At 71.7% G+C, this 57,671-nt stretch carries 45 protein-coding genes (2 of these 45 cut by a window edge); 20 read left to right on the plus strand and 25 right to left on the minus strand.

Annotated features, from left to right (window positions below; genetic code table 11):
• The 8 genes from ACFRFC_RS14075 to ACFRFC_RS14110 form a co-directional block, all read right to left on the minus strand.
• Positions 1 to 251: the start of a DUF5936 domain-containing protein gene (locus ACFRFC_RS14075; RefSeq protein WP_382684660.1), read on the minus strand. Its footprint begins 637 nt before the window's first position; only the first 251 of its 888 coding nucleotides appear in the window; it begins with the start codon at positions 249 to 251; its stop codon lies beyond the left edge, outside the window.
• A 15-nt stretch (positions 252 to 266) separates the two neighbouring features.
• Positions 267 to 1,292 carry a type II secretion system F family protein gene (locus ACFRFC_RS14080; RefSeq protein ID WP_382684657.1) on the minus strand — a complete coding sequence of 342 codons (1,026 nt, stop codon included), beginning with the start codon at positions 1,290 to 1,292 and terminating at the stop codon, positions 267 to 269.
• A gap of 12 nt (positions 1,293 to 1,304) precedes the next feature.
• The gene (locus tag ACFRFC_RS14085; protein WP_382684654.1) at positions 1,305 to 2,642 is read right to left on the minus strand and encodes a CpaF family protein; all 1,338 of its coding nucleotides are present in this window, start codon (positions 2,640 to 2,642) and stop codon (positions 1,305 to 1,307) included.
• 14 nt (positions 2,643 to 2,656) lie between these two features.
• On the minus strand, positions 2,657 to 3,028 hold the full coding sequence (locus ACFRFC_RS14090; protein WP_382684651.1) for a TadE family protein: 372 nt from the start codon (positions 3,026 to 3,028) through the stop codon (positions 2,657 to 2,659).
• A gap of 1 nt (position 3,029) precedes the next feature.
• Positions 3,030 to 3,365, minus strand: coding sequence for a pilus assembly protein (locus tag ACFRFC_RS14095; RefSeq protein WP_382685138.1), 336 nt, complete (start codon positions 3,363 to 3,365; stop codon positions 3,030 to 3,032).
• 53 nt (positions 3,366 to 3,418) lie between these two features.
• Positions 3,419 to 4,717, minus strand: a complete 1,299-nt coding sequence (locus ACFRFC_RS14100) for a CpaE family protein (protein ID WP_382684649.1) — start codon at positions 4,715 to 4,717, stop codon at positions 3,419 to 3,421.
• 31 nt (positions 4,718 to 4,748) lie between these two features.
• A complete protein-coding gene (gene cpaB, locus ACFRFC_RS14105) occupies positions 4,749 to 5,456 on the minus strand; it encodes a Flp pilus assembly protein CpaB (RefSeq protein ID WP_382684646.1) in 708 nt (235 codons plus the stop codon).
• A 131-nt stretch (positions 5,457 to 5,587) separates the two neighbouring features.
• Positions 5,588 to 6,508, minus strand: coding sequence for a hypothetical protein (locus tag ACFRFC_RS14110; protein ID WP_382684644.1), 921 nt, complete (start codon positions 6,506 to 6,508; stop codon positions 5,588 to 5,590).
• Between the two features lie 370 nt (positions 6,509 to 6,878).
• On the opposite strand from ACFRFC_RS14110, the gene ACFRFC_RS14115 reads away from it, so the two are divergent.
• Entirely contained in the window at positions 6,879 to 8,576 is a 1,698-nt protein-coding gene (locus ACFRFC_RS14115) for a chitinase (RefSeq protein WP_382685136.1), read from the plus strand.
• A 108-nt stretch (positions 8,577 to 8,684) separates the two neighbouring features.
• On the opposite strand, the gene ACFRFC_RS14120 is transcribed toward ACFRFC_RS14115, so the two are convergent.
• The 4 genes from ACFRFC_RS14120 to ACFRFC_RS14135 form a co-directional block, all read right to left on the minus strand.
• Complete coding sequence (locus ACFRFC_RS14120; protein ID WP_382684641.1) at positions 8,685 to 10,013, minus strand: Nramp family divalent metal transporter; 1,329 nt, start codon at positions 10,011 to 10,013, stop codon at positions 8,685 to 8,687.
• A 154-nt stretch (positions 10,014 to 10,167) separates the two neighbouring features.
• Positions 10,168 to 10,659: an ATP-binding protein gene (locus tag ACFRFC_RS14125; RefSeq protein WP_382684639.1), complete on the minus strand. Its 492-nt coding sequence runs from the start codon at positions 10,657 to 10,659 to the stop codon at positions 10,168 to 10,170.
• A 133-nt stretch (positions 10,660 to 10,792) separates the two neighbouring features.
• Entirely contained in the window at positions 10,793 to 11,707 is a 915-nt protein-coding gene (locus tag ACFRFC_RS14130; protein ID WP_382684636.1) for an MEDS domain-containing protein, read from the minus strand.
• A 48-nt stretch (positions 11,708 to 11,755) separates the two neighbouring features.
• Positions 11,756 to 14,239: an ATP-binding protein gene (locus ACFRFC_RS14135; protein WP_382684634.1), complete on the minus strand. Its 2,484-nt coding sequence runs from the start codon at positions 14,237 to 14,239 to the stop codon at positions 11,756 to 11,758.
• Positions 14,240 to 14,596: 357 nt separating this feature from the next.
• On the opposite strand from ACFRFC_RS14135, the gene ACFRFC_RS14140 reads away from it, so the two are divergent.
• Entirely contained in the window at positions 14,597 to 15,964 is a 1,368-nt protein-coding gene (locus ACFRFC_RS14140; protein ID WP_382684632.1) for a M14 family metallopeptidase, read from the plus strand.
• A 46-nt stretch (positions 15,965 to 16,010) separates the two neighbouring features.
• On the opposite strand, the gene ACFRFC_RS14145 is transcribed toward ACFRFC_RS14140, so the two are convergent.
• The 4 genes from ACFRFC_RS14145 to ACFRFC_RS14160 form a co-directional block, all read right to left on the minus strand.
• Positions 16,011 to 16,718 (minus strand): hypothetical protein, encoded by a 708-nt coding sequence (locus ACFRFC_RS14145; RefSeq protein ID WP_382684629.1) that lies wholly within the window; start codon positions 16,716 to 16,718, stop codon positions 16,011 to 16,013.
• 87 nt (positions 16,719 to 16,805) lie between these two features.
• Positions 16,806 to 17,216, minus strand: a complete 411-nt coding sequence (locus ACFRFC_RS14150) for a RidA family protein (protein WP_382684628.1) — start codon at positions 17,214 to 17,216, stop codon at positions 16,806 to 16,808.
• Between the two features lie 45 nt (positions 17,217 to 17,261).
• On the minus strand, positions 17,262 to 18,011 hold the full coding sequence (locus tag ACFRFC_RS14155; RefSeq protein WP_382684625.1) for an IclR family transcriptional regulator: 750 nt from the start codon (positions 18,009 to 18,011) through the stop codon (positions 17,262 to 17,264).
• Entirely contained in the window at positions 18,008 to 19,057 is a 1,050-nt protein-coding gene (locus tag ACFRFC_RS14160; RefSeq protein WP_382684623.1) for a sugar kinase, read from the minus strand. The genes ACFRFC_RS14155 and ACFRFC_RS14160 overlap by 4 nt, the downstream gene beginning before the upstream one ends.
• Before the next feature lie 277 nt (positions 19,058 to 19,334).
• Between ACFRFC_RS14160 and ACFRFC_RS14165 the strand changes: the two genes are divergently transcribed.
• From ACFRFC_RS14165 to ACFRFC_RS14200, 8 genes are all read left to right on the plus strand, one after another.
• A complete protein-coding gene (locus ACFRFC_RS14165) occupies positions 19,335 to 20,633 on the plus strand; it encodes an amino acid deaminase (RefSeq protein ID WP_382684620.1) in 1,299 nt (432 codons plus the stop codon).
• 12 nt (positions 20,634 to 20,645) lie between these two features.
• The gene (locus ACFRFC_RS14170; RefSeq protein WP_382684617.1) at positions 20,646 to 22,262 is read left to right on the plus strand and encodes an amidohydrolase family protein; all 1,617 of its coding nucleotides are present in this window, start codon (positions 20,646 to 20,648) and stop codon (positions 22,260 to 22,262) included.
• Positions 22,263 to 22,429: 167 nt separating this feature from the next.
• Positions 22,430 to 23,641 (plus strand): pyridoxal phosphate-dependent aminotransferase, encoded by a 1,212-nt coding sequence (locus tag ACFRFC_RS14175; RefSeq protein WP_382684614.1) that lies wholly within the window; start codon positions 22,430 to 22,432, stop codon positions 23,639 to 23,641.
• A gap of 99 nt (positions 23,642 to 23,740) precedes the next feature.
• Positions 23,741 to 24,151 carry a hypothetical protein gene (locus ACFRFC_RS14180; protein WP_382684611.1) on the plus strand — a complete coding sequence of 137 codons (411 nt, stop codon included), beginning with the start codon at positions 23,741 to 23,743 and terminating at the stop codon, positions 24,149 to 24,151.
• Between the two features lie 219 nt (positions 24,152 to 24,370).
• A complete protein-coding gene (locus tag ACFRFC_RS14185) occupies positions 24,371 to 25,444 on the plus strand; it encodes a hypothetical protein (protein ID WP_382684609.1) in 1,074 nt (357 codons plus the stop codon).
• A 14-nt stretch (positions 25,445 to 25,458) separates the two neighbouring features.
• Positions 25,459 to 26,685 carry a toxic anion resistance protein gene (locus tag ACFRFC_RS14190; protein ID WP_382684606.1) on the plus strand — a complete coding sequence of 409 codons (1,227 nt, stop codon included), beginning with the start codon at positions 25,459 to 25,461 and terminating at the stop codon, positions 26,683 to 26,685.
• A gap of 8 nt (positions 26,686 to 26,693) precedes the next feature.
• Positions 26,694 to 28,238: a substrate-binding domain-containing protein gene (locus ACFRFC_RS14195; protein ID WP_382684604.1), complete on the plus strand. Its 1,545-nt coding sequence runs from the start codon at positions 26,694 to 26,696 to the stop codon at positions 28,236 to 28,238.
• Positions 28,225 to 28,839: a hypothetical protein gene (locus tag ACFRFC_RS14200; protein ID WP_382684601.1), complete on the plus strand. Its 615-nt coding sequence runs from the start codon at positions 28,225 to 28,227 to the stop codon at positions 28,837 to 28,839. Before ACFRFC_RS14195 ends, ACFRFC_RS14200 begins: the two co-directional genes overlap by 14 nt.
• Positions 28,840 to 29,147: 308 nt before the next feature.
• Here the strand turns inward: ACFRFC_RS14200 and ACFRFC_RS14205 are convergent, their stop codons facing one another.
• Positions 29,148 to 30,971, minus strand: coding sequence for a phosphoenolpyruvate carboxykinase (GTP) (locus ACFRFC_RS14205; RefSeq protein ID WP_382684600.1), 1,824 nt, complete (start codon positions 30,969 to 30,971; stop codon positions 29,148 to 29,150).
• Between the two features lie 336 nt (positions 30,972 to 31,307).
• Between ACFRFC_RS14205 and ACFRFC_RS14210 the strand changes: the two genes are divergently transcribed.
• Both ACFRFC_RS14210 and ACFRFC_RS14215 read left to right on the plus strand, forming a co-directional pair.
• The gene (locus tag ACFRFC_RS14210; RefSeq protein WP_382684598.1) at positions 31,308 to 32,021 is read left to right on the plus strand and encodes a hemolysin III family protein; all 714 of its coding nucleotides are present in this window, start codon (positions 31,308 to 31,310) and stop codon (positions 32,019 to 32,021) included.
• Between the two features lie 73 nt (positions 32,022 to 32,094).
• Entirely contained in the window at positions 32,095 to 32,742 is a 648-nt protein-coding gene (locus tag ACFRFC_RS14215) for a TetR/AcrR family transcriptional regulator (protein WP_382684595.1), read from the plus strand.
• A 273-nt stretch (positions 32,743 to 33,015) separates the two neighbouring features.
• On the opposite strand, the gene ACFRFC_RS14220 is transcribed toward ACFRFC_RS14215, so the two are convergent.
• From ACFRFC_RS14220 to ACFRFC_RS14240, 5 genes are all read right to left on the minus strand, one after another.
• The gene (locus ACFRFC_RS14220; RefSeq protein ID WP_382684593.1) at positions 33,016 to 35,439 is read right to left on the minus strand and encodes a galactose oxidase-like domain-containing protein; all 2,424 of its coding nucleotides are present in this window, start codon (positions 35,437 to 35,439) and stop codon (positions 33,016 to 33,018) included.
• Positions 35,436 to 36,791, minus strand: a complete 1,356-nt coding sequence (locus ACFRFC_RS14225; protein ID WP_382684590.1) for a glycosyltransferase — start codon at positions 36,789 to 36,791, stop codon at positions 35,436 to 35,438. Before ACFRFC_RS14225 ends, ACFRFC_RS14220 begins: the two co-directional genes overlap by 4 nt.
• Complete coding sequence (locus ACFRFC_RS14230; RefSeq protein WP_382684588.1) at positions 36,788 to 38,440, minus strand: ArnT family glycosyltransferase; 1,653 nt, start codon at positions 38,438 to 38,440, stop codon at positions 36,788 to 36,790. Before ACFRFC_RS14230 ends, ACFRFC_RS14225 begins: the two co-directional genes overlap by 4 nt.
• Positions 38,437 to 39,741 (minus strand): glycosyltransferase, encoded by a 1,305-nt coding sequence (locus ACFRFC_RS14235; RefSeq protein ID WP_382684586.1) that lies wholly within the window; start codon positions 39,739 to 39,741, stop codon positions 38,437 to 38,439. Before ACFRFC_RS14235 ends, ACFRFC_RS14230 begins: the two co-directional genes overlap by 4 nt.
• 426 nt (positions 39,742 to 40,167) lie before the next feature.
• Positions 40,168 to 42,198, minus strand: a complete 2,031-nt coding sequence (locus ACFRFC_RS14240) for a thioredoxin domain-containing protein (protein ID WP_382684585.1) — start codon at positions 42,196 to 42,198, stop codon at positions 40,168 to 40,170.
• Between the two features lie 157 nt (positions 42,199 to 42,355).
• Here ACFRFC_RS14240 and ACFRFC_RS14245 point away from each other — a divergent pair, with 157 nt between their 5' ends.
• The gene (locus tag ACFRFC_RS14245; protein ID WP_383112618.1) at positions 42,356 to 42,892 is read left to right on the plus strand and encodes a Uma2 family endonuclease; all 537 of its coding nucleotides are present in this window, start codon (positions 42,356 to 42,358) and stop codon (positions 42,890 to 42,892) included.
• On the opposite strand, the gene ACFRFC_RS14250 is transcribed toward ACFRFC_RS14245, so the two are convergent.
• The gene (locus ACFRFC_RS14250; RefSeq protein WP_382684579.1) at positions 42,811 to 46,923 is read right to left on the minus strand and encodes a hypothetical protein; all 4,113 of its coding nucleotides are present in this window, start codon (positions 46,921 to 46,923) and stop codon (positions 42,811 to 42,813) included. The genes ACFRFC_RS14245 and ACFRFC_RS14250 overlap by 82 nt on opposite strands.
• Positions 46,924 to 47,160: 237 nt before the next feature.
• Here ACFRFC_RS14250 and ACFRFC_RS14255 point away from each other — a divergent pair, with 237 nt between their 5' ends.
• From ACFRFC_RS14255 to ACFRFC_RS14285, 7 genes are all read left to right on the plus strand, one after another.
• A complete protein-coding gene (locus ACFRFC_RS14255) occupies positions 47,161 to 47,337 on the plus strand; it encodes a hypothetical protein (RefSeq protein WP_382684577.1) in 177 nt (58 codons plus the stop codon).
• 750 nt (positions 47,338 to 48,087) lie between these two features.
• Positions 48,088 to 49,695, plus strand: a complete 1,608-nt coding sequence (locus ACFRFC_RS14260; protein WP_382684574.1) for a type I-E CRISPR-associated protein Cse1/CasA — start codon at positions 48,088 to 48,090, stop codon at positions 49,693 to 49,695.
• Entirely contained in the window at positions 49,688 to 50,248 is a 561-nt protein-coding gene (gene casB / locus ACFRFC_RS14265; RefSeq protein WP_382684572.1) for a type I-E CRISPR-associated protein Cse2/CasB, read from the plus strand. The genes ACFRFC_RS14260 and casB overlap by 8 nt, the downstream gene beginning before the upstream one ends.
• A 55-nt stretch (positions 50,249 to 50,303) precedes the next feature.
• Entirely contained in the window at positions 50,304 to 51,656 is a 1,353-nt protein-coding gene (locus tag ACFRFC_RS14270) for a type I-E CRISPR-associated protein Cas7/Cse4/CasC (protein WP_382684571.1), read from the plus strand.
• Entirely contained in the window at positions 51,653 to 52,549 is an 897-nt protein-coding gene (gene cas5e, locus ACFRFC_RS14275) for a type I-E CRISPR-associated protein Cas5/CasD (protein ID WP_382684569.1), read from the plus strand. Before ACFRFC_RS14270 ends, cas5e begins: the two co-directional genes overlap by 4 nt.
• The gene (locus ACFRFC_RS14280; protein ID WP_382684567.1) at positions 52,546 to 53,295 is read left to right on the plus strand and encodes a type I-E CRISPR-associated protein Cas6/Cse3/CasE; all 750 of its coding nucleotides are present in this window, start codon (positions 52,546 to 52,548) and stop codon (positions 53,293 to 53,295) included. Before cas5e ends, ACFRFC_RS14280 begins: the two co-directional genes overlap by 4 nt.
• A 418-nt stretch (positions 53,296 to 53,713) precedes the next feature.
• Positions 53,714 to 56,914, plus strand: a complete 3,201-nt coding sequence (locus tag ACFRFC_RS14285) for a tetratricopeptide repeat protein (RefSeq protein WP_382684565.1) — start codon at positions 53,714 to 53,716, stop codon at positions 56,912 to 56,914.
• Positions 56,915 to 57,025: 111 nt separating this feature from the next.
• Here the strand turns inward: ACFRFC_RS14285 and ACFRFC_RS14290 are convergent, their stop codons facing one another.
• Positions 57,026 to 57,340 (minus strand): hypothetical protein, encoded by a 315-nt coding sequence (locus ACFRFC_RS14290; RefSeq protein WP_382684562.1) that lies wholly within the window; start codon positions 57,338 to 57,340, stop codon positions 57,026 to 57,028.
• A protein-coding gene (gene mca / locus ACFRFC_RS14295; RefSeq protein WP_382685134.1) for a mycothiol conjugate amidase Mca crosses the window boundary here: on the minus strand, positions 57,333 to 57,671 show its 3' portion. Its footprint extends 522 nt past the window's final position; the window shows 339 of its 861 coding nt (coding positions 523–861); its start codon lies beyond the right edge, outside the window — the gene reads right to left on this strand; the stop codon is at positions 57,333 to 57,335. Before mca ends, ACFRFC_RS14290 begins: the two co-directional genes overlap by 8 nt.

Genomic DNA, 57,671 nt, shown 5'->3' on the forward strand with positions numbered 1-57,671 from the left:
GGGTTTCCGGCGAGGTCGATCTTGCGGCGGTACCTGGCGACCTGTTTGGGGCCCATCAGGCGCAGTACGGCGGGGGCGTAGCGCATGCCCATGCGGTCGATGACGGAGTCGACCGCGCCGGTGCGGGTGGCGCCGACCTCCAGGGCGAGCAGCAGATCGGCGGGGAGCTTGGCGTCGGCGCGGTACATGCGGATGCCGGCGAAGACGCCCCAGACGCTCAGGGCCATCAGCGCGGCCAGCAGCAGTGCCATGGTCGTCACCCTCCCCTACACGTCGATCCGGGACAGCCTGCGGATGAGCAGGAAGCCCACCGCGTACAGGCCGAAGGCGATGATGACGGCCGCCTGTCCGATCGGGGAGCCGGTCATCCGGTCCAGGGCGCCGTCCTTGACCCCGTTCATCAGGAAGAGGGCGCCGACGCCCATCGCGGGGACGGCGTACGACGTCATGCTGACCTGGGAGAGCTGGGTGCGGATCTCGCGGCGGGTCTCCTTGCGCTCCTCCAGGGTCTCGGTGAGGTTGCGCAGGGCGCCGACGACCTGGCCGCCGGCCCGGTTGGCGAGGACCAGGGTGGTGACCAGGACGACCAGTTCGCGGGAGGGGAGGCGCTGGGCCATCTCGTCCAGGGCGTCGTCCAGGGCGGCGCCGAGGGCCAGCTGGTCGGCGACCTTGGCGAGTTCCTCGCCGGCCGGGGCCTCCAGTTCCTCGGCGGCCATGCTGATCGAGGTGCGCAGGGCGAGGCCGGCGTTGGTGGCGTTGGCGAGGATCCGGGAGAGTTCGGGGAGCTGGTTGATGAACTTCTCGATGCGTTTCTGGCGCTGCCAGTTGAGGAACTGGAGGGCCGCCCCGACGCCGAGCAGACCGGCGATCGGGCCGAAGAAGGGCGCGAGGGCGGCGTGGCCGACCAGCCACAGCCCGGCGACCGCGAGGAGCATCGCCGCGGCGAACTCGCCGGGGGTGATGTCCAGGCCGGTGGCGGCCAGGCGCAGCTCCAGGCGGCGGCCGAGCCGGGTGCGGCGCAGCCGGCGGTCCAGGTCGCGGAAGTGGCGCCGGCGTCCGGTGAGCGGGAGCCGGCCGGTCGAGGTGAGCCGGTCCACCAGGGCCCGGCGCTGGGCGCGTCCGGCGGCGTAGACATGCACCCCGATGACGGCGAGCAGCAGGGTCAGCAGCGTGGCGCCGATGGTGAGCGCGGTGAGGTTCTCAAGGCTGGTGAGGTTCTCAAGACCGGCGAGGTGGGCGGGGGCGGCGAGGTGATCGGGGGCGTCAAGGTGGTCGGGGGCGTCAAGGTCCATGGGGGGCGGGTCCTACCTGGCTTCTCGGGTGGCGAGCAGTTCCTCGGTGAGCGCGATGCCGAAGGCCTGCGGGACGGGCTGGCTCGCCATGTAGAGGCGGTCGGCGGTGCGGCGCGGCAGCGGGAAGTGGCGGAAGACGCCGTGCACCCGGCCGTCGGCGGCCATCGGCCGGGCGTCGAAGCGGGCGACGGACACCAGCCGGTACGGTTCCCCGCCGTGGCTGTCGAGCAGGGCGATCTCGGTGATCCGGCGGGTGCCGTCGGCGAACCGGGTGAGCTGCACGAGCACATCGACGGCGCTGTTGATCTGGTCGTGCAGGGCGACGAAGGGGATCTCGACGTCGGACATGGAGGCGAGGGTCTGGAGCCGCATCAGCGTGTCCTCGGCGCTGTTGGCGTGGACGGTGGCGAGCGAGCCGTCGTGGCCGGTGGACATCGCCTGGAGCATGTCGAGGGACTCGCCGCCGCGGACCTCACCGACCACGATCCGGTCGGGGCGCATCCGCAGCGAGTTGCGGACCAGGTCGCGGATGGTGACATGGCCCTTGCCCTCGGTGTTGGGCGGGCGCGATTCGAGGCGGATGACGTGGGTCTGCTGGAGCTGGAGTTCGGCGGAGTCCTCGATGGTGATGATGCGTTCGCCGCCGGGGATGAGGCCGGAGAGGGCGTTGAGGAGGGTGGTCTTGCCGGTGCCGGTGGCGCCGGAGACGATGATGTTGAACCGGGCCTGCACCAGCCCGGCCAGCAGATACAGCATGTGCTCGTCGAGCGAGCCGAAGCCGATCAGCTCCTGGAGGGTGAAGGAGCGCGGGAAGCGGCGGATGGTGAGGGTGGGGCCGGTCAGCGCGAGCGGCGGGATGATGACGTTGACGCGTTCGCCGGACGGCAGCCGGGCGTCCACCATGGGGTTGGACTCGTCCACCCGGCGGTTGACGGTGGAGACGATCCGTTCGATGGTCTGCATCAGCTGGTCGGCGGAGGCGAACCGGAGCGGGAGCTGTTCGACCCGGCCGCCGCGCTCGACGAAGATCGCGTCGGGGCCGTTGACCATGATCTCGGTGATGGAGGCGTCTTCGAGCAGCGGCTCCAGGATGCCGAGGCCGAGAGCCTCGTCCACCACCCGCCGGATCAGCTGGGAGCGTTCGACGGTGGACAGGACCGGGCCCTCGCGGCTGATGATGTGCCCGAGCACCCGCTCCAGCCGGGCCCGCCGGTCGGCGGTGGCGAGCGAACTCATCTCCGCGAGGTCGATCTCCTCCAGCAGCTTGGCCCGGTAGGAGGCGACCAGATGGCCGTCCTCGCCCCGGCTGCCCTGCTCCTCGGGGGAGTTGATGCGTGCTCTCAGGCTCATCGCGGGGCCTCCTCTCAGTCGCTGTGGTCGATCGGCATGACGGCGGTGCGGGTGGCCTGCCCGAAGTCCCACAGGGGGATCAGCTGCGGGATCTCCACGGCGGCGGTGACCTCGACCTCGTCGCCGAGGATGGCCTCGGAGCAGCCGACGGTGAGCCAGTCGCTCACCGCGGCCGTGCAGCCCTGCTGGGCGCCCAGGTCCAGCGAGGCGGCCCGGGCTCCGGCCCGCGCGGCGGTGCCGGCCTGCTGTCCGGCGTAGGCGATCAGCCCGAGCTGGACCGTGCCGAGGGCGACGAGCAGCAGGATGGGCAGGAAGCCGAGGTACTCGATGGCGACCTGGCCCCGGTCGCGCCGCGGGCGCCGGGCGGGTGACGACTCGTACGGCATCTCAGTCCCACTCCCCCGTGTCCTCCTCCACCGCGCCCGCGTGCCCGGTCACCTCGAACGGGAAGGCGACCGTGCCCGGGAAGAGCACCGGGACCCGCAGGGTGACCGTCGCGGTGACGAAACCCGATCCCCCGCAGTTCACTTCGGCGCTCCCCTCCCAGGCGCCGGGCAGCTTGTCGGTGCCCGCTTCCTCGCAGGCGGCGGCGCGCTCCCCCGGTGGCGCGGCCGTCCCGGCCCGGACGGCCTCGTCGGCAGCGTTCCCCGCGAGCGTGAAGGTGTATCCCAGGAGCACGAACTGCCACAGGAGTACGAGCGTGAGGAGGATCAGCGGCGTCATGCCGAGGAACTCGATGGTGACCTGACCGCGATCGCCCCGCGCCCGGGGCCGCCTCACCGCCCCAGCTCCTTGCGCCGCCGGAAGGTCAGCGCGGCCCGCTCGCCGCCACGCGGGGCGCGTGTCCGGTCGGCGCCGCGGGCCCGGCCGCCCCGGCGGTGGGCGGGGCCGGTGCCGCTCTCGGGGCCGCGCACCAGGCCCAGTTCGGCGGCCAGCGTCCACAGAGCCTGTTTCACGCTGCTCTTGGCGTCGAGTTCGTGCAGCCGGCCGGCGTCCACGACCGCCTGGAGTTCCTTGAAGTGGGCGGGTACGACGGTCCTGGCGACGGCGGTGCCGGTGATCCGCTGGATGAGGGCGGGCTGGATCTCCGTACCGCGGGTGTGCCGGTTGACGACGAGGGTGGTCTCCTCGGCCTTGCGGATCTGGAGCCGGTCCCAGAGGCGGACCATGCGTTTGGCGCCGCGCACGGCGACCACGTCGGGGGTGGTGACCAGGAGCGCGGTGTCGGCCATCTCCACGGCCGCCGCCCCGGCGCCGCTCAGCTGGGCGCCGCAGTCCAGGACGACCGTCTCGTAGCGGGAGCGCAGGGCGCTGACGAGCTGGCGGGCGGCGCGGTCGCTGACCTCCTCGCCGCGTTCGCCGTCGGCGGGGGCGAGCAGCAGGGCCGTACCGGTGTCGTGGCGGAAGACGGCGTCGGCGAGGACGCGGGGCGAGATGTCGGTGATGGTGGCGAGGTCGACGACCGAGCGGCGGAACTGGACGTCCAGGTAGGAGGCGATGTCGCCGGTCTGGAGGTCCATGTCGACCAGGCAGGTGGAGCGGCCGGACGCCTGGGCGGCGAGGGCGAGCTGGACGGCGACGACGGTGGTGCCGACGCCGCCCTTGGCGCCGCTGACGGTGATGACGGTGCCGCCGACGCCGGGGAGGACGTCGGCGCCGTGGCCGAGATGGCGGCGGACGCCCACCGACCACTGGGCGACCGCCTGGACCCGGCCGGCGAGTTCGTCGTAGCTCAGCGGGAGGGCGACCACACCGCGGGCGCCGGAGTCCATGGCGGCGGCGAACAGGCTGGGGCCGGCGTCGGAGGTGACCAGGACGACGCCGACCGCGGGGAAGCGGAGCGCGACCTCGCGGATCAGCTCCAGGGCGGGGACCGGCCCGATCCGTTCGTGGACGACGACGACCTCGGGGAGTTCGTCGACGGACTCGGCGGCGAGCCGGGCGAGGGTGTCGATCAGCTGGGTGGAGTCGAGGACCGGGTGGACCGGTTCGGCGTCCGGGAGCTGGCTGAGGAGTGTGGTGAGCGAACGGACCGCGTCCGCGTCGGCCACCGCCGGAAGGATCCTGGTGGGCATGGGGCGGCCTCTCCCTTGTCCTTGCGTGTCGTCACTGGTCTTCGGCGAGTTCGTAGGTGCGGTCCTCTTCGGGCACCGTGCCGTCGCCGCCGGGGGCGACGAGGGCGAGCCGGACCTGTTCGGCGAAGGACTCGGCGTAGGTGATGCGCTGGGCGTCGATCGCGGACAGCGCGAAGGTGATGGGCACGGCGTCTCCGGCGGTGCCGGTGCGGTCGTTCGAGTCGGCTTCGAGCGGGGTCAGCTCGCCGACGTCGAGCACCCGGGCGTTGGCGACGATCACCCGGGACTGGTCGGGGTCCTCCTCGCGCTGGCCCTCGAAGGTGGCGTAGACGTTGACGGTGGCGCCGGGGGTGATCTTGCCGGCCACCCCGGTCGCCGCGTCGATCATGATGGCGACCTCCTGCTCGCCCGGCTTGAGGGCGGGCTGGTCGACGATCATGTCGCTCTGGAGGAGCGAGCCCTTCTTGAGGGTGGTCACGGCGATCTTGCCGCGGATGTCGGCGAGGTCGGTGACGGCGGTCGGCGACAGCCAGCGCTCCGGCAGCTCGATCGCGCTGAACTGGCCGGTGCTGAGCGGCGTGTAGGGCGCCACGTTCGACTTCAGCTCGTAGGCGGTGACCTCGGGGCCGACCTTGGACCGGACGTCGTTGACGACGGAGAGCACGCCGGCGAAGGCACCGAGGGCGCACAGGATGGACAGGAGCAGGAGTATCACGCCGCGGCGCTGACGGGAGTTCATGAACCGTGCGTCCTCGATGGGGGGTGTGGCGGGGCGGGGTGGCGGACGGTGGTGCGGGGCTTCTGGGCTACGGGGGTTGCGGGGCGCTTCAAGTACTTCAAGTACTACGGGTACTTCAAGTACTACGGGTGCTACGGGGCCAGGGCCCGGCGGCTGCGCCCGGGGCTCTGTGTCAGCCGGGCGGGCTTCCCGTCGGCGGGAGCCGCGCGGCCGGGGGCCGGGGGTACGTCATCGCTCCCGGGCGGGGTCGCGCGGCAGAACACGCACAGGTCGCCGATGACATCGAGGCCGCACCAGTGACAGACGGTCCGGCGTACGGAGGTGACGAGCTGGTAGAGCACCGGCAGATCGGCCAGATGGGCGCAGAACTCGACCATCCTGCCCGTCCCCCACCAGCGGGCGGAGTCGGCGGGCAGTTCGGTCTCGCGCAGGCCCTGGATCTGCCAGGCGGGGGCGAGGGCCGCGGTGACCCAGTCGGTGGCGAGTTGTCCTTTGGCGACCACCATCCGGGTGGCGAACTCCGGTCCGGCGAGCTGGGCATCGGGTCCGAGCCGCACGAGCTGCGGCTGTGGATGGGCGAGTACGGCGAACTGGCTGCCCGGCATCCAGGACTTGGCGTGTGCCTTGAGGGTGACGGGTACCCGGTCGAGCCTGGCGACGGAGCCGAGGACGGCACCGGCGTGGATGTAGTGGGTGAGCAGCCGGCCGGCGGAGGCGAGCACGCCGGGGCTGAGATCGCAGGAGGCGAGCTGCCGCAGCTGCCGGGCGAGGACGGCGACGCCGAGCGGCGGCAGGTCGGGGCTGAAGAGGGCGATCCGGTCGCTTTCGAGGAGTGAGCGGATGGTGTGCAGCCGCCGGTGCACGGCGGGGGGCGCGGCGCCGGAGCACACGACGACGACCTGACCGTGCTGGTCGAGCAGCACCTGCATCTCGGCCAGGGTCTGGTCCAGCGGGCGCCGGTCCAGGTCGGGCAGCACGGCGGCGGGCAGGGTCCGTTCGTCCTGCGCCGGCAGTGCGAGATCGGCACCGGTCACGGCAATGGCAGTTGGCACGCGCAGCTCCCCGATTTCGCCGGCCGGTGCGCGGCGTGACTCCGGTGCACCGAGATGACTTCATTGCGTGACTACGCCAGCACTGTATCCGTGCCTCTATGACCGGAGAACAGCGTTTCGGTGGCTCTGCGACAACTGACATCGCACAAGTCACTTCAAAACAGGGCAGGTTAGGCGCGCCACGACCCTGTGAAGCGGGTGTCGGTCTGGTCCAGACCTTGACAACACAATTGGTCTGGACCACCTTTGACGCAGCGGCGGTGGCCACCGTTCCTCTTCTCTCCCCCCTGAGTCTTTCCGGCATTCCCCCTCCCCGTCCCGACTCTCCCCACCGGAGGCCCGAGTGGACCTCGCTTGGCACAGACGGAACATCAGCACCCCCCGGCCCAAGCTCCGTACCCGTGTATGGGCGGGGGCCGCTGTCGCCGCCCTCGCCCTCTCCCTGTCGACCGCCGTGGAGGCGTCCGCGGCCGACATCAACAACGCCAAGAACGCGGGCTTCGAGTCCGGCGTGAGCAACTGGACGTGCTCGGCGAACAGCGGCACCTCGGTGTCCACGCCGGTGCACGGCGGCACCGCGGCCCTGCGTGCGGCCCCCTCCGGGCAGGACAACGCCCGCTGTACGCAGACGGTCGCGGTGCAGCCCAGCTCGACGTACACCCTCAGCGCATGGGTGCAGGGCGGCTTCGCCTACCTCGGCGCGACCGGCACCGGCACCACGGACGTCTCGACGTGGACCCCCGACTCGACGGCCTGGAAGCAGCTGTCGACGACCTTCACGACGGGTGCCTCGACCACGTCGGTGACGGTCTACACCCACGGCTGGTACGGCCAGCAGCCCTACTTCGTGGACGACGTCTCGGTCTTCGGCCCGGACGGCGGCGGCGGTACGGACCCGGGCCCGACGATCCCGACGGCGCCGACCGGACTCGCGGCCTCCGGCACGACCGCGACCTCGGTGAACCTGGCCTGGAACACGGTCTCCGGCGCGACCGGCTACGCCATCTACCGGGACGGCACCCGGATCACCGCGGTGACCGGCACCTCGGCGACGGTGACCGGCCTGACCGCGAGCACCTCGTACTCCTTCCAGGTGACGGCGACCAACGCGGCCGGTGAATCACCCCGTTCGACGGCCGTCGCGGTGACCACCCCGGCCACCGGGGGCGGCGGTGGCGGCACGGTGCCCAAGCACGCGGTGACCGGCTACTGGCAGAACTTCAACAACGGCGCCACGGTCCAGAAGCTCTCCGACGTCCCGGCGGCCTACGACATCATCGCCGTGTCCTTCGCGGACGCGACGGCGACGCCGGGCGCGGTCACCTTCAACCTCGACACGGTGGGCCTGAACGGCTACACGGTCGACCAGTTCAAGGCGGACCTCGCCGCGAAGAAGGCGGCCGGCAAGAAGGTCGTCATCTCCATCGGCGGCGAGCTGGGCACGATCACCGTCAACAACTCCACGTCGGCGACCAACTTCGCCAACTCGGTGTACGCGCTGATGCAGCAGTACGGCTTCGACGGCGTGGACATCGACCTGGAGAACGGCCTCAACGCCACCTACATGACGCAGGCCCTGCGTTCGCTGTCGGCGCTGGCGGGTCCGGACCTGGTCCTCACCATGGCCCCCCAGACGATCGACATGCAGTCGACCTCGAACTCCTACTTCCAGACGGCCCTGAACGTGAAGGACATCCTCACGGTCGTCAACATGCAGTACTACAACAGCGGCACGATGCTGGGCTGCGACGGCAAGGTCTACGCCCAGGGCACGATCGACTTCCTGACCGCCCTGGCCTGCATCCAGCTGGAGAACGGCCTGGCCCCGTCCCAGGTCGGCCTGGGCGTGCCCGCCTCCACCCGCGCGGCCGGCGGCGGCTATGTCGCCCCGTCCGTGGTCACCGCCGCCCTGGACTGCCTCACCAAGGGCACCAGCTGCGGCACCTTCAAGCCCGCCCGCACCTACCCCGACCTGCGCGGCGCCATGACCTGGTCGACCAACTGGGACGCCACGTCCGGCAACGCCTGGTCCAACGTGGTGGGCCCGCACGTGGACGCGCTGCCCTAGCGCCGACACGCCACCGCAGGACCGCACCCCGACGCCCGGGTCCCCTCAGGGGGACCCGGGCGTCACGCGTGCCCGCGAGCGGGATCGGCGGCGGAAGGCGGAGGAGGCTCAGAAGAAGTCGGACCAGGGCTGGTCCCAGACCTGCTTGACGCACAGCACCAGGAAGAGGACGCCCGCGAGGGTCAGCATGGTGTTGCTGAGCGGACCGTTGCGCCATTCCCGGGGTGTGCGCGGGGAGTTGAGGAGCCAGAGCAGGGTGCCGGCCAGGAAGGGCAGGAAGGCGGCGCCCAGCACGCCGTAGAGGATGATCAGACGGAAGGGCTGGTCCTGGAAGAGGAGGACCATCGGGGGGAAGGTCAGCCAGAGCAGGTACGCGCGGAAGGGCCAGGAGCGTTCGCGGGTGCCGGAGGCCACCGCGTCGCCCCGGGACTCCCCGGCGGCGCCGAAGCGGGCCGTGAAGTCGGCGAACATCAGGCTGACGCCGTGCCAGACGCCGATGAGGGAGGTGAAGGAGGTGGCGAAGAAGCCGATCAGGAAGAACGTCGCGGTGGCGTCGCCGTACTCGGCGGCCAGGATGTCGCCGAGCTGGATCAGGCCCTGGTCGCCGGTGGCGATGGCCACATGGGCGGAGTGCAGGAGTTCGGCGCCGACGAAGAGCATCGCCACGACGAAGATGCCGGTGGTCGCGTACGCCACCCGGTTGTCCAGGCGCATCATCCTCATCCAGCCGGTGTCGTTCCAGCCCTTGGCGTTCACCCAGTACCCGTAGGCCGCGAGCGTGATGGTGCCGCCGACCCCGCCGACCAGCCCGAGGGTGTTGAGGATCGAGTCCTTCTCGTCGGGCAGCACCGGGAGCAGGCCCGCGAAGGCGTCCGCCAGATGGGGGGTGACCCGGACCGCCAGATACACCGTCACCACGAACATGACGCCGACCAGCACCGTCATGACCTTCTCGAACACCACGTACTTGTTGAACCAGACGAACACCAGGCCGACCAGCCCGCACCCGATGCCCCACCACTCCAGATCCATCACCCCCGGGAACAGCGCTTGCAGGGGCAGGGCGCTCGACGACATCGCGGCCGCCCCGTAGACGAACCCCCAGATCACCGCGTACACGGCGAAGAAGTACAGGGTCCAGCGGCCCAGCCCGGCCCAGCCGTCGAACAGGGTGCGGCCGGTCGACAGATGCCAGCGGCCCGCCGCCTCCGCCAGGGAGATCTTCACCAGGCAGCCGAGGACCGCCGCCCACAGCAGGGTGTAGCCGAAATTGCTGCCCGCGATGAGCGTCGCCACCAGGTCGCCCGCGCCGACCCCGGTCGCCGCGACCACGATCCCGGGGCCGATGTGCCGCCAGCTCGATCCGCGCGGGCCGGTGTCGGTGCCCGGCCGGTCGGGCGCCCTGGTCTGCGAGGTGTTTCCCGTGGTGTCCGCCATGCGGGCCAAGTAAGCGCAAGGGCCGACGGCGGACAAGAGGGTGTGCGGCGATCTTCACCCGATGTACGCAGTCGCGAACGCGTGCGCCCGCCGGGCCGGCCGGTGGGCCCCGATGGCCGACCGTGCCGCCGGGGCCCCGCCGGGGCTACGCGTGCTACGGCTGTCGCCGACCGCAGCCGTCGCACGCGCAGGTGCCCAGCTCGAACCAGACGGTTTTGCCCGCCCCCTCCTGCCGGCAGCCCCAGCGGCGGGCGAGTGCCGCCACCAGGAACATGCCGCGTCCGTTCTCCGCGCCGCCCGCCTCGACCACCCGCGGGGTCCGGGGACCGAGGTCGCCGACCTCGCAGCGCAGCACGCCGTGGGCGGCCGACAGGGTGAGGGTGAAGCGGCCCGCGGAGTGCAGCAGCGCGTTCGTCGTCACCTCGCTGACCAGGAGTTCGGCCGTGTCCACCAGGCCCTCGGGGGCGTCGTGCTCCGCCAGGCCCCACTCCTCCAGATGCCTGCGCACCGCCACCCGGGCCTCGCGGACCGCGGTGGGACGGGGGTCGTACGTGACCCGCAGATGACCGGCCCGCAGCGGTGGCTGGGGGAACGCGCCGTCCGGAAAGTCGGGGCCCGGGGATCGGTTTCCGGAGAGCTGGAGCATGTCTCCAGAGTGACCGCCCGGCCCGCCTTCCGCACGGGGAGGACTACCCCAATCACTACCTATCACCACCTACGCGCCCGTACCCCGGTCACCGCACCCCCTACCCCCCTACCCTCCTACCCCCGTACCCCCGTCACCGCCCGTACTGCACCCGCACGGCCGTCGTGGACGCGGGTCCCGTGCCGCCCCGCACATCCACGTACGCGCACACCTGCCGCGCGAACCACAGCCCCTGCCCCCGCTCCGGGCGCAGCCCGCCCGGCGGCGGCACGAACCCCGCGAGCGGGTCGTCGAGGTAGCCCGGGATGCGCAGTTCGGCCACGCACGCCGGGGCGTCGCCCCACACCCGTACCTCCGCGCGGTGCGGCCCCAGCGCATGCGCCGCCTCCCCGACCGCCGCCGCGAACAGCTCCGCGTCCGTCGCCGCCAGGCCCCGGGCGCCCGCCCACGCCGCCACCGCGTCCACCGGCAGCGGCTCGGCGTCCGCGGGGGCCGCGGGCAGGGGTACGGCGTCCAGTTCGGCCGTCAGCCGGTACGGGTCCTCGTAGCCGCCGGTGCCGGGGTGCGTGCGGCGGGCCTGGGTGATGACCTCGGGGGCCGCGATCCGGGTGTCGTAGACGCACAGGGCCGTGGTGGCGAGCGGTGCGAAGAGGAGGTTGGCCAGGGACTCGTAGCGGATCCACTCGGTGCGCTCGCGCGCCGAGCTGCCGGCCCGGCCCGCCCAGTCGGGTTCCATGAGGAGATGGATCCGGCCGCCCGGTCCCGCGTGCTCGGCGAGGTAACCGGCGCCCTGGGCGATCGCGTTGGGCGCCGAGCCGGTGTACCAGTCGGTGTGCGGGACATAGCTGATGGTGTCGCGGAAGGTGTCGCGCAGAAGGGCGAGACGGGCGGGGGTGGTGATGGCGACCGGGGCCGGTTCGCCGGGTGCAGTGAGGCCCTCGGCCAGGAAGGGGAGCGCGGCCTCCAGGAACTCCTCGTCGGTGCCGAACACGGCCATGCGGTGGTCGAAGACGCCGTGCGGGGTGGCGGGGTGGGCGAACGTGGTCATGAGGCTCCCAGGGAATGAGTGGGTGGGGCTGGGATGGGCGGCACGGCTCTACTGGCGTGCGGTCACCCAGGCGGCGATCTGGCTGCGGCTGGTGAAGCCGAGCTTGTTGAGGATGCGTTCGACATGGCCCTCGGCGGTGCGGCGGGCGATGACGAGGCGGTCGGCGATCTGCTGGTTGGCGAGTCCCTCGGCGACGAGGAGGGCGACCTCGTTCTCGCGCCGGGTGAGCGGGGCGGGGGCGGTGGGAGCTGGGGGCGCGGGGGCGGGCGGGGGTTCGTCGAGGGCGTGGCCGAGGGTCTCCTCCAGGCCGAGCGAGCGGCCGATCTCGTACGACTTCTGGAACAGGGGGGTGCCGAGGGCTGCGCGGGCCCGGTTCTCGGTGTCGGCGCGGTCGGTGGTGAGCGGGTCGGAGCCCCAGCGGTTGCGGTCGACGTCGGCCCAGACGCGGTCGGCGCCGCCGAGCAGGACGGCGGCCCGCTCGGGGGCGTCGCGCAGGGCGCTGATCCGGGCGAGCAGGTCGAGGGTGAGGCCGATGCCGAGGACGTCGTGGACGGCCCGTTTCAGGCGCAGCGCCTCACGGGCGTGGCGCTCGGCGCGCGGGAGGTCGTCCTTGACGACATGGGCGAGGGCCATGATGCGCAGGACGTACGACAGGACCCAGGCGTCGCCGTGCCGTTCGCACAGCCGTCGGGTCTCCTCGCAGACGGCTATGGCCTCGTCCGCCCGGCCGAGGAAGGCGAGGGCGCAGGCGAGTTCGACCCGGTCCAGGCCGACCAGGCTGAGGTGCTGGCCGGGGAGCGGGCCGCGGGCGACGCTGGCGCGGAAGTGGGCGAGGGCGGCCGGGAGGTCGTTGCCGAACAGCACCACGACGCCCATCACATACTCGGCGTGCGCGGCCTCCGCCCGGTCGCCGAGCCGCAGGGCGAGCGCGCGGGCCCGCTCGGCCTGTCTTCGGCCGCGGGTGAGGTCCTCGGGGCAGCCGGCCAGCAGGGCGGAGGTCCACAGGGCGCGGGCGCGTTCACGGGTGGGCGCGGGGTTGGCGCCGAGGGCGCGGTCGAGCCAGTAGCGGCCCTCGCGCGGGGCGCCGCAGGCGTGCCAGTAGAACCACAGGGTGCCGGCCAGCCGCAGCCCCGCGAGGGCCTCGCCGGGGGCGGTGAGGGCGAAGTCGAGGGCGGCCCGCAGATTGTCCTGATCGGCCCGCAGCCGCGCCACGGCCTCCCGCTGCCCGGGGCCGAACCAGTTCCGCTCGCACTCCTCGGCCCGCCGCTGCATCCACGCCAGCTGCCGCCGCCGGGCGGCCCCCTCCTCCCCGCCGCGCAACCGGAGCTTGTCCAGCCCGTAGTGGCGCAGGGTGTCGAGGAGGCGGTAGCGGAGGGGCGGTGGGGGCGGGAGGGGGGTGGTCCACGGGGTGGGGGCCGGGGTGGGGGCCGGGGTGGGGGCCGGGGTGGGGAGGAGGGTGGGGAGGTCCCCGAAGCCCCCCAGGTCCCCCAAGCCCCCGAAGTCCCCCAAGTCCTCCAGGTCCTCGTGGCCCCCGCCCGAGCGCTCTTCCCCCTCTCCTGGTTCCCGGCACAGTACGGACTTGTCCACCAGGCCCGCGATGGCGTCGAGGACGTCGTAGGAGCGGACGGTCTCGCCGTCGGCGCAGACGGCCTCGGCGGCTTCCAGGTCGAAGGAGCCGGCGAGGACGCCCGCGCGGGCCCAGACGAGCTGTTCGCGCTGGGTGCACAGCTCGTGGCTCCAGTCGATCGCGGCGCCCAGGGTCTGGTGGCGGGGCAGGACGGCGGGGCTGCCGGTGGACAGCAGGCGGTAGCGGTCGTCCAGGCGGGCGATGAGCTGTTCGACGCCCAGCACCCGCATCCGGACGGCGGCGAGTTCGATGGCCAGCGGCAGCCCGTCGAGGCGGCGGCACAGACGGGCCACGGCGGACCGGTTGGCGGCGGTGAGGCGGAAGCCGGGGACCACGGCGGCGGCCCGGTCGGCGAACAGGGTGAGGGCGGGCCCGGGATGGGCGGCGAGGTCGTCGTCGGGGCCGGGCACCGGCAGTGGCCGTATCTCCAGGAGGTGTTCCTCGGCCAGGCCGAGGCGGTGACGGCTGGTGGCGAGGATGCGGACGCCGGTGGTGCCGTGCAGCAGGGCGGCGGCGAGTTCGGCGCAGGCGTCGGCCAGGTGCTCGCAGTTGTCGACGACCAGCAGCAGGCGCCGGTCGCGCAGTTGCTCCACCAGCGCGTCGAGGACCGGCTGGTTGGAGTGGTCGTGCAGGTCCAGCGCGTCGGCGGCGGCGAGCGGGACCAGTTCGGGGTCGTGCAGTCCGGACAGCTGGACGAAGCGCACCCCGTCGGGGAACGCCCGCTCCACGCGGGCCGCGATCCGGGCCGCCAGCCGGGTCTTGCCGACGCCGCCCGGCCCGGTCAGGGTGACCAGCCGTGCCTTCGCGAGCAGTTCACGGCCCTCGGTCTGTTCACCGCGCCGGTCGACGAAGCTGGTCGTCTCGACCGGCAGCCGGCCGTCCCGTCGTGGTGCTGATCCGCCCATGATCAGCCTGTCCTCCGGGGTGGGGTGCGGGAGCCGGAGTGGAGTACGGGGCTCCCTCACGCGGACTGCCACTCTCCCCCGTACCTCACATATATGCACGCCAGGGTCACGCTCGTGGGTGCACTTCCGGGTTTGCGGGGTGGGCCGGAGATCAAGTCGCGTACACTGCACGGCTTTTCACGGAGGGTCAGGCCGATAGCACACGCCTCGCACAGGCCACTCCCAGATTCACTCTTGACCTGCGCATGCCATACCCGGAGCATGAGCGCCACCCGTACGTCGCACGGAAGAACCACCCCCCGCTCCACTCCCCCACTTCCGGAAGACCCCGGAACCCCGGAGAAACAAGGAGACTTCATGCGACTCCACCCCCGCGGCTCAGGTGCCGTGCCCAGACGCGGCAGCCGCGGACGCACCGCCGTGCTCGCCGTCCTGCTCGCCCTGGCGCTGGCCGCCCCGATCTCGGCGGCCACCTCCGACGCCAGCGCGGACAGCGCGAGCAGGCCGGCCGCCTCCTCGGACGACATCCGCCAGTACGAGGTCCATATGCGCTCGACCGCCGCGGACCGTACGGCACTTCAGCAGACCGGCGTCACCGTCGACGACGCCGATGAGCACACGGTCGTCGTCTCCGGCCGCGCCGACCAGATCAGCAAGCTGCGCTCGCTCGGCTACGAGGTCACCGCGCTCGGCGCCGTCCCCGACCGGTCCGCCGGGGAGGACGACGTACGCCTGCTGGACTTCCCGTCCGCCGACTCGGGCTATCACAACTACACGGAGATGACGGCCGAGATCAACTCGCTCGTCTCGGCCAATCCGTCCATCGCCAGCCAGCGTGTGATCGGCACCTCCTACCAGGGCCGCAACATCGTCGCCATCAAGATCAGTGACAATGTGGGCACCGACGAGGCCGAGCCCGAGGTGCTGTTCACCCACCATCAGCACGCCCGCGAGCACCTCACCGTCGAGATGGCGCTGTATCTGCTGCGCGAGCTGACCTCCGACTACGGCACCGACTCCCGGGTCACCAACATGGTCAACGGCCGGGAGATCTGGATCGTGCCGGACATGAACCCGGACGGCGGCGAGTACGACATCGCCACCGGCACCTACCGCTCCTGGCGCAAGAACCGCCAGCCCAACACGGGTTCGTCGTACATCGGCACCGATCTGAACCGCAACTGGAACTACAACTGGGGCTGCTGCGGCGGCTCCTCCGGCACCACGTCCTCCGACACCTACCGGGGGGCCGCCCCCGAGTCGGCGCCCGAGGTGAAGGTGGTCGCCGACTTCGTGCGCAGCCGGGTGGTCGGCGGCGAGCAGCAGATCACGGCCGGGGTGGACTTCCACACGTACGGCGAGCTGGTGCTGTGGCCGTTCGGGTACACGTACTCCGACACCACCACCGGGATGACCGCCGACGACCGCAACGCCTTCGCCACGGTCGGGCAGCAGATGGCCGCGAGCAACGGCTTCTCGCCGGAGCAGGCCAGCGACCTCTACATCACGGACGGGTCGATCGACGACTGGCTGTGGGGCAGCCAGAAGATCTTCGGGTACACCTTCGAGCTGTACCCGGGATCCGCGAGCGGGGGCGGGTTCTACCCGCCCGACGAGGTCATCGAGCAGCAGACGTCCCGTAACCGGGACGCCGTCCTCCAGCTGCTGGAGAACGCCGACTGCATGTACCGGTCCATCGGCAAGGAGGCCCAGTACTGCGCCTAGCGCGCGGTGCCCGGCGGTGCGGTGCGCGGGGTTTGCCCCGCGCACCTCACTTGTCGGTGTCGGCCGCCCCGGTCTCGGCCTTGGCCGCCTTGGCCGCCTTCGGTTCCTTCGGTTCGTCCGCCGCCTTCGGCTCGTCCGCTTCCGCGTCGGCGTCCGATTCCGCGTCCGGCTCTATCGCCTCTTCCGCCGCTTCCGGTTCATCCGACTCCGCGGTGCCGTCCTCGAAGTAGGCGTCCAGGACCGCGTCCAGCCGCTCGTCCCACTCCTTGTGGTCCGCCTTGGACTTGGCCTCGATCTCGATCGGGTACCAGCGGCGGTCCGGGGTGTGCACGGTCACCGTGTACCGCTTCCCGAACCTCGGTGCCACGCTCTCGATCGCGCCGATCTCGTCCCAGGTGAACTCGCACCGTTCCTCGTCGAGGCTCAGACGTACGCCCTTGGCGTCGGCGACGATACGGGCCCGGCGGTCGGCGGCCTCGAACACGTGACCGTCGGCCGCCTCGTCCTCGTCCTCTTCCGCATCCGCGTCGGCGTCCGATTCCAGGTCGGCGTCCGATTCCGTGCCCGATTCCGCGTCCGGCTCTGGAGGCTCGGGGGCCGCGCCCTCGGCCGCGGTGGAGTCGGCGGCGGTCTGCTCCGCCTCCTCGACCACGTCCTCCGGCTCTGCCGGCGCGGGCTGTGTGAGCCCGGGGATGTGTGCCGGGTTGACCCCGGCGTCCAGGGGCTGACTGCTCGTACCTATGCGCTGCTCCACAGCCCCGCAGTATGGTCGACAAACCTGTGTCCGGGACAGTCGGCCCCTACTTCGTTATGGCGACGATGCCCAAGGGCCCCCCGGTGGTCAGCCCAGGACGGCCAGGGCGTCGATCTCGATGAGCAGGCCCGCGGGGAGCCCGACGTAGACCGTGGTGCGGGCGGCGGGCGGGGCGGTGAGGCCCTGCTCCTCGAAGTAGGTGTTGTAGAGCTGGTTCAGCTCGGCGAAGTGGTCCACGTCGGTGAGGTAGACGCGGATCATGATCACGTCGTCCCAGCTCGCGCCGCCCTCCTGAAGGATCGCCTTGACGTTGGCGAGGGTCTGGAGGGTCTGCTCGCGCAGGGCCGGGCCGGCCGGCGTCGGCGGCTGTCCCTCGACGGCGGGCAGGAAGCCGACCTGCCCGGCGACCTGGAGGATGTTGCCCTTGCGCACGCCGTGCGAGAACTTCGCGGGCGGGGTGGTGTGGGTCGAGGGAGTGAGGGCGATCTTCTCGGTCATGTCTGGTACCTGGGTCCTTGAGGGTCGTTGCACGGGATACACGGGTTACGCGGGGGTTCTGCCGGAGTACTCGCCGCTGATCGCGTCCGCGGTGCGGCGCACGAGCGGGAGCAGGGTGAGGAGTTCGTCGGCGGTGACGACGACGTTGGGCGCGGACACCGACATCGCGGCGACGACCCGGCCGTCGGCGCCGCGGATGGGGGCGGCGACGCAGTTGATGGACTCCTCGTGGCCGCCGAGGTCGGTGGCCCAGCCCTGTTCGCGCACCCGGGCCAGTTCCCTGAGGAACGCGTCGGCGTTCGGGGTCGAACGGGCTGTGAACATGGGGTAGTCGAGCTTGTCCGCGAGGGCGCGGCGCTCATGCTCGGGCAGGTCGGCGAGCAGCAGTTTGGCGACGGCGGCGACCGTGATGGCCACGGGCTTGCCGATCCGTGAGTACATCCGCACCGGGTAGCGGCTCTCCACCTTGTCGATGTAGAGGACCTCGTTCTCCTCGTGGACGGCGAGGTGGACGGTGTGACCGCAGGCTTCGTTCAGCCGGATCAGGTGCGGGTGGGCGATCTCGCGGATGTCCAGGTTCTCCATGGCTTCCTGGGCGAGCGAGAAGAGCCGGGCGCCCAGGCGGTAGCGCTGGTCGGACTGGCGGTAGACGAGGCCGTGCTCGTGCAGGGTGCGCAGCAGGCGCAGGGCGGTGGACTTGTGGACGCCGAGCCGCTCGGCGACCTGCCCGAGGTCGGCGGGGCCCTCGGCGAGCAGCGGAAGGATGCTCAGCGCGCGGTCGACGGTCTGGCTCATGGGGTGGTTACCTCCTCCTCGGCCCGGTCGGCGGCGTGGGTCCAGCCGGGGCCGAGTCGCAGTCTCCCCCACGCCTCGTCGTCCAGGGCGGCAAGCCGGTCGGCGCGGGCGCGGGCGGGCGGGGCGGCGAGATCGCCGGGGGCGGTCAGGGCGGCGGCGGCCATGAGGTGGCCGTGCCGCAGCCGGTCGGGGACGGACAGTGCGCGCAGGGTGGCGGAGAGGAATCCGGCGGCGAAGGCGTCCCCGGCGCCGACGGCGGCCGTGACGGCGACCCGGGGGGCGGGGACGTAGGCGCGGGGCGTGGCCGCGGGGCCGAAGGCGGTCGCCCCGCGTCCACCGTCCTTGACCACCAGCACGCCGGGCTCGGGCAGCGCCTCCCGGATGCGCTCGGGGCCGCCGGTCACTCCCCACGCCTCCTCGGCCTCGTCCTGTCCGACGAAGACGACATCGGCGCCGCGGGCCAGTTCCAGGAGTACGGCGGGGCCGTCGCCGCCGGCGGGCCAGAGCCGGGAGCGGTGGTTGACGTCGAAGGAGACGAGGGGGCGCCCGGCGCGGGGGGCCAGCAGCTCGCGCAGCAGGTCCTGGCAGCTCGCCGACAGCGCGGCGGTGATCCCGGACAGATGCAGCACCCTCGCGGCCCGTACGGCGGCCAGGTCCACGTTGGTCACGGACATCGCGGAGGCCGCCGAGCCCGCCCGGTAGTACGCCACCTCGTGGGCGTCGGTGGCGCGGTCCCCGGCGGTGCGGAAGTAGATGCCGGTGGGCCGCCCGGCGTCCCGGCGCACCGCCGCCGTGTCCACGCCGTAGCCGCCGACGGCGGTGGTCAGGTGGTCGCCGAAGGGGTCGGCGCCGACCCGGCTGACCCAGCGGGTGGTGTGCCCGGCGGCGGCCAGGACGCACACCACATTGGACTCGGCGCCGCCGATGCCCCGTTCGAAGGCGGTCACATCGGCGAGGCGGCCCGGCGTGGAGGGACGGAACGTGACCATGGACTCGCCGAGCGCTACGACCTCCACCACGTCGGGGGTGGGTCCGGTGACCGTCACGATGGTGTGGCTCCCTCGGCCTGGGCGAGGCGGCTCCGTTGACCTCGCACTGGCCGAGATGTTAGACAGCAGTGAGCGACATGCGCAATGAACGTTGCACACAGCGCAACGCACCGGTTCAATGCGTCGGCACATTCGCATCAGATCACCGAATCACCACGACCGATCACCGAATCACCACAACGCACTACCGCATTGCCGCACTGCCGCATCGCCGCAATACCGCAATACCGCAATACCGCACCGGATCACCGGATCACCGGATCAGGGAGGCTGCATGGCCCTCGACAAGGACGTCACCGGCTCCGAAGCGCTCGCCCGCCTCGCCGCCCTCGCCGGGGAGCGGGTCGGCCACCGCTTCAAGGGCCTCCCCCCGGACGCCGCCGGGCTGACGGTCGGCGAGCTGGCCGCCCAGCGCCGCAATCTGTTCACCGGCGGCTTCACCACGCCCGTGCTCGCGCTGTCCGCCGAGCGCCTGGAGCACAATCTCGCGCTGATGGAGACATACGCCGAACGCCACGGCCTCGCCTTCGCGCCGCACGGCAAGACGTCCATGGCCCCGCGGCTCTTCCACCGCCAGATCGAGCACGGCGCCTGGGGCATCACCCTCGCGGTCCCCCACCAGGTACGGGTGGCACGGGAGTTCGGCGTCCGGCGGATCTTCCTCGCCAATGAGCTGGTGGACGCGGCGGCCCTGCGCTGGATCGCCGCCGAACTGGCCGCGGATCCCGGTTTCCGGTTCCTCTGCTACGTCGATTCCGTGCGCGGCGTGGAGCTGATGGACGCGGCGCTGCGAGGGGCGCCCCGCCCGGTGGACGTGGTGGTGGAGCTGGCGGCCGGTGAGGGCGCGCGGACCGGCGTCCGCACGGAGGCCGGGTGCGCCGCGGTGGCCGACGCGGTGGCCGCCACGGCGACGCTGCGGCTGGCCGGGGTCGCGGGCTACGAGGGCGAGGTGCCGCGGGCCGACCCGGAGCGGGTGCACGCCTGGCTGCGCCGGCTGGTGGCGCTGGCGGTGGACCTCGACGCGGCGGGCCGGTTCGCCGGGCTGGACGAGATCGTGGTGAGCGCGGGCGGCAGCGCCTGGTTCGACGCGGTCGCGGAGGTCTTCGCGGAGATCCCGGAGCTGTCCGCGCCGGTGCTGAAGCTGCTGCGCTCGGGCGCCTATGTGTCGCACGACGACGGCCACTACCGGGAGCTGACCCCGTTCAACCGGGTCCCGCAGGAGGGCGCCCTGGAGCCCGCGTTCCGCCTCTGGGCCCAGGTGGTCTCCCGCCCCTCCCCCGAGCAGGCGTTCGTGAACGCGGGCAAGCGGGACGCGGCCTACGACCTGCATCTGCCGTTCGCCCAGGTGGTGCGCCGGGACGGCGGCGCCGAGCGGGCGGCGACCGGCATCGAGGTGACGGGCCTGTCCGACCAGCACGGCTGGCTGCGCACGGCACCGGAGGCGGACCTGGAGGTCGGGGACTGGCTCGGCATGGGCCTGTCGCATCCGTGCACCTCGTTCGACAAGTGGCAGCTGATCCCGGTCGCCGAGGCGGACGGCACGGTCGTGGAATACGTACGGACGTTCTTCTAGGAGCGCGGCAGCATGGCAGAGCTGGTCATCAGGGACGCGGAGGTCGTCGACGGCACGGGAGCGCCCGCCTACCGCGCGGACGTGGTGGTGGACGGCGGCCGGATCGTCTCGATCGTCAAGGAGGCCGCGGCGGCGGGCTGCCAGCGCCCGACGGCGACCCGGGAACTGGACGCGACGGGCCTGACCCTCGCCCCCGGCTTCATCGACATGCACGCCCACAGCGATCTGGCCCTGCTGCGCGACCCCGATCACAGCGCCAAGGCCGCGCAGGGCGTCACCCTGGAGGTCATCGGCCAGGACGGGCTGTCGTACGCGCCGGTGGACGACCGTACGCTCGCCGAGGTGCGCGCGGCGATCACCGGCTGGAACGGGCACGGCGACGACCTCGACTTCGACTGGCGGTCGGTCGGCGAGTACCTGGACCGGCTCGACGGGGGCATCGCGGTCAACGCGGCCTATCTGATCCCGCAGGGCACGGTCCGGGCGCTGGTGGTCGGCTGGGACGACCGGGAGCCGACGCCGACCGAGCTGGGCCGGATGCGGCGGCTGGTCGCGGAGGGCCTGGAGCAGGGCGCGGTGGGCCTGTCCTCGGGCCTGACCTACACCCCCGGGATGTACGCCGCGGACGCGGAACTGACCGAGCTGTGCCGGGTGGTGGCCTCCTACGGCGGCTACTACTGCCCGCACCACCGCTCCTACGGCGCCGGGGCGCTGGAGGCGTACCGGGAGATGGTCGCCCTCGCCCGGGAGGCCGGCTGCGCCCTGCACCTCGCCCACGCCACGATGAACTTCGGCGTGAACAAGGGCCGCGCGCCCGAACTGCTGGCCCTGCTGGACGAGGCGCTGGCGGCCGGGGCGGACATCACCCTGGACACGTACCCGTACACCCCCGGCAGCACCACGCTCGCGGCGCTGCTGCCGGGCTGGGCGAGCGAGGGCGGCCCGGCGGCGGTGCTGCGGCGGCTGGCCGATCCGGGGACGGCCGAGCGGATCCGCCATCACCTGGAGGTGCTCGGCTCGGACGGCTGTCACGGGGTCCCGGTGGAGTGGGACACCATCGAGATCTCCGGCGTGACCAGCCCCGCGCTGGCCGGGTACGTGGGCCGTACGGTCGCCGAGTCGTCGGCCGCCCGCGCCGAGTCCCCCTGGACCACGGCCCGCCGGCTGCTGGTGGAGGACCGGCTCGGCCCGACGATCCTCCAGCACGTGGGCCACGAGGACAGCGTCCGCCTGATCATGCGGCACCGCGTCCACACGGGCGGCTCGGACGGCATCCTCCAGGGCGCGCGGCCCCACCCCCGCGCGTACGGCACCTTCCCGCACTATCTCGGGCGCTATGTACGGGAGTTGGGGGTGCTGTCCCTGGAGGAGTGCGTGGCCCGGCTGACGTCCCGCCCGGCGGCCCGGCTGCGGCTGCCCGACCGGGGCACGGTGAAGGAGGGTTACCGGGCCGACCTCGTCCTGTTCGACGCGGCGACGGTGGCGGCGGGCTCGACCTTCGAGGCGCCGCGCACCCTGCCGGTGGGCATCCCGCACGTCCTGATCGACGGCCGCTTCGTGATCGAGGACGGCCACCGGACGGACGTACTGGCCGGACGGGCGGTCCGCAGGACACCCATGCGGGGGTAACCCGGAGGTAACCCGGGGTAACCTGGGGTAACCCCCCTGCCTCCTCCCCGCCACCTCCCGCTCCCTCCCGCTCCAGACCCCACCCGAGTCCCACGTGGGTCATACATGGGTCTCATGTGGCGGAAAGCACCACGCGGCCCCCGCCCCCCGGCCGTAAGCTCCATGCCATGCAGGTGATCCAGTCGACGAAGCTCGCCAACGTCTGTTACGAGATCCGGGGCCCGGTTCTTGAGGAGGCGATGCGGCTGGAGGCGGCCGGGCACCGCATCCTCAAGCTGAACACCGGGAACCCCGCCGCGTTCGGCTTCGAATGCCCGCCGGAGATCCTGGAGGACGTCCTCCGCAACATCTCCACGGCCCATGGGTACGGCGACGCCAAGGGACTGCTCGCCGCCCGGCGCGCGGTCGTGATGCACAACCAGACGCTCGGCATAGAGACCGACGTCGAGCATGTCTTCATCGGCAACGGGGTCTCCGAGCTGATCACCATGGCGATGCAGGGCCTGCTGGACGACGGCGACGAGGTGCTCGTCCCGGCGCCCGACTACCCGCTGTGGACCGCCTCCGTCTCGCTCTCCGGCGGCACCGCCGTGCACTACCGCTGCGACGAGCAGTCCGACTGGATGCCCGATCTCGCCGACATCGAGCGCAAGGTCACCGACCGCACCAAAGCGCTGGTCATCATCAATCCCAACAACCCGACCGGCGCGGTCTACGACGAGGAGATGCTGCGCGGGCTCACCGACATCGCCCGCCGCCACAATCTCCTGATCTGCTCCGACGAGATCTACGACAAGATCCTCTACGACGGTGCCACCCACACCCCCACCGCGGCCGTCGCCCCCGACCTGCTGACCCTCACCTTCAACGGGATGTCCAAGGCGTACCGGGTGGCCGGCTACCGGGTCGGCTGGATGTCGATCTCCGGACCGCGCTCGCACGCCGAGTCCTACATCGAGGGCCTCACCATCCTCGCCAACATGCGGCTGTGCGCCAACATGCCGGGTCAGCACGGAGTCGTCGCCGCGCTCAGCGGGCGCCAGTCCATCAGGGACCTGGTGCTGCCGGGCGGGCGGCTCAAGGAGCAGCGGGACGTCGCCTACGAGGCGCTCACCCAGATCCCGGGCGTGACCTGCGTACGGCCCAAGGGGGCGCTGTATCTCTTCCCCCGGCTCGACCCCAAGGTCTTCAAGATCAAAGACGACCGGCAGATGGTGCTCGACCTGCTGCGACGCGAGAAGATCATGGTCGTCCAGGGCACCGGCTTCAACTGGCCCGAACCCGATCACTTCCGGATCGTGACCCTGCCCACCGCCGCGGACCTGAAGGACGCGGTCACCCGGATCGGGACCTTCCTCGACGGCTACGGCCAGCGCTGACGCTCACCGCCCGCGGTCGTCCGGGCCGGTTCCGTGTTCCGGTCTACTTTAGACTCAATCCAAGCTAGGATGGTTTCTGTCGAGCACAGGAGGCCATCCATGTACGAACCGATCCGTACCAAGTCGGTCCACAGCACGGTGGCCGGCGCCCCCTCCGACTTTCCCCACCGGTCCCGTGAGGAGGAGCTGGACATCCAGCTCGCGGGACATCTCGCCGCGCTGCTCGCCGTCACCGAGGAGTTGCGGGAGTCGGTCCCCTCGGCCGACCTGGACGCCGCGTGCGTGCGGCTCGCCGAGCAGGTGGCGCGGTTGCGGGGCGGGGTTTCGCCGGTCCCCTCCGGGGGGCCTGCCGATGCCTCGGTGCCGGTGCTGCACGCGCGGGCGCATGCCCTTGCCGGGCGGGCGCTGGTTGTCGCCGCGTCTCGGGCGGACACCGTGGTGGTGGTTCTGGTGGCTGAGCGGATGGACGCGCACGCGCGTGCGCTGCCGTCGCTGAGTGTCGCCGGCTGATCCCCGTACCCCCCCCCGGGGGGTCTCGCACCGGTTGTCGTGCGAGTGCGGGCCGGTGGTCGCTTCTCGCGCAGTTCCCCGCGCCCCTGAAAAGCAAAAGCCCTGCCGCCCGCCCGCGATTGCCGGTCACCGTCTCCGTGGCGATCCGGGACCGGTACGTCACCTCTCGTTCATCCCTTTACTTGGGGAACGTTGGGTTCCGGGAGCACGCTGCGTCGGGTGAGACGAATCACTGGGATAGTCCTCGCGGTAGTGCTGATCGGCGGCGTCGTGGCAGCCGTGATCGCCGGCCGGGACAACGGGGACCAGGACACGGCAACGAAGACCGTGACCGCTGTCATCGGGTCGGAGAAGGCCGAGTTCTTCGCCGACCAAAGGGTGGTGGACGCCCTCGCCGCCAAGGGCTACGCCGTCGACGCCGAGACCTCCGGGTCCTGGGCCATGGAAGGACTCGACCTCAAGGGCTACGACTTCGCCTTCCCCTCCAGCCAGGCGCCCGCCGACGAACTCGCCGAGAAGCTGGACGTACGGCAACCCCTGCCGCGCCCCTTCTACTCGCCGCTCGTCGCCGTCGCCCACGGCAACGCCGCCGACGTGCTGGAGCAGAACGGACTGGCCACCGTCGACACCCACCGCGGCACCCTGAAGATGTCCGCCCTGCTGGAGGCCGCCGGCGACGACCAGCGCTGGCAGGACCTCAAGGGGGCACCGGAGTACGGGGAGCTGACCGGGACCCTCTACATCGCGACCACGGACCCCGAGACCTCCAACTCCGGCGCCCTCTACCTCGCCGCCACCTCCTACGTCGCGGGCGGCGGCCAGGTCGTCGCCACCGACGCCGACGTCGAGCGCACCGCACCGCTGCTGCGCAAGCTGGTCAGCGTGCAGGGCTCGCAGCCCGCCAGCTCCGACGCGGCCTTCCGGGACTTCATCAGCGGCGTCGGCAACCCGCTGGTGTGGGTGTACGAGTCACAGATCGCCGCGCTGCTCCTGGCCGGCCAGGGCATCGACGACCTGGTGGTGCTCTACCCGGACACCACCGTCAACAGCGACCACACCGTCGTACCGCTCACCGACGACGGCCGCGCGGTCGGTGAACTCCTCAGCACCGACCCGGCGCTGCGGGAGCTGGCCGTGGAGTACGGCTTCCGGCCGCAGGGCGCCGCGCCCGAGTTCATCGAGGCCACCGCGGACCTCACCGACTATCTGAACCAGCAGCTGACCGGCGTCCGGCAGGCGCCCGTGCCCACCTCCCAGGTGCTGCGCGACATGGCCCGCCGGGCGGGCGGATAGGGGGAAGCACCACCATGACCGACTTCGACGGGTTCCTGGGCTCCAGCACCAGTCAGAACACCAGCCGCAGCAGTGACGAGACCTTCACCCTGACCCCGCCCGAACCGGTGGCCGCCGTACCGCGCGAGAAGGCGGGCGGGCTCGTCCCGGTGGACGACCAGGTCCGGGCCGACATGGCGCGCAAGGCCGCCGACCATGTGGCCGCTCTCGCCGCCCTGGACGCCCGCTCCCCCGAGTTCGCCGGCAAGGTCGGCGAGATCACCGCGCTGGGCGCGGGCGAGCTGCGGGCCGCCACCGCCCAGTCCAACCGGATGCTGGAGCGGACCGTGCGCAGCCTGCCCGGCAAGGGCGGGGACGCCCAGTCGCAGGTGGCGGGCTCGCTGGTCGAGCTGCGGCGGGTCGTGGAGGATCTCGACCCGCGCGAGCTGCCCGCCGCCAAGGGGCGCAGGTTCCTCTCCCGGCTGCCCGGCGGCAACAAGCTGCGCGACCATCTCGCCAAGTACGCCTCCGCCCAGGGCACCCTCAACAGGATCGTGGGTTCGCTGCGCGGCGGACAGGACGAACTGCGCCGCGACAACGCCGCGTTGCAGACCGAGCGGGTACGCCTGTGGGAGACCATGGGCAAGCTCCAGGAGTACGTGGTCCTGACGCAGGCCCTGGACACGGCCGTCGAGTCGCACATCGCCCGGGTCGACACCACCGATCCGCAGTCCGCCGACGCGCTGCGCGCCGATGTGCTCTTCCCCGTCCGGCAGAAGCACCAGGACCTGCTCACCCAGCTCGCGGTGTGCGCCCAGGGCTACCTCGCCATGGACGTCGTACGCCGCAACAACGACGAGCTGATCAAGGGCGTCGACCGGGCCGCCACGACCACCGTCTCGGCGCTGCGGATCTCGGTGATGCTGGCATCCGCGCTCGACCACCAGAAGAAGGTCATCGAGCAGGTCAACGCCCTGCGCGGGACCACCGAGGAGCTGATCCGGGCCAACGCCGAGATGCTGGCCACGCAGAGCGGCGAGATCCAGCGGATCGCGGCCGACCCGGCGGTCGGCGCCGAGACGCTGCGGGCCGCGTTCCAGCAGATCTACCGCACGCTCGACGCCATCGACTCCTACAAGGTGCAGGCCACCGAGGTCATGGCGAACACCGTCGCCTCGCTCACCACCGAACTCCAGCACGCCGGCGCCTATCTGGAGCGCAGCCGCTCCCAGGGCGCGCTCGAAGGGGGCGGCCCCGCATGACACGCACCATGAGATTTGGCCGTGTCGCCGTCGCGCTCGCCGCACTCGCCCTGCTGCTCACCGGGTGCTCGGCCCGCGACGACTCCGACCCGGCCCCCCAGCAGACCTACCAGGAGGGCACCTTGCGGGTCCTCGCCTCCAGCGAGCTGAGCGACATGACGCCGGTCCTGGACCTGGTCCGCCGGGAGACCGGCATCACCGTCAAGCCCACCTACATGGGCACCCTCGACGCCGTGGACCTGATCGCGGCGGGCGAGGCCGACACGTCCTACGACGCCGTCTGGCTGGCGTCCAACGACTCTCTGCGGCTGCGCCCCGAGGCGGCCCAAAAGATCGTCTCGGAGACCTCGGTGATGGCCAGCCCGGTCGCCATCGGCGTCAAGCCCGCCACCGTCCAGGCCCTGGGCTGGGACCCCGGTGACGTCACCTGGGCGCAGGTCGAGGAGGCCGTCCGGGACGGCGAACTGACCTACGGGATGACCGACCCGGCCCGTTCCAACTCCGGTTTCGCCACCCTGGTCTCGGTGGCGTCCGCGCTCTCCGGCGCCCAGTCCGCGCTCACCGACGCCGACGTCGAGAAGGCCACGCCCCGGCTGAAGGAGTTCTTCCAGGGGCAGCAGCTGACCTCGGGGTCCTCGGGCTGGCTGGCCGAGGCGTACGACCGGCGCGGCACCGTCGACGCGCTCCTCAACTACGAGTCCGTGCTGATGGGCCTGCCCGGCCTCACCGTCATCCGCCCCACCGACGGTGTGATCACCGCCGACTACCCGGTCTCCACCCTGGCCGCCTCCCCCAGGTCGGCCCGCGAGGATGTCCGCCGGCTCACCGAGGCACTGCGCTCGCCCGATGTCCAGCGCGAGATCACCGACCGCACCCACCGCCGCCCGGTGGTCCCCTCGGTCTCCCCGGCCCCCGGCCTGGACACGGCCCGCCGCCGCGAACTCCCCTTCCCCGGCAGCCAGTCGGTGGCGGACGGCCTCCTCGACTCGTACGAGAACGAACTGCGCCGCCCCTCGCGGACCGTCTACGTCCTCGACACCTCCGGCTCCATGGAGGGCGACCGCCTGGACCGGCTCAAGAGCGCGCTCACCGATCTCACCGGCGAGTTCCGCGAGCGCGAGGAGGTCACCCTGATGCCGTTCGGCTCGGAGGTGAAGAGCGTGCGCACCCATGTCCTCGACCCGAAGGACCCCGAGGCCGGGCGCGAGGCCATCCGCCAGGACGCCGACGCCCTGCGCGCCGAGGGGGACACCGCGATCTACACCTCGCTGGAGCAGGCGTACGACCAGCTCGCCGCCGACCGGGACACGTTCACCTCGATCGTGCTGATGACCGACGGCGAGAACACCGCGGGCACCGGCCCCGACGACTTCGACGGCTTCTACGCCGCTCTGGACGCCACCGGCAGGCAGACCCCCGTCTTCCCCATCCTCTTCGGCGACTCCGACCGCGCGGAACTGGAACACATCGCCGAACTGACCGGCGGCCGGCTCTTCGACGCCCAGGAGGGCTCGCTCGACGGCGCCTTCGAGGAGATCCGTGGCTACCAATAGGCTCGTCGGCCGGATCACCGGCTATCTGGAGTCCCGCAAGAACATCACCGGCAGCGTCTGCGGACTGCTCGGCCTCGTCCTCACCTTCACGGGGGTGGCGGGCCCGTACTGGCCGGTCGTCGTCCTCGGCCTGTACGGCGCGGGCGCGCTGATCGCCCCACCGGAGCGCCCCGCGCTCCCCGACTTCCCCGACCCGTCCGCCCAACTGGACGAGATCCGCGCCGACTTCACCAAGCTCGGCGACTATCTGGCCGACGTGGACCTCCCCCCGGCCACCGCGACCCGCCTCCGCGTCCTGACCGACCTCCTGGACGCGCTCCTGGACCCCGGCTGGGTCGCCGAGATCCTCGCCCAGGACCCGGAGGCCGTCCACACGGTCTCCCGCACGGTCCGCCAGGACATCCCGGAGGCGGTCCACGCCTTCGTACGCACCCGCTGGTGGCACCGCATGACCCCGGGCCAGGACCCCCCGGAACAACACCTGGAACGCCAACTGACAGTCCTCACCGAGGAGGCCCACCACCTGGCCACCACCCTGAGAGAAACAGAGACAAGACGCCAGGAGTCCCATACGCGCTACCTAGAGGACCGCTCCCAGTAGGTCTATGGAACGCCGGGAGCTGTTCGGTCGGGGCCGCGCGGACCGGCGCATCTTTTAGGGGCGCGGGGCTGTATCGATATGCGGCTCCGCCGCGTGGGCGCGAGAAGCGACCACCGCCCCGCACCCGGCGAACAACCGAAAACAAACGGCGAGGGCCCGCCCCACCCCCGTCGGGGCGGACGGGAACAACCGGGGCAGGCCCACAATCCACGCACGCCGTTGTGCGCGCACAACCCGCGGCCGGCCGTGACGATACTGCTGGTCAGGGCACTGTCGGTTCCGACCGGCCGCGGAGCACAGAGAGGGCCTCAGCCCAGCCGCGCCACCAGCGCCCGGTACTCGTCCCACAGCTCCTTGGGCGTGTGATCACCGAAGGTATTGAGATGGTCGGGAACCAGCGCCGCCTCCTCCCGCCAGATCTCCGTGTCGACCGTGAGCAGAAACTCCAGGTCGCTCTCGGAGAGATCCAGCCCGTCGGTGTCGAGCGCGGCCCGGGTCGGCAGCACGCCGATCGGCGTCTCGACCCCCTCGGCCTTGCCCTCCAGCCGCTCCACGATCCACTTCAGGACCCGGGAGTTCTCACCGAAGCCGGGCCAGACGAACGCGCCCTCGTCGTTCTTGCGGAACCAGTTGACGTAGTAGATCTTCGGCAGCTTCGCGGTGTCCCGGCCCTTGGCGACCTCGACCCAGTGGCCCATGTAGTCGCCCATGTTGTAGCCGCAGAACGGCAGCATGGCGAACGGGTCGCGGCGCAGCTCACCGACCTTGCCCTCGGCGGCGGCGGTCTTCTCGGAGGCCACATTGGCGCCGAGGAAGACGCCGTGGTTCCAGTCGAAGGACTCCGTCACCAGCGGTACGGCGGTGGCGCGGCGCCCGCCGAACAGGATCGCGGAGATCGGCACGCCCTTGGGGTCCTCCCACTCGGGCGCGATGATCGGGCACTGGGCGGCCGGGACGGTGAAGCGGGCGTTGGGGTGGGCGGCCGGGACCTCGGCGGAGGGCGTCCAGTCGTTGCCCTTCCAGTCGGTGAGGTGGGCCGGGGTCTCCTCCGTCATGCCCTCCCACCAGATGTCATTGTCGTCGGTGAGGGCGACATTGGTGAAGACGGAGTTGCCCCACAGGGTCTTCATGGCGTTGGCGTTGGTGTGCTCGCCGGTGCCGGGCGCGACGCCGAAGAAACCGGCCTCGGGGTTGATGGCGTACAGCCGGCCGTCCTCACCGAACCGCATCCAGGCGATGTCGTCGCCGATGGTCTCGACCGTCCAGCCGGAGATCGTGGGCTCCAGCATGGCGAGGTTGGTCTTGCCGCAGGCGGACGGGAAGGCGGCGGCGACGTACTTGGCCTCGCCGGTCGGCGGGGTGAGCTTGAGGATCAGCATGTGCTCGGCGAGCCAGCCCTCGTCGCGGGCCATGACGGAGGCGATCCGCAGGGCGTAGCACTTCTTGCCGAGCAGGGCGTTGCCGCCGTACCCGGAGCCGTAGGACCAGATCTCGCGGTCCTCGGGGAAGTGGGAGATGTACTTGGTCCGGTTGCAGGGCCAGGGGACGTCCTGCTCGCCCGGCGCGAGGGGGGCGCCCAGGGTGTGGACGGCCTTCACGAAGAAGCCCTCGGTGCCCAGCTCCTCCAGGACCGGCTGCCCCATCCGGGTCATGGTGCGCATGGACACGGCGACATACGCCGAGTCGGTGATCTCGACGCCGATCGCGGACAGCGGCGAGCCGAGCGGCCCCATGCAGAAGGGCACGACGTACATGGTCCGCCCGCGCATCGAGCCGCGGAACAGCCCCTTCTCCCCCGCGAAGATGGCCCGCATCTCGGCGGGAGCCTTCCAGTGGTTGGTGGGACCGGCGTCCTCCTCCTGCTCGGAGCAGATGAAGGTGCGGTCCTCGACGCGGGCGACATCGGTGGGGTCGGAGGCCGCGTAGTAGGAGTTGGGGCGCTTGACCGGGTCGAGCTTGCGGAAGGTGCCCTTCTCGACCAGCTCCCCGCACAGGCGCTCGTACTCTGCCTCGGATCCGTCACACCAGACCACATTGTCCGGTTCGGTGAGTTCCGCGATCTCGTTGACCCACGAGATCAGTTCCTGGTGTCGGGTCGGGATGACGGGGGGAGCCGCGATATCGCGCGCCACGATCGCTCCTTGTTGAGGGTTTTGTCACTGACTGCCCCGTGGGGGCCACGACCCGGATGCTTCGCAGCTGCCGCACTCAGGCTGCACAAGGCGCTCATCCGGTGCCGACCGCACTCATCTGATCATCCGAGGTGGCCGCGCATTTGTCCAGGAGGCCGCCCACCTGAGCGGCGTGAGGAATGCCACGTAACTCTGTGTTTCCGATCGTCTCTTTGCGTGCACATTGAGTTCGCGTGACCGTCTTTTGGGACGTCCGGCGCCAACTGCCGTGAGAGTCCGGCCACTCCGTTCGGGGGACTGATCCACGGCTTAACGTGGCGTGGGTACCATCGGACAATGACTGCGCCCGCCTCCGACGCGCCGAAGGACACATCGGTCGCCGATCGCGTCTCCGCCGCTCTCACCCTGCCGGATCCGGTCAAGCCCAAGCTGCGCGGCTGGCTGCATCTGGGCATGTTCCCCGCGGTGGTCGTCGCCGGTCTCGCGCTCACCGCCCTCGCCGAGACGCCCCGAGCCCGCCTCGCCTGCGCGATCTACGCGCTCACGGCCTGTCTGCTGTTCGGGGTGAGCGCGCTGTACCACCGGGGCACCTGGAGCCCGCGGATGGACGGCATCCTGCGCCGCCTGGACCACTCGAACATCTTTTTGATCATCGCGGGTACGTACACCCCGCTGACCATGCTGCTCCTCCCCGAGGCCAAGGGTCAGTGGCTGCTGTGGGGCATCTGGGCGGCGGCGCTCGCCGGGATCGCGTTCCGGGTCTTCTGGGTCGGCGCCCCGCGCTGGCTCTACACCCCGTGCTACATCGCGATGGGCTGGGCGGCCGTGTTCTTCCTCCCCGACTTCCTCAAGACGGGCGGCATCGCGGTCCTGATCCTGGTGATCGTCGGCGGTCTGCTCTACAGCGCGGGCGGGGTGATCTACGGCATCAAGCGGCCCAACCCGTCACCGCGCTGGTTCGGCTTCCACGAGGTGTTCCACTCCCTCACGCTGGCGGCGTTCGTCGTGCACTACGTGGGGATCTCACTGGTGGCGTACCAGCAGGTGTAGAGGGACCGGACACCCGGGACGGGGGGCGTCATCGGCATGGCCGCCGCCAGCGCCGATGCCCGACAATGACCGTATGACGGCCGCACAGACCTCCTCCCCGACCGGCTCCGCCGCCGACCGCCCTCGGCTGGGACTTCGTGAGCGGAAGAAGATCAAGACCCGGACGGCGATCCGTACGGCGACGTACGAGCTGATCGAGGAGCAGGGGTACGACGCCACCACGGTCGAGCAGATCGCCGACCGGGCGGAGGTGTCGCCGTCGACCGTCTTCCGGTACTTCCCGGCGAAGGAGGACATCGTCATCACCGATGAGTACGACCCGCTGATGGAGGAGGAACTGCGGCGGCGTCCGGCGGACGAGCCGCTGCTCGAATCCCTGCGGTTCGTGCTCCACCGGGCGCTGGTCCTCGGATTCCAGGAGGGGTCCGAGGTGGTGCGGCTGCGGACGCGGCTGATGGTCGAGGTGCCGGCGGTGCGGTCGCGGGTGATGGAGAGCATGTCGGTGACGGGTGGGGTGCTGTGCCGGGTGATCGCGGAGCGTACCGGGCGGGATGTCGCTTCGCTGGAGGTGCGGGTGTGGGCGATGTCGTTGGTCGGGGGGTTGATGGAGGCGACGTTGTACTGGGCCGAGCGGGGTCATCGCGATGAGCTGACGGATCTGGTCGATCGGGCGGTGGATGTCCTGGGCGGGGTGCCTACGGCGTCCGGGCGTCCTCGGTAGTCGACCGTCCGCGGGCCGTCCGTGGCTGGTCGCGCAGTTCCCCGCGCCCCTGGGGGTTGCGGCTCACCTGCGTCCAAGGTGTCGGCTCGGTCGCGCCGCCGTGCGCGGTTCCCCGCGCCCCTGGGGGCGTTGCCGCTCGGCTGCGGTCGAGGTGCCGGTCGCGCCGGCGTGCTGTCCGGCATAGCTGCGGGCAGTCGTGCCGCAGGGCGGCACGGGTGGGCGCGGCGGCACCCCGCTCACGCGGTGAGCGCCACGCCCTGGCCCCTGCCTCGGCTAGCGGCGCTTCTTGATGTCCCCCTTGCCGCACGCCGTTCCGTCCCGGTTCGGGTCGAGCCTCAAGGGGTCGTCCTTGCCGTTCACCTTCAGGCGGCCGTAATCGTTGGCGGCCAGCCACGCGCAGCGCGACGCCGTCGTCGCCTTCACCTCCGCCGGGAAGGCGGTCGGCACACAGACGTTGGCGGAGCCGTAGTGCCGGTCGCAGCCGGAGACCGTCGGGGACACCGGCTGGGAGGCCCGCTTCTTGCCGGGCTTGGTGACCTTGCCGGACAGGTCGTCCGCGAAGTCATGGACATGGGCGGACGCGTCGGTCGCCGCGAGGGCCTGCGGGCCGCCGAGATGGACCCACTCGGCCACGGAGGGCACCCCGTTGGCGTCCACCGCGAACAGCATGTACCAGCCCGGCGGCGCGAGGTTGGGGTTGCTCGTGACATTCAGGTCGATGTTGTTGCCGTCGACGGTCAGCGGGAGGTCCACGAAGCGCTGGTTCGGGTCGGAGGAGTGGGTCACCGCCGCCGGACGGATCAGCTCCGCCTTGGCGATCGGACGGTCCACCGTGATCCGCTGGGTGTCGCCGTACGTCCACTCCGTGTCGATCAGCGAAGTGATCGCGGGCCGGTCGCCCTTGAGGAGATACGGCGGGGTGTAGATCGACACGTTGTGGTTCCAGGAACCGTTACCCGGATTGTCGCCGGTGGTCATCACCCGGCCGTCCGGCAGCAGGAACGCGGACGAGTGGTAGCCCCGGGCCTCGGGATCGGCGGCCACCGGATCGAAGGTGCCCGTCTCCGGGTCGTAGAGGGAGGACTCGAAGACCGGGTTGGCCCGGTTGTGCAGCGCCCCGCCGGTCTCCAGGACCTTGCCGTCGGGCAGCAGCACCGCGGAGAGATACATCTTGCCCTGGTCGCCGGTCTGCGGCACGGGACCCGCGCCGAGATCGACGGTGCCCTGCGGAAGCGGCGGCCCGGCGACGTACGCCGGGTTCGGCTCCTTGAGGTCGATGACGTCCGTGAGCCGGTTCGCCTCCGGGTTCGAGTCGATGTTGCCGCCGCCGATGGTGAGGACCTTCTGGTCCTGCGCGGGCGGCAGCAGCACGCTCGCCGACTGGTCGCGTTCGTCCTTGTCCTGGAGGCCGGGCACCTGGGTGATGGTGTTGGCGCCGTAGTCGTAGATCGCGGAGCCGGTGCCGGGGATGTTGTTGCCGAAGACATGGCTGCCGGAGTAGAAGAGCCGCCCGTCCTGCATCAGGATCATCGACGGATACAGGCCCCAGAAGGACCAGGTCTGATTGACCTGCCAGGTCGGCAGCCACTTCTGCTCGGCCTCGGACCACAGCTCGGCGGTGACCGACCCGGTGGAGTCCTCCTTCAGCCCGCCGAAGGAGATCACATCACCGTTGCCGAGGATGGTCGCCGACGGATACCAGTGCCCGTCGTTCATGTCGTTGGTCTTGATGTACGTCTCGGTCTCGGGGTCGAAGATGTACGAGTCCTTGTACCCCTGATAGCCGACCGTGCCGTCGGCCGACGGATAGCCCTTGTTGCCGCTCATCACCAGCACCCGGCCGTCCTGGAGCTGGACGTGCCCGGCGCAGAACATGTCGTCCGGGGTGGGGATCACCTCGTAGGTGCCGTCGGACGGGTCGTAGACGGCGGAGGTGAAGGTGCCGGCCTCGAACAGCTCCGGGTCGTTGCCGGATCCGGCGATCAGCAGCACCTTGCCGTTGTGCAGGACCACCGAGTGCATGGAGCGGACCGGGTTCTGCACCGGCAGCACGTCCCAGCGGCCGTTCGCGCACTCCTCGGCGGTGCCCGTGCACTCGGGGTCCGGGATCGGGTCGGCGACCTGCTCCATGACGTAGTCGTCGGTGGTGGCGGAGCCGGTGCCGTACACCGAGACGCCCCAGGTGATGCGGTCGGTGCCGGCCGGGATCTCCGGGGTGCGGACGCTCGCCTCGGTCCAGGTCCCGGCCATGTCCAGGGTCTTGAGGTCGGTCCAGTACTGCCAGCCCGCGGTGGCGTCGTGCCGGAACAGGGTGAGGTTGGCGTCCGGGGTCGTCGTCTTGTACCAGAGGGACAGGTCGTACTGCTTGCCCTCCGTGACGACCGGCGCGCACGCGGCGGACTCGGTGATCAGCGCCTTGCGGTCGCCGTCCGCCCGGCGGGTCAGCGAGACCTTCATGGCGCTGTTCCCGGAGTGGGCGTCGGAGGTCGTCTCGAAGGTGAAGTCGTTGTCGCCCCACCCGGACTTGGACCAGCAGGCGGGCATGTCACCGCTGCCGGGCGTCTCGAAGCCGGGGTTGGTGATCAGGTTGGCGGCGGACGCGGACTGCGGTGCGGTGAGCAGCAGCCCGCCGGTCAGTGCGGCGACGGCGAGGAGCGCGGTGGTGGACCGGCGTCCGCCGCTTCGGGTCCGTCTCATGCGGCTCTCCCCTCCGCACCAGGCACGGTGGTGTCGTTCGCCGCTGTACTGCTGGCGGTGGTGTCGTTCGCTTCTGTACTGCTGGCGGTGGTGTCGTTCGCTTCTGTACTGCTGGTGGTGGTGTCGTTCGCCGCTGTACTGCTGGCGTGGGTGTCGTTCACTCGGCTCTCCCTTGCGGTACCGCTGTCCGTGCGGCTGTCCCGCTTCCCGGTGCGGGGCAGATAGACCAGCGCCTCGGTCCCGACGAAGCGCAGGACGAATGTCGTCACCAGCGCGAGCGCGGTGGCGGGCAGTGCCTCCATGCCGAACTTGCCGACGAGCAGCGCGATCAGCGGGATGCGCAGCAGCAGATCGGCGTTGGCGAGCAGCGCGAACCGGCCGAGCCGGTCCCACCAGGCCCGATAGCGGCGCCGGTCGCGGAACAGCAGCCGTTCGATGAGCAGGAAGTTCCAGGCGACCCCGAACTGGTTGGCGACCACCTCGGCGGGCACGTAGTGCATTCCGGCGGCCGTCAGCCCCCACAGCCCGAGCAGATTGGGCAGGAAGCCGGTGGCGCCGATCAGCCCGAAGACGACCATCCGGGCGACCGGCGAGGCGGTGCGCAGCCCGGCGAGATGGCGCAGGAAGCGCAGGCCCTCGCGGGCGGTGGACTTGGACTCGCCGGCGAACCGGTCCTGGAAGACGAACGGCACCTCGCTGACGCCGCGCGGGCGGCTGCGGACGGCGAGTTCCAGGAGGATCTTGTAGCCGAGGGGTTTGAGGATCTCGGCGGTGACGGCGCTGCGGCGGACGGCGAAGAAGCCGCTCATGGGGTCGCTGATGCCGTGCAGCCGGCGTGGGAAGAGGGACTTGGTGAGCCAGGTCGCCGCGCGGGACACGGCGACGCGGTAGTTGCCGGCGAGCCCGGCGCGGCTGCCGCCCTTGATGTACCGGGAGGCCACGACCAGTCCGGCGCCCGCGCGTTCCCCGGTGGCGACGAGTTCCGGGACCAGGGAGGGCGGGTGCTGGCAGTCGCCGTCCATGACCACGACCCAGTCCGCCCCGGCGCTCTTGATGCCTTCCACGACGGCGCCGCCGAGCCCGCCCACGGGTTCCTCGCGGTGCAGGACGGTCACCGGGTAGGGGCAGCCGCGCGCCGCGTCACGGATGACGTCGGGGGTGTCGTCGGTGGAGTCGTCGACGAAGACGACCTCGCAGGGCAGGCGCGCGGGCACCGATGCGGTGATCTGCCGCAGCAGCTGCCGTACGTTCGCGGACTCGTTGAAGGTCGGTACGACGATGGTGACGGCGGCCGGTTCGGGGACCTCGGCACTGAGCCGGGCGGCGGCGCCGAGGATGTGGTCCTGGGTCATCGGTCGCCTCCGCTGCCGCTCTCGCCGGTGATCCGGCGGATCTCCACGCGGTCCTCGCCGGTCCCGAAGACGGCCACGGGCGTCGAGTGCTCGATCGCGGCCCGTACGTTCGGCAGGTCGACGGCGTCCCGGCGTACGGTCGGCGAGGCGACGACGTAGTCCAGGTCCCGCCAGCCGTCGGGCATGGTCTTGGTGACGGCGGGGTCGAGGTCGGCCTTGTAGAACCAGATGACGCCGAGCCCGGGTTCGTACCCGGCGTGCACCAGGTCCAGCCAGAGGGCGTCGTCCACCAGGACGCGGGTGTCCTCGGGGTCGGCGACCTCGTCGGCCATCCAGGCGGCGGCGGCCTGGTAGGGCGCGTTGGCGTCGGTGGTCAGGGCGGTGCGGTCACCCTCGTACCAGCGCGGTACGACGTGGGCGCCCGCGGCGAGGGCGAGGACCGCGGCGAGGGCGTACCGGCCGCCGGTGACGGCCCGCCGCTCACCGGGGCGGCGCCATCGGCGCAGTACGCCGTGGGCGATGGAGGCGGTGCCCCCGGCGAGCACCAGGGCGAGGAAGGGCAGCGCCTGGATGATGTACATCGCGGGGAGGTAGCCGCTGGGGCGCAGGGCGACCAGGGCGAGGATGGCGACGACCAGGCACGGTCCGGCGAGGGCGCGGGCGGTGACCGACCAGCGCCAGGTGACCAGCAGCAGGATCGCGCCCGCGAGGCCGCCGGCGATCAGGACCCGGTCGTAGTAGAGCCAGGACTGAAGGACGCCCCAGGAGCCGGTGCCCTCGTCGAGGATGAAGCCGGAGCCGGGGCGGGTCATCTGGTAGGTGATGCCGTCCCAGAGGGAGACATGGCCCTCGCCCGGCAGCAGTTCGCCCTTGAGCAGGGCGAACAGGGGGTAGGAGAAGCCGATCAGGGCGCAGGCGGTGATGGCTCCGGTGACCGCGAACTTACGGGTGTCGCGGTGGCTGTGGCGCCACATGGTGAGCAGCAGTGCCGGCAGGACGACGAGCATCGTCTCCTTGGTGAGCACGGCCGTCGCGGCGGCGATCCCGGCGCCGAAGTGGTGCCAGAGATGGCGGTTGGGCGAGGCGGCGAGGCAGAACGCCAGGAGCGTCCACATCACGGCGATGTTGTCGAGGAACAGCTGGCGCTGGAGGATGACGGAGAGCGGCGCGAGCCCGAAGAGGGCCATGGCCAGGGCGGCGGCCCAGCGGGGCAGGGCGAGGCGGCGGGCCAGGACATAGAGCAGGACGGCGGATACCGCGCTGATCAGCAGCATCGCGGCGCGCATGGAGCCGACGGTCATCGACTCGGGGCTGAGCCAGGCGGGTATCCAGGTCAGCACGGCGAGTTGTATCCAGCCGAGCGGGGGGTGGTCGTACCAGTAGGTGTAGTGGGCCAGGCCCCGGCCCTCCTGGACGGCCCACGCCTGGGCGAGGTAGGTGCCCTCGTCGTCGCTGAGGGTGGGGTAGTCGGCGATGTTCCAGCCCTGCACGAGCAGGATCGCGATCAGCAGGAGTCCGCACAGCAGCAGGTCGGGCCGGGACACGCGGCGCCGCCCGGGCGGGGATATTCGGCCGGTCGCAGGGGTCGTGGGCGCAGACTGGCGCTGCGCGGGGACCGTCGTGGTCACCGCGTCGAGGGTGGAGGTCACGCGTGGACGTCCTCTCGGATGTCTCGGGCGTCTTTGGTGTCCCGGGCGTCCCGGGTGGAGGGGGCCGGGCCGAGATGGGCGCCGACGTGGGTGGTCAGCTCCCAGTCGTTACGGCCGCGCTGCTCGCGCCAGACGGCCCGGACCGCGGCTCCGGCGAGGAGCACCTGGTAGAAGGGGCCGCCCACGACGAGCTTGAGGTAGTGGACGAGGCGGACACGCAGTCCGTACTGCTTGCCGAAGTCGTGCAGCCCGACCAGTTCGAAGACGAAGGTGACCAGGGCGGTGACGGCCGGCAGGAAGGTGATGAAGGCGATGGCGACGGGCACGTCGAGGAAGAGCGCGATGGCGATGTTGAGCGGGATGACGAGGCCGGTGAACGCCTGCATGAACGGGGTCATCAGGGTGTAGCGGGCGAGCAGCCGCTGGCCGAGGGTGGGCAGCTGCTTCCAGTCCTTCTTCCGGTAGACCTGGAGGAAGCCCTGGTTCCAGCGGGTGCGCTGCTTGAGCAACGACATCAGCGAGCCGGGGGTCTCCTCGCGGGTGACCATCTCGGAGTCATAGGCGACGACGACCTTCTTGCCGACGCTGGACAGCCGTACGCCCAGGTCACAGTCCTCGGCGAGGCAGTTCGGATCCCAGCCGTCGGCTGCCCGGAGCACCTCGGTCCGGACGAAGACGGTGTTGCCGCCGAGCGGGATGAACCCTTTCTGCGCGTGCAGGTGAAGCCGGGAGCGGAACCAGAAGAAGTACTCCAGGCAGTTGCGCAGGCTGTACCAGCTGGAGTGGAAGTTGATCAGCTGGACACCGCCCTGGACGACATCGGCGCCGGTGGTGCGGAAGGCGTGGTCGACGTGGGCGAGCAGTTCCGGATGGACCTGGTCCTCGGCGTCGAAGACTCCGACGACATCGCCTCGGCAGTACGGCAGGGCCGTGTTCATGGCCTTCGGCTTGTTCTTCTTCTCGTGGGTGTCGACGACCACCCGTACGCGCGGGTCGCGCTCCTCGGCCGCCCTGGCCACCGCGGTGGTCTCCGGGTCGTCATGGCCGACGATCACGATGATCTCGTAGTCGGTGTGCGAGGACTCCAGCAGGCGCTGGATGGTGTGGTCGAGCACGGCCTGTTCATGGCGGGCGGGCAGCAGCAGCGAGAACGACACGTGCTCGGCCCCGTCGGGTCTGCCGAACCGGGTCGAGGCGAGCACCTCGGGCGTACGCCACGCGTGCATCTGCCACCACAGGGTGAACGCCGCCATCCAGAACAGGGCCAGCGAAACGGCGGCGACGAAGACAGACGTCAGCAAGAAAGATCCCCCCAGATCCCCAAAAAAGTCCCCCAGGCGCGACAACCTGGTCCCAGGCATCGCGTAGCTGTGGAGAGACTAGGGGGAATCTGTGAAATGCGGGGGCTGTTCCGATAAATAGTGTGTTTCGGATCTCGCCATGAGGTAGCGGGGCGTAACCCGACAGGTCCTTACATTCGGACCACCCGAGCGCTCCGCCGACGCCGTGGGGGCAACGCCGTACAGGGGCGCGGGGAACGGCCGGACAACGCCGCGAGCGGGCACGGGAACGGCCGCGCAACGCCGCAAGCGGGCACGGGAACGGCCGGACAACGCCGCGAGCAGGCACGGGAACGGCCGGACAACGCCGCCAAGGGGCGCGGGGAACTGCGCGACCAGCCACCCACCACCCGCGCTCGAACGACAACAGCCCCCGGCAGCCCCCTCTCAGCCGCCCAGCGCCGCCCGGAGGGCATCCGCATCGGACGTAGGCGCATCACAGCTGAAATGCCGGCAGACATACGCCACCGCCCGCCCCCCGACCAGCGTCCGCCCGGCAAGCAGCGGAAACTCCTCACCCCCCGGCACCCCATACGCGACCACCGCCCCCGGCGCGGTCCCCAGCAGCGCCGTACGGTGCAGGACGCGCGCGTCCGGATCGGCCGCCCCCGCCCCCACGATCGCCACCTCACGCGGCCCGTCCAGCAACGCCTCGGCGACCGCGAGCCCCCAGCCGATGAACCGCGGCACCCGCGGCCCCAGCGCCTTGACCACACCCAGCGCCCGTTCCGCGGCCGTGCGATGGGGCTCGGCGCCGGTCTGCGCGGCATAGCTGAGCAGCGCGCCCGCGGCGGCGGTCCAGCCGGCCGGCGTCGCGTTGTCGGTGGGGTCCTGCGGGCGCCGGATCAGCCGCTCGGCGTCGGCGGCGGTGTCGTACAGGGCGCCGCTCGCGGGGTCGGTGAATCGGGCGAGGACATGGTCGAGGAGGAACCCGGCGAACTCCAGCCAGACGCCCTCACCGCTGACCGACGCCAGCGCGAGGAACCCCTCGGCGACATCGGCGTAGTCCTCCAGCACCCCGGCGTTCGCCCCGGGCCGCCCGTCCCTGCTGGTACGCACCAGCCGGGCCTGGTCGTCCAGATGCACCCGGACCAGGAGATCGGCGGCGGCGACGGCCGCGTCCACCAGGTCGGGGCGGTCGAAGTAGGCGCCGGTCTCGGCGAGCGCGGCGATGGCGAGGCCGTTCCAGGCGGCGACCACCTTGTCGTCCCGGCCGGGCGCGGGCCGCGCGCCGCGCACCGCGAGCAGCCGCTCCCGGATCCCGGCGATCCGCCCGGCGTCGAACACGCCCTCCTGCTGCGGCAGCTGGAGCACCGAGGCACCCTCCTCGAAGGTGCCCTCCTCGGTCACCCCGAAGTACTGCGCCGCCAGTGCCGCGTCCTCCTCACCCAGCGCCTCGCGCAACTGCTGAGGCGTCCACACGTAGTACGCGCCCTCGGTGTGCCGTCCGCTGCCGTCGTCGCTGTCGGCGTCGAGCGCGGAGGCGAAGCCGCCCTCGGCGGTGCGCAGCTCACCGACCAGGAAGTCGGCGGTCTCCAGCGCGACCCGCCGGGCCAGTTCGGAGCCGGTGGCCCGCCACAGATGCGCGTACACCCGGCACAGCAGCGCGTTGTCGTACAGCATCTTCTCGAAGTGCGGCACGATCCAGTCGCGGTCGACGGAGTACCGGGCGAACCCGCCGCCGAGCTGGTCGTAGATCCCGCCCCGGGCCATCCGCTCACAGGTGTCGGCGGCCATCTGCAAGGCACCCTCGGCGCCGGTGCGGGCGTGGTGGCGCAGCAGGAACTCGATCACCATGGACGGCGGGAACTTCGGCGCCCCGCCGAACCCGCCGCGCTGCGGGTCGTACTCCCGGGTCAGCCCGAGCAGCGCCCGCGCCAGCTCCTCCTTGCCGGGCGCCTGGCCGTCCCCGTACGAGATCTCCCGCCCGGCGAGATCCCGGACGATCTTCCCGGCGACCTCGCCAACCTCCTCACGCCGCTGCTCCCACGCCTGCCGCACCCCTTCGAGGACCTGCGGGAAGCCGGGCATGCCGTGCCGCGGGGCGGGCGGGAAGTACGTACCGAAGTAGAACGGCTCGGCGTCCGGCGTCAGAAACACCGTCATCGGCCAGCCACCCTGCCCGGTGGCCGCCTGCACGGCCTCCATATAGACGGCGTCCACATCGGGCCGTTCCTCACGGTCCACTTTCACACTGACGAAGTGCGCGTTGAGGAAATCGGCGGTGGCCTGATCCTCGAAGGACTCGTGGGCCATCACATGACACCAGTGGCACGCGGAGTAGCCGACGGACAGCAGAACGGGTACGTTGCGCCGCCGCGCTTCCTCGAAGGCACCCGGTTCCCAGGGCCACCAGTCGACCGGGTTGTCAGCGTGCTGGAGCAGATAAGGCGAGGTCACACCGGCCAGCCGATTCATACGACTCAGCCTCTCACAATGCCCGGCCCCACCGGCGGGACCCGCACCGGCACTGCCTCGATCCGGGCGTTTGCGCAGCACAGGACAGTAGGTTGAGCCCAGCGGCACCGGAACCGCCGAGGCTCCTCGAAGGAGGCACACCATGACGCCCGGGTGGATGCATACACCGATCAGCGCGGAGCGGTACGACTCCTGGTCCGAGGAGCGGTGTGCCGGCATCGAGATCGTGGCCGGAAGGGTCGTCGTGCGCCCGAGCGCGTCCAAACGGCACCACCGCCTCGCCCGGATCCTGGCCAATGCCCTGGACGCCGCCGCAGGCCCGGACTGGAACGCCGACACGGACTTCGACGTCCGCCTGCACGACGTTCCGCTCACCAACCGCCGTCCGGACGTCGTCGTCTACCGGGCCGACACCATCGACCTCACACCCACCCGCCCCGAACACGTACCCCTGGTCGTCGAGGTCGTGTCGCCCGGCTCGGAGACCACCGACCGGGTCGTGAAGGCGGACCAGTACGCCAAGGCCGGCATCCCCTTCTACTGGCGGGTCGAACAGGCCGCCACCGGTGTCCCGATCGTCTACACCCATGTCCTCGACCCCGCCACCAGGGCCTACCGGGACGGCGACATGTTCACCGGCGTGATCAAGGCTGCCGCGCCCTTCTCCGTGACCGTTGACCTGGGAGCCGTCTGACGAGCGCTCAGGTCTCCCGCTAGTGCGCCCAGGTGTCCCAGCGCGCCAGGAGCGAGCGAGGGGAGCAGAGGGATCGTGCAGATCCACGCGTCGGATCTCAGGAGCCTCAGCGCGATGTGCCGGGCCGTCGCCTCGTCGGGGGGACTGCCGTCGCCGGACGCACGGGCGAGGGCCAGGCAGGTCCGGATCACCCGGTCGTCGGCGCGACTGTCCGTGGCCAGAGCCGCCTGGGCGCCCGCCAGGTGTGCGGCGGCGGTGCGGAGCGTCGTCGATCGGGCGTCCGGCGTCCTCGCCGCATCGGCGTGGCACCACACGGCGTCGGTTTCGCCGTCCACCGCGGCCAGCAAGGCCAGTTCCGCGGAGGCCCCCTGTCCCGGCCGCAGGGAGCGCAGCCATCTGTCGGTCGTGCTCGCGACGACGCCGGAGTCTTCGTCGGGAAGGCAGCCCAGCCGTGCCAGCAGGGTGAGAACGGCCATCGACCGCGTCGGCCACGACATGGAGGGGTCGGCCACGTGCCGTGCGGCGCGGTGGAGTGCGTCGCTCAGTCGCGGGGCGGGGCGGCGGACGTCCGGGAAGGCGAGAAGCAGCGCCGCCAGTTCGGGGAGAGGGGTGGTTGGGCCGCCCCGGCCGTCCTCGATCCGCCGTGCCAGGGTCTCCATCAGCGGCCCTGCGACGCGTGCCGCCCCCTCGGGACAGTGTCGTACGAGCCCGGCGGCGACGGCCGTCAACGCCTGCCGCCGCTGCGGAGCGGTACCTCCCGTTGCCATCGCCGTGGCCGCGGCCTCGTCCCCGGTGTGGGCGAGTGCCTGGGCCACGGCATTCGCCAGTTCGGGGGCAGCGCCGTCGGGCACCAGGCGGGCCGCCGCTCGGGCGTAGCGAGTGGCCGGGCCGTCGTCGCCGGCGAGGGAGCAGCCGAGGGAGATGGCCGCGAGGTGCCGCGCGCGGTCACGCGGGTCGGGCAGGTTCTGCGCGAGCGCTTCGGCGTCGTCCGACTCGCCCGCCTCGCCCATGGCCTGGCAGAGGTCCGCCGTCCAGTCTCCCGGGAGGGGTGGGCTGTTCGCGGGCATCGAGGGCGCGGCGGGACGGTTCCGCAGGGCCGTCTCCAGCAGTTCCCGGCTGCGCAGGTGGTTACCCGCGCCCAGTTCGTCATCGGCCTCCAGGAGCAGGGAGAGGTGGGGGTGATCGGGGTGGTCGGGGTGCATGGTGTCGCCGGGGGGAGGCAGGCCGGCCGACCTCCGGTGCCGCGTGGGCTTGTGCCTGGTCGGGGGCGGTTTCCGCGCACCTTCGGGCTCCGCCTGTGCCGTCTGTGTCGCATGTGCCGTCTGTGCCGTCTGTGCCGCCGGTATCGCTTGTGTCGTCTGTGGCTTGATCCGCCCGGTGCGCGTCGCCTCACGAGAGGCGCGCTCCGCTTCCCAAGCCGCGCGCTCCGCCTTCCTGACCGCGCTCTCGGCGTCCTTGGCCCTGCGCTCCGCCCTCCTCTTCTCATCGGCCGCAGCGACCGCCTCACTGTCCCGTCGCGCCCTGTCGTCCTCGGCTGCTTCGACGCTCCACTGCGCCCGCTCCAGCAGAGGGTCCCCGAGCACCCCCACGCGCAGCTCTTCCGGCAGGGCCTCCATCAGGTCTCTGATGCTGTCGAGGTCGTCCCTCATGACGCCCGCCTCGGCAAGACGCTGAAGCGTCCCGGCCAGTTCGCGGCGGAGGTGGGCCCGATCGTCTGCGGACAAGGAATCGGCCGGCGATACGGGGTCCCTCAGCGCCTCGATCGCCTTGCGCATCCGGGCCAGGGCCCTGCGCATCAGCTCCGGGGCCGAGTGACGCCGCTTGGCGGGGAGAGCGATGAGCGCCGACGCCGCCGTGGCCAGGACATCGACCGCTCCCAGTCCATCGGCGGCGCCGAGTTCCTCGCAGAGGGACTCGATACGTTCACCGGCGTACGGGCCGAGGGACGGCGTGGCCCGCGCCAGCGCACCCCAGAGATCCACCGCCGCGGTCCGGGCGCGCATGCCCCCCGCGCTGAGCGTCTCCGCCCGGTCGTGCAACACCGCGACCGCATCCAGATCCCGCACGGAATCCAGCATCCCTGCCGCCTCGATGAGCGCCTGCGACCCGGCCGCCGGGTCCTGGAGCACCGCGCGGAGCAACGGCCGGGCGGCGCCGGGACCGTTCAGCGTCGCGAGCGTGCGGGCGGCGCCCAGGAGCCGCGCGTGCGACTCGGGGTCTCGGAAGGTGCCGGGAAAGCCCTGGTGGGCGCGGTCACGGACCAGCCACTCGACCGCCTCCTGTACGACGGAGTCCACGCTCAGGCCGCCCTGTCCTGCGGAAGACTGCTCCCCGTACGCCATTTCCACCGCCGCATCCGCCAGGCATACGGCCCTGGCGACGGCCGTGGGCGCGGAGCGGGCCAGGCCGCGTGCACGCTCCGCGTCCCCCAGCCTGACGAAGAGGGAGGCAGCCCCGGCGGGTACTTCGCGTGTGTCCTGGCCCAGCAGGGACCGCGCGGCGCAGAGGGGTACGAGCGTCGCCAGACCGTCACCGAAGGACATGGCGTCCACCGCCCCGTTGATCTCCGCCTCGATCTCCGCCTCGAAATCCTCCAGTTGAGCGAGCGCGGCGTCCGGCCCGGCCGTGCGGGCGAGTCGGCGCAGCCGGGGCAGGTCGAGTACGTACGCGGCGCGTTCGGCGGTGTCGGTCAGCAGGCGGAGCTGATGCGCCAAGGGGTACGGGGGTGTGCCGTCCGGCCAACCGGCCGCGTGCCATCTCCGAGACCAGGCCAGCAGCTCATGGGTGTGCCGCAGGATCCCCGCCTCCCCCAGGTTCTCGCGCACCGCGTGGACGAGACGAGAGTCGGCCAGGGCATACGTCCGGGACACGGGGTCGTCGGTCACGAGGGCGCGCCCCGCCGGTCCCTGCGCCAAGCGGTCGAGGCGTTCGGCGGGGAGCCCGGTCAGCTCCGCCAGGTCCGTCGTGCGCAATCCGCCGCCCGCCACGGCCAGCAGTCCCGCGACCGGTTCGCCCAGCGCGGTGCCGTCCGGCGGTGGCTGCCGGATCAGCGGTACCCCTGGGACGGGTCGGAGGGTCCGCAGGTTTCGGCTCCGGCGCAGTGGATGCCGTAATGGGGGGACGTCGTCGGGGAGGCGGACGCGGCGTCGGAGGGAGACGATGACGCGCATGCCGGGTGGCGGGCGGGAGGGCAGCAGGGCTGCGATGCTTCCGCGTGCGGGCGTGTCTCCGGTCCAGGCCGACGCCCCGGACTGGGTGGCATCGGCTCCGGACTGCGGCGGCGTCCCGCCCTCGGCCGCGACGCCCGACCAGGCCACGTCGTCATCGAGTCCATCGACCACGAGCAGCAGCTTCCGCCCGTGGCGTGCGCTCTTCGCGGCGGCTTCGGAGAAGAGCGCACGCCACTGCCGGGCGTTGCTCGGGACGGGGCTCCCGGACCTGCCGAGGAAATCGTCGATCTGGTCGACGATCTCCTCCTCGAACGCGGCGCGCGTGTCCGTGCCGTGGGCCGCGGAGACGAAGAAGGTCAGGATGTCGGCGTCCGCCGGAGGTTGCCGACGGACGTAGTCGGCGAGCAGCACGGTCTTGCCCACGGGAGCGTCGGCGTGCCAGCACAGATACGACGGCGCCTCGGCACGGGGGTCCCGGACGAACGCGTTCATCTCCGTACGCTCGTCCGTTCGCCCCCGGACCTCGACCGCGGAGGTGTCGGGGGCCGAACGGTGCAGCCGGACGAAGCGGAGGCCAGGGTTCGCACGCCGCCGGTTCGCGAGGATCTGCCCTCCCTGCGCGTTCCTCGCCTCGTCCCGAGCCGCGAGCAGGGCGGCTTCCCATTCGACGTCCGAGTACGCCGAGGAGCCGGAAGCGTGCCGCCACTTCCGTACCACGGCCCGGAAGTCACGCGTTCTCGCCGACGTGGGGACCGTCCTTCCGGCCACCCAGCCTTGCAGCATCCCGGTAGCGATCTCCAGCCCCTCAGCCACCTGTGCGTGGCGTGGGCTCCCCGCGGCTTCCCACGCCTCCTTCAGCATGTCGCGCAGCCTGTCCCGCGCGCATCTCGACGAAGCCGCCACCGACCCACTCCCGTCTCTTACTCGCGATCCCAAAACTCAGCCGCCGCCGTACGAGTTCAGCGGGCCCCACCTGCGGAAATCGTGGCGCGGTAGTCAGCGCAACTTCACGTCGCCCAACGCCGCCGCGATTCTGGAGCCATCGCCCCAGCCGCCGATCCCGGCTCCCGGCTCCGGCTCTCGACCGAAGGATGGACCGTGCCCCAGCTTCCCCAACTCCTCCATTACATCGCGCTCTTGAGCGGCTGCGCCGGTCTTCTCTACACAGGCGGGTTGTTCGTCGTGGCCCTCGTCTCCGTCCTCGCCTCCACCCCGGAGCGACGCAAGGACGCGCGGACGACGCTCAGCATCCTCGTGCGTCGGCGGTCGCGTTGAGTGACGCGCATCCACGCCGTGCGAGCCGACCGCAGCCCTCGCTTCCAGCAAGCCTGTTCCAGCAGATCGGCTGCAAAATCTCTTTGCCAGAACTCGGGTGCCGGAAGTGCCCTCCTCGGTTCTCGCGTCCCCTGGAGCCCGGTGGCTTGAATTGGCCCAGTTGGAAAGGATCTTGGTGTAGAACTCCACCTGTGCTGCTACCTATCCAAGCCGTGCCGGGGCCCCCGGCTCTGCAACCGCGGAGTTGGAGGTCCCGACACGGAAGGAGCAATATGGGCAAAGCAGCACGCAGGTGGCTGGGGCGCCACCGAGAGGATCTGATCCTCATGGTGGTAGCTACAGTGGTGGCCAAGGCGGTCGATTACCTCTGGTAGACGGCCGTTCTCGACGCGAAGACTGCGTCGAGAACGGCCTGCCCCAGCAGTGAGTGGTTCCCGTTCCGAGCACACGGGATGGGAACCACTCACACTCCGCCGGTCTTCCGGTTGGGCGCTGCCGGGGTTGCCGAGACATCGGCAATCCCGCAGTTTAAACCCCTGGCCCGGCGTCATCCGGTTCGGCAGTTCAGATGCCTGCGCTAACGAGGGCCTCCGAGGTCAAGGAATCCTTCCCGCTGGCAGCGGGAGTGGCTCGTCGGGAGCCTGAAGTGCTCTGGTTGGGCTTTTCCCCGCGTGGGCGGGGGTGTCCCGGACTCCGACTTGCGCGCAGCGCTCGGAGCACGGACGAGACAGGAAAAGGTGGTGACACGCATTGCACGAGGCCGGACCGCTGAATCCCCCAGGGGGGCAACCCCGTTGGGACCCTCGCTTCAAACCCTGCATCCCCACCGTCACCATCGCCGGCGCGACCGCGCACCACTCCTTGTGCGGGCTGTTCACCCAAGCCGATGACCTGGCCGCTCTCGACTGCGCCTCACCGGGCGAGACGGTCGCCGTCATCGAGCACCTGCTGGCCATCTGCTTCGCCTCCGGCACCTGTCCGTCCTCCGACGATGAATGGCTCACCTGGATCACCGGCCAAAGGGACCTCGCGTCAGCCGCCGCATGGCTGGCGGGTCAACCGGCGGAGTCCTGGGACCTGTTCCACCCCACAGAGCCCCTGGTACAGAACTCCGGACTGGCGGCGGACCTGCGCGAGAGCGGCACCGGAACCGCCCAGCTGGTCCTCGAACACGCCGGTGACTACAACCAGCACTTCGACCACCACCACCTCGAACTCGACAACCCGCTCCCGGCGGCGGACGCCTTCCGCGCCACCCTCACGCAGCACGTCTACGGTCCTTACGGGCGGGCCCGTATGTCCGGACGGCGGCTCGGCGCCAAGGTCACCCATCTCGCGGCGGGCCGGCTGACGGGACGGATCCGGGTCGTCGCCCTGGGGCGGACGCTCGGCGAGACCCTGCGCCTGAACCTCTATCCGCCCGACGGACCGGGGAAGCCGCTCAATACCTCCTGGACCACCACGTCCGGCTTCGAGCGGCGCACGTTCAAGGAGAAGGCGACGCCCCGGACGCCGCGAAGCTCCGCGGACCTGCACAGCTCCCTGGGGCGTTCCGTGCTGCTGCGTCCGGCGCGCGGGCCGCACGGGCAGGTCATGGTCGACCGGGTCCTGATCGGAGCCGGCGAGGTGCTGGCTCTCGACCCGGCACGTCACCTTCAGGACGCCGTGTACAGCGAGACGACGAACGGCGTGTCGAAGCCGCTGTGGCCCTCCCCCAGCAGGGCCCTCTGGCAACAGGCCCACGCCCTCTACAGCGCCGTCAAGGACGACCGGACCGGGATGTACGCGCGGCTGCGGTCCCTTCTCCCGCACCAGCGACAGGGGCCGGGCGCCCCGTACCAGCTCTGGGCGGTCGGGCTGCTGGCCAACAAGGCGCTGCCCGTCAGCTGGACACACGGCGCCTACCCCTACGCCCCGGGCATGGCCGCACATCTCTACCGGGCGTCCCGCCGGGGCTCGGACATCGCCGAACACCTGGCGCGGACCCTGAAGCACGCGGCGATCGTGGCCGCGGAGACCGCGTTCCCGGCCGTGCGGGCCGCGGACGAGGCCGGTCAGGTGGCACGGCTCGACGCCCGGTACGCCTTCTGGCCCGCGGCCGAGGACCCCTTCCACGCGCTGCTGGACGAGGTGATCGACCGGGGGGACGAGGACGACGACCCGGTGTCCGCGCCCTTGGTCGCCTACGCGCTGGAGTTGATGGACACGGCTCGCACCGAGTTGCTCCAGCGCCTGGACACCCTGCCGCCCAGCGACCGCAATCACCGTGCGCGAGCCCGGGCCGTGGGGCTCTTCGAGGCAGCCGTGTCCGGTGCGCGGGCCCCTGCCGAACTCCGAGGGGAGACCGCACTTGACTGAGCCCAGTCCGCCGACCGGAACGAGGACGGAACAGCCCCCGTTCCCGCACGACAGCACGGCCCTCACCGCCTGGCTCACCGCCCTGGTCCGCAACCGCGAGTACGGGACGCTCGCCGAACTCCGCCGGGCCCGGGTCCGTACCAACGCGCACATCCGCGCGGGCTGGTACGGCGGGGACGACCACCGCGACCTCTTCGAGCGGATGGCGTTCCTGTTCGCGATCTACCACCAGGGACGCGCCACCCCGCTGTACGGCCATGGCAGCCTCGGCGCCGCGGCCCGCAGGATCGGCGACGGGACCGGGCGCGGGCCGGACAATCCCGGGGCCCAGCGGCTCCTGGACCGTGTCGTCGCCAGTCGGCGCGTTCCCTGGCGCCACCTCCAGCACGCGGTCACCCGGCTCCGGTCCTGCGAGCAGCCCCCACCGTCCTGGACCGGTCTGACCGAGGACCTCTTCAGGTGGAACGACCGCAAGGCGCGCGTCGCCTATCAGTGGTCGGTCGAGTTCCACACCCCGCCGGCACGGGCCGGGACGCACCCGGCGAACCGATGACGCCACCGACGTCCCCACCAGCGATTCGACCGACTACGCCAAAGGACACCACCTCGTGACCGAGTCACCTCGGAGCCAGTTCCTCTCCCTGCATCTCATCGAGACCCTGGCTGCGGTCCTGCCGGTACGCGACGAGAACGGGCAGCCCAAATCCCTGGTCTTCGGCGGCGTGGAACGCCACCTGATCACCAGTCAGGCCCGCAGGCGCGCCGAGCGGGTCCACGCCCGCAACCGGGCCAACGCCGGCCGTGGGGCGCTCAAGGGACGGAGCATGGGCGTCCGTACCCGGGAGTGGGCGTTGCTGGCCGCACGGGAACTTGAGTCCGCTCATGGCTGGGACCGGAACCGGGCTCTGGTCACGGCCCGCGCGGTGATGGAGGCCAGCGGTCTCAAATTCGGCGACCCGAAGAAGAAGACCGTGGCCCATCTGACCAAGGTGCTCATCTTCGCGCCGTCCGACGCCGGGACGAGGATCGCGCAGCACATCGCCGGCCGGGCGGCGGAGGTCGTGGAGTGGCGCGACACCTATCTCGGTGCCCAGGCCCACGCCGAGGCGGCGAAGAAGACGCGTCGCGATGCCAGGAAGAAGACCGCGACGCCACCGGACGCGGAGGAGGCCACGCCGGAACCCGCCCCGGCCGTCGCCCTTCCCCCGCTGCCCAAGGCCACCCGCGACGCCGTACTGCTGGCCCTCGCGCCTCGCGACGCCGTGGACATCGCTCTCTACGGCCGTTTCCTCGCCGAGATTCCCGACTCGCCGAACGTCGACGGTGCCGTCCAGACGGGGCACGCCTTCACCGTGCACGAGTCGGAACAGATCGAGGACTTCTACGCGGCCGCCGATGACGCGAAGCTCGATCGCAAACGCAATGCTCTCGACTTCCTCGACGCCGCGGACGACGCGGGCGCGGGCATGACCGGGTACCAGTCCCTGATCTCCGGCACCTTCTACCGGCACGCGGTTCTCGACCGCACCCAGCTCCGCACCAATCTGCGGGCAGCGGGAATGGACGAAGTCGAGGCCGAACAGGCCGCGTCCGAGGCGGAGAAGGAGTTCGTGAACTCCTTCGTGGAGGCATTCCCGGAAGCGAAGAAGAACTCCACCGCGTCCACCGGATCACTCCCCGCGCTCGTCCTCGCCTTCGAAGGGGAACGCCCCTATAACTACGCGTCCGCCTTCCAGAAGCCGGTCGACGAGGGGCCCGCGTCGGCCGGCGGGGAGGGACCGGCCGGCCCCGCCGCCGTGCGCAGGCTGCTGCGCCATCACACCTTCGTCAGCCGCCGCCGCGACGATCTGCGGACCGCACGGGTGCTCACCTACGACCCCGAGATCGATCTGCTCCTGGGCGGGCTGGGACTGCCGGAGTCGCTGTCCGTGGTGGAGCGAGCCGAGGACCTCACCCCATGAGCGGCGCGAACGACTCGCAGGTCCTGCTCATCCGGCTGGCCGGACCCTTGCAGTCCTGGGGCATCACCGGCAGGTTCGCCCGTCGCGACACGCACAGCCGCCCCACGAAGTCGGGCGTGATCGGCCTGTGCGCCGCGGCTCTCGGGCTGCCCCGGGAGGAACCCCTCGGGGAACTCGCCGAAGTGCTGTTCGGAGTACGGGCCGACCGGCCCGGCACGCCGCTTCGCGACTACCACACGGTCGGCGGCGGAACGTACCCGCTGCGCCCTCGTGACCTCATCACCGACCACCAGCGAGCCACCAGGACGACGACGGACCCATTGCCGGTCCCGACGTCGGATGCCTCGGCACCCGGTCCGTTCGGCCGCGGGGAGCTGGCGGCCTGGTACGGCTCACCGAAGTACGTCACCGCCGACCCGGCGTCAGGAGCCCTCGTCTCCGGGGAGGTTCGCCGCCACAGCCTGATCACCGAGCGCTGGTACCTCGCCGACGCCGCCTTCCTCGTCGGTCTGCAACACCCGGACACGGCCCTCCTGGAACGTATCGCCCACGCCCTGGAGCACCCGAAGCGTCTGCTCTGGCTCGGCCGCAAAGCCTGTCCGCCGTCGGGAGACCTCGCCGTCGGCATCGTCCCTGGCCCCCTCCGGGCAGCGTTCGAGGCCCACGCCCTGCTTCCCGACGCCGTCGGCCACGAAGGCGAGCCACCGGCCGCCGTCACGGGCGTACGCCCCTGGGCCTGGATCGAGAGCCGACGGCCACTCCCCGGTGTCGGCCCCCTGTCCGACCAGCCCGTGCACTTCGGAGCGGACGGGGGCACCCACAGCCTCCGCTGGGAGACCCGCCGCCGCATCACCATCGCCGCACACGCCCGTGGATGGGACATCATCCTGTGAACACGACCGCCACCGAGTCGAACGCGCCGTCGGGCGCGGGTGGGGCCGCCAGGTTCGTCGCCGCGCAGACCCTGCTGACCCTGGACTCCCGGCATCCGTTCGCCGCCAAATCGCTCATCGACGCACAGGACATGCACCGGACCGTCATGAGCGGCTTCCCCGGCTGGCTGGACGACGGCAGCCCGGACCCGCGCGCCCAGATGGGCATCCTGTCGACCTGGGCCGTCGACCTCCGTCAGGCGCGGCTCAACCTGGTGGTCCAGTCGTCCCTCCCCGCCGACTGGAGCGGCATCCCCCGCGCGGCCCTGGCCGAGAAGCCGGAGCCCCTCACCATCGACCGCACCTTCCACCCCGGCGACCAGGTCGCCTTCCGCACGGTCGTCAACCCGGTCCGCAGCATTCCGCCTCCGCCGGGCTCTGCGCCGAAGACCCGGGGCACCCGCGTCCCCCACACCCGCCCCGAACACGTGAAGGGGTGGTTCGCGCGCCGCCTCCAGCCGCCCGGGGAACCCGCGACCGCCCCCGACGGTGTCACGCGCATCGGAGCGGACACCGATACCGACCGGATCGCCGTACGCATGCTCCCGCGCGTCTCCAGCCCTGCACCGCACAAGGGTTTACGCATCGCCCGCGCAGAGATCAAAGGCACCCTCACGGTCACCGACCCCAAGGCATTCGTCGCGGCCCTCACCCAGGGAATCGGCCACGCACGCGCGTACGGCTGCGGACTGATCCTCGTACGCTGACCCACCCGACCGCCGACCGGGGGGCGGACCTTCTGGGCGTGGCGGCCGGGCGGGCGGCTGCGCTGAGCCGGGTCGGCCGTCCGGCGGGTCGGAGGGTCGGCAGGTCAGCCGCCCGGTCCCGCGACCAGCCCGCGCCGACGCCCGTCCACCGGCAACGCTCCTCGACGGCCGTACGAACGCACCGGCCCAAGCCACCACCGCTCAACCGGTCAACCACCTCGCGGAGGACGGAAGCCGACCCCCGGCCCCGGGACCGCCAGGCACCACCACGCACCGCCACCCACACCCCCAGCCCCCCACCCCACCGCATTCACACCCCCTCCACACCCATGCGGACCCCGTCCGCCCCCTCGCCCCGGCACGCCCGGGGCAGCACACTTGACCACCCATAGGTGGTGCTGTCGGAGGGGGACGGGACATGCGGGACAGTCAGCGGGTCGACGCCGAGAGGCTGTTGGCTCGGGCTGTGGAGGAAGAGGTACGGCGCTCCGGGGGCCGTACGGACCCGAAAGTGCTGATGTCACGGGCGCGCGGCGCGCTCGACGCGATGGCGCAGAACGCCGCCGAGGAGTACGCGGCGTACACCCGGGCGCTGGACGAGTCGGCCGCCGCGCGGCTGACGTTCGGCCAGCGCTACGCCCGTGACGGCGGCGGAACCCCGCTGCTGGTGGCGGGCGTCGGCGCGGTCGCCGCCGTGGTGGCCGACCTGGTGCTGGGCACGACGACGAGCACGGCCGTCGGCGCGGGCGTGGCCGTCGGGGTCGTCGGCGCCGCGGCGACGGTGGTGAAGGTGGCCGGCGCGCATCTGCCGGCCGCGCACCACCGGGCCGGCGCCGAGGGGCAGCCCGGCGGCGCCGAACAGCTGCGGCTCCAGTGGCTGACCGCGCTGGAGGTACGCGGGATCCGGCCCTTCCTGGACCAGCAGCGGGTGCTGGCCGCCTCCACCGGGCCCAAGAAGACGGGGCCCCAGCTGCGCGGCGCCGACAAGAGCGGGGCGGCGCGCGGGCGGAGCGTGCTGGAGCAGTCGTTCGGTCAGCTGCCGGAGGCCACCGGGCCGTTCGCGGGGCGGCGCCAGGAGATGGGGCGGATCCGGCAGTGGGTGCAGGCGGGCCGGGCCAGCACCCAGACCCGCCCGACGGTGGTCGTGCTGCACGGCCCGCCCGGCAGCGGACGTACGACCCTCGCGGTACGGGCCGCGCAGGACCTCAGGGACCAGTTCCGCGGCGCCTGCGTGGTCGACCTGCGCGGCGACACCGCGGACGAGCCACCGCTGTCCACCCGCGACGCCCTGCTGCATCTGCTCAACCGGCTCGGCGCCCCGCGTGAGCAACTGCTCTTCCGGGAACGCTCGTCGGCCGACCAGCAGGTCCGACGGCTCAGCGAGCTGTACCACCAGCATCTGACCGGCGTCCCGGTCGCGATCGTCCTCGACGACGCCTTCGACCCCGAGCAGATCCGCACCCTGGTCCCCGAGCGCTCCGACAGCCTGGTCCTGGTCACCGCCCGCGAGCCGCTCACCCTCCCGCCCGGCCTCCAGGCGTCCGTGCACCACGTGCCCGTACGGCCCCTGGAGGCGGCCGGTGCGGAGGAACTGCTCGGCGCCGCGGCGCAGGACAGCTCGGGGCCCTACGACGCCGAGTCCGGCGACCGGATCACCGAGCTGTGCGGCGGGCTGCCGCTCGCGCTGCGCGTCGCCGGTTCCTCGCTCGGCCCGCGCACCCCCCGCCGGCTCGCCGCCGACCTGGAGGCGTACGGCCCCGTCGACCCGGTCGAACGCGCCCTGTGGCTGCGCTACACCGACCAGCCCGAACCGGCCCGGCGGCTGCTGCGCCGGCTCGCTCTGGCCGGGCGGGCCTCGCTCGGCGCCGCCGCGGCGGCCTCCCTGCTGGCCACCGACCAGGCGGAGGCGAGCCGCCGGCTGACGGCGCTGGCCCGCGCGGGCCTCATCGACCAGGTGCGCGGCGACCGCTACCGGCTGCACGACGTGGTCCGCGCATTCGCCCAGGCCCGCCTCCTGGACGAGGAGGAGGCGGCGGAGCGCACGGCCGCGCAGGAACGGCTGATCGTCAACTACGCCGAACTCGCCGACTCCGTACTGCGTCTGGTCGACGGCAACATGTCCACCCGCTCGGACCGCTTCGGCCCGCACGGCTTCACCTCGCTGGACGAGGCGCTGCGCTGGCTGGACGACGAGTCCAGCTTCATCACGGCCGCGCTGCGGCACGCCGAGGGCGTCGACCAGGGCGCGGTGCTCAATCTGCTGGGCGCGCTGTGCGACTACTGCCTGCTGCGCGGCGACCTGTACCGGCTCGGCGAGATCAACGAGCTGGCGCAGGCCGTGGACCAGGGCCTGCTGATCCGCTCGGTGCAGTGGCGCACCGGCATCGCGGCCCGCCAGCTCGGCGAACTGGACAAGGCCCGCACCACCCTCACCTCGGTCGTGGACCTCTACATGGAGGCGCAGCACGACGCGGGGGCGGCCCGCGCCCTGTGCTCGCTCGGCATCACCCTGCACCACCAGGGCAATCTGGTGGAGGCGGCGGCCAAGCTGCGCGAGGCGCTCGACCTCCAGGCGGCCCCGCAGCTGGCCACCGACCGCGCCTGGACCATGCACGCGCTGGCCGCCGTCGAACGCGACCGCGCCCATCTCGCCGAGGCCCTCGACCTGCTCACCCGCTCCCTGGCCCTGCACCGCGCGGGCGAGTCCGTGCACGGCGAGGCATGGGCGCACTACCAGCTGGGCCAGCTGTACGTCCGGCTCGGCGACGTACCCCGCGCCGAGACCGCCCTGCAATCCGCCCTGGAGCTGTACGAACGTACCCGCGACGCGCGCGGCACGGCCTGGGCCCTGACCCAGCTGGCCCGGGCCCGGCTGGTCGCCGGTGACGCGTCCCCGGCGGTCGACGAACTGCGGGCGGCCGCCGCCCGGCACCGCGAGAACGAGGACGCCCGCGGTGAGGCCTGGACCCTGTACTACCTCGGCCAGGCCCTGGAGGAGAACGGCGACCGCGACCAGGCGGTCCGCGATCTCGAACGCTCCCGGACGATGTTCTCCCGGATGCGGGACGTCTACGGGCTCGCCTGCGCCCGCCACCACTCGGCCCGGGTCACCCGCGACCAGCGGGCCGCCCAGACCGGTTCCCTGCGCAACTCCGGCTTCGCCCGCCAGCTCCTGGTCGACGCCCGCGCCGACTTCCAGCGCATCGGCGTCGCCCACGGGGAGGCGTGGACCTGCCTGGAGCTGGCCGTGGTCGACGCCGGCAACTCCCGTACGCCCCAGGCCCTGGCCCTGTGCGAGGAGGCGGCCGGCCTCTTCGCCTCGTACGGCGACCGCCGCGGCGAGGACTGGGCCCGCTTCCTGCGCTGCACCCTGCTGCCCTACGCGGCCCCGGGCGGCGTGGAGGTCGGCACCGCCGTCGCCCAGGAGGAACTGGCCCAGCTCTCCCGCACCTCCCACGCCACCCGCGACCCGAAGCTCGACTCCTACCTCGACACGTACCAGCTGCTCCTGGAGCGCGGCATCACCCTGGAGACCGGCTGGCAGGCGTGGCGCCTGGGCATGGTCCCGAGCCGCCACGCGCGGGAGGTCATGGGGGTGGGGGTGGCCGTGGAGTCCTGAGGGTGGGCGGGGGTGGGGGTGGAATGGGGGTGGAATGGGGGTGGGGGTGCGTGTCCGCCGTGCCGGTTCCCCGGTCCCCTATGTCCCCTGTGTCCCCGATGTTCCCGGTGTCTACGCTCTGGCGTCGCCGCCCGGCTGCGTGGCACCGGCCGTCTTCGCCTGCTGCGCCGTCTTCGTGGGGGAACCGTCGGCGTCGGACGGGGCGCCCGACGGGGCCTCCGCCGGGTCCTGCGCCGGTTCCTCGAAGTCGACCTTGCCCAATCGGCGGTTCATCGACTTCATCAGGCCCCAGATGGCCACGGCCATCACCGCGAAGACGATGAAGCCGAGGACGCCGGGGGTCACCTTGTCCTCGTCGACCTCGTTGGCGGCGAAGGTGACGAAGTGCGTCATTGCCAGGCTTGCGCTTGCGCTCATGTCAGGCATTGTCCCGGACGCCCGCGAAGAGGTCGTCCTCGGGGAGGGAGGTCTCGACGAGGGACTTCGCCAGCTCGTACTCCTCCGTCGGCCAGACCTCCTTCTGCAGCTCCAGCGGCACCCGGAACCAGCCCCCGTCCGGGTCGATCTGGGTGGCGTGCGCGATCAGCGCCTTGTCGCGGATCTCGTAGAAGTCGGCGCACGGCACATGCGTGGTGAGCGTGCGCTCCCGCTGCCCGAACTCGTCCCACCGCTTCAGCCAGTCCCCGTACGGCGACTCCATGCCCCGGTCCAGCAGCGCCTTGTGCAGCGCCTCGGTGCGCGGCCGGTTGAAGCCCTG

The sequence above is a fragment of the Streptomyces sp. NPDC056734 genome, from assembly GCF_042790455.1.
In the GTDB taxonomy this organism is placed as follows: Bacteria; Actinomycetota; Actinomycetes; order Streptomycetales; family Streptomycetaceae; genus Streptomyces.

Excerpts from the sequence above, each read along its gene's own strand:
- ACFRFC_RS14245 (WP_383112618.1), top strand. The coding sequence starts at position 42,356 with ATGCATACACCGATCAGCGCGGAGCGGTACGACTCCTGGTCCGAGGAG.
- ACFRFC_RS14210 (WP_382684598.1), top strand. The coding sequence starts at position 31,308 with ATGACTGCGCCCGCCTCCGACGCGCCGAAGGACACATCGGTCGCCGAT.
- ACFRFC_RS14180 (WP_382684611.1), top strand. The coding sequence starts at position 23,741 with ATGTACGAACCGATCCGTACCAAGTCGGTCCACAGCACGGTGGCCGGC.
- ACFRFC_RS14175 (WP_382684614.1), top strand. The coding sequence starts at position 22,430 with ATGCAGGTGATCCAGTCGACGAAGCTCGCCAACGTCTGTTACGAGATC.
- ACFRFC_RS14165 (WP_382684620.1), top strand. The coding sequence starts at position 19,335 with ATGGCCCTCGACAAGGACGTCACCGGCTCCGAAGCGCTCGCCCGCCTC.
- ACFRFC_RS14215 (WP_382684595.1), top strand. The coding sequence starts at position 32,095 with ATGACGGCCGCACAGACCTCCTCCCCGACCGGCTCCGCCGCCGACCGC.
- ACFRFC_RS14140 (WP_382684632.1), top strand. The coding sequence starts at position 14,597 with ATGCGACTCCACCCCCGCGGCTCAGGTGCCGTGCCCAGACGCGGCAGC.
- ACFRFC_RS14150 (WP_382684628.1), bottom strand. The coding sequence starts at position 17,216 with ATGACCGAGAAGATCGCCCTCACTCCCTCGACCCACACCACCCCGCCC.
- ACFRFC_RS14130 (WP_382684636.1), bottom strand. The coding sequence starts at position 11,707 with ATGACCACGTTCGCCCACCCCGCCACCCCGCACGGCGTCTTCGACCAC.
- ACFRFC_RS14120 (WP_382684641.1), bottom strand. The coding sequence starts at position 10,013 with ATGGCGGACACCACGGGAAACACCTCGCAGACCAGGGCGCCCGACCGG.
- ACFRFC_RS14090 (WP_382684651.1), bottom strand. The coding sequence starts at position 3,028 with ATGCCGTACGAGTCGTCACCCGCCCGGCGCCCGCGGCGCGACCGGGGC.
- ACFRFC_RS14100 (WP_382684649.1), bottom strand. The coding sequence starts at position 4,717 with ATGCCCACCAGGATCCTTCCGGCGGTGGCCGACGCGGACGCGGTCCGT.
- ACFRFC_RS14290 (WP_382684562.1), bottom strand. The coding sequence starts at position 57,340 with ATGCCTGACATGAGCGCAAGCGCAAGCCTGGCAATGACGCACTTCGTC.
- ACFRFC_RS14135 (WP_382684634.1), bottom strand. The coding sequence starts at position 14,239 with ATGGGCGGATCAGCACCACGACGGGACGGCCGGCTGCCGGTCGAGACG.
- cas5e (WP_382684569.1), top strand. The coding sequence starts at position 51,653 with ATGAGCGGCGCGAACGACTCGCAGGTCCTGCTCATCCGGCTGGCCGGA.
- ACFRFC_RS14220 (WP_382684593.1), bottom strand. The coding sequence starts at position 35,439 with ATGAGACGGACCCGAAGCGGCGGACGCCGGTCCACCACCGCGCTCCTC.
- ACFRFC_RS14095 (WP_382685138.1), bottom strand. The coding sequence starts at position 3,365 with ATGACGCCGCTGATCCTCCTCACGCTCGTACTCCTGTGGCAGTTCGTG.
- ACFRFC_RS14170 (WP_382684617.1), top strand. The coding sequence starts at position 20,646 with ATGGCAGAGCTGGTCATCAGGGACGCGGAGGTCGTCGACGGCACGGGA.
- ACFRFC_RS14240 (WP_382684585.1), bottom strand. The coding sequence starts at position 42,198 with ATGAATCGGCTGGCCGGTGTGACCTCGCCTTATCTGCTCCAGCACGCT.
- ACFRFC_RS14190 (WP_382684606.1), top strand. The coding sequence starts at position 25,459 with ATGACCGACTTCGACGGGTTCCTGGGCTCCAGCACCAGTCAGAACACC.
- ACFRFC_RS14250 (WP_382684579.1), bottom strand. The coding sequence starts at position 46,923 with ATGCTGAAGGAGGCGTGGGAAGCCGCGGGGAGCCCACGCCACGCACAG.
- ACFRFC_RS14125 (WP_382684639.1), bottom strand. The coding sequence starts at position 10,659 with ATGCTCCAGCTCTCCGGAAACCGATCCCCGGGCCCCGACTTTCCGGAC.
- ACFRFC_RS14085 (WP_382684654.1), bottom strand. The coding sequence starts at position 2,642 with ATGAGCCTGAGAGCACGCATCAACTCCCCCGAGGAGCAGGGCAGCCGG.
- cpaB (WP_382684646.1), bottom strand. The coding sequence starts at position 5,456 with ATGAACTCCCGTCAGCGCCGCGGCGTGATACTCCTGCTCCTGTCCATC.
- ACFRFC_RS14155 (WP_382684625.1), bottom strand. The coding sequence starts at position 18,011 with ATGAGCCAGACCGTCGACCGCGCGCTGAGCATCCTTCCGCTGCTCGCC.
- ACFRFC_RS14080 (WP_382684657.1), bottom strand. The coding sequence starts at position 1,292 with ATGGACCTTGACGCCCCCGACCACCTTGACGCCCCCGATCACCTCGCC.
- ACFRFC_RS14195 (WP_382684604.1), top strand. The coding sequence starts at position 26,694 with ATGAGATTTGGCCGTGTCGCCGTCGCGCTCGCCGCACTCGCCCTGCTG.
- ACFRFC_RS14225 (WP_382684590.1), bottom strand. The coding sequence starts at position 36,791 with ATGACCCAGGACCACATCCTCGGCGCCGCCGCCCGGCTCAGTGCCGAG.
- ACFRFC_RS14285 (WP_382684565.1), top strand. The coding sequence starts at position 53,714 with ATGCGGGACAGTCAGCGGGTCGACGCCGAGAGGCTGTTGGCTCGGGCT.